At 73.1% G+C, this 57,230-nt stretch carries 52 protein-coding genes and 1 pseudogene (1 of these 53 running past the window's edge); 11 read left to right on the top strand and 42 right to left on the bottom strand.

The genetic code is table 11. The features are described from left to right. From KUM39_RS16035 to infC, 5 genes are all read right to left on the bottom strand, one after another. Positions 1-369, bottom strand: partial view of a sensor histidine kinase gene (locus KUM39_RS16035; RefSeq protein ID WP_246620217.1) — the 5' end (the start) only. The gene continues 786 nt to the left of window position 1, outside the view; only the first 369 of its 1,155 coding nucleotides appear in the window; the start codon lies at positions 367-369; its stop codon lies beyond the left edge, outside the window. 78 nt (positions 370-447) lie between these two features. Further along, the gene (locus KUM39_RS16030) at positions 448-1,314 is read right to left on the bottom strand and encodes a TrmH family RNA methyltransferase (protein ID WP_217786319.1); all 867 of its coding nucleotides are present in this window, start codon (positions 1,312-1,314) and stop codon (positions 448-450) included. Between the two features lie 172 nt (positions 1,315-1,486). Beyond that, positions 1,487-1,870, bottom strand: coding sequence for a 50S ribosomal protein L20 (rplT, locus tag KUM39_RS16025; protein ID WP_217786318.1), 384 nt, complete (start codon positions 1,868-1,870; stop codon positions 1,487-1,489). 98 nt (positions 1,871-1,968) lie between these two features. Beyond that, positions 1,969-2,163: a 50S ribosomal protein L35 gene (gene rpmI, locus KUM39_RS16020; protein WP_003977225.1), complete on the bottom strand. Its 195-nt coding sequence runs from the start codon at positions 2,161-2,163 to the stop codon at positions 1,969-1,971. 112 nt (positions 2,164-2,275) lie between these two features. Then, a complete protein-coding gene (gene infC / locus KUM39_RS16015; RefSeq protein WP_217786362.1) occupies positions 2,276-2,962 on the bottom strand; it encodes a translation initiation factor IF-3 in 687 nt (228 codons plus the stop codon). Between the two features lie 387 nt (positions 2,963-3,349). Between infC and KUM39_RS16010 the strand changes: the two genes are divergently transcribed. Further along, positions 3,350-3,709: a DUF1844 domain-containing protein gene (locus KUM39_RS16010; protein ID WP_217786317.1), complete on the top strand. Its 360-nt coding sequence runs from the start codon at positions 3,350-3,352 to the stop codon at positions 3,707-3,709. Positions 3,710-3,752: 43 nt separating this feature from the next. Here KUM39_RS16010 and KUM39_RS16005 read toward each other — a convergent pair whose 3' ends face one another. Beyond that, positions 3,753-4,484 carry an SseB family protein gene (locus KUM39_RS16005; protein ID WP_217786316.1) on the bottom strand — a complete coding sequence of 244 codons (732 nt, stop codon included), beginning with the start codon at positions 4,482-4,484 and terminating at the stop codon, positions 3,753-3,755. A gap of 314 nt (positions 4,485-4,798) precedes the next feature. Here KUM39_RS16005 and KUM39_RS28695 point away from each other — a divergent pair. Then, a pseudogene (locus KUM39_RS28695) lies at positions 4,799-5,143 on the top strand (serine hydrolase); the annotation flags it as partial. 157 nt (positions 5,144-5,300) lie between these two features. Here KUM39_RS28695 and mycP read toward each other — a convergent pair. Both mycP and KUM39_RS15990 read right to left on the bottom strand, forming a co-directional pair. Then, entirely contained in the window at positions 5,301-6,506 is a 1,206-nt protein-coding gene (mycP, locus tag KUM39_RS15995) for a type VII secretion-associated serine protease mycosin (protein WP_217786315.1), read from the bottom strand. Beyond that, entirely contained in the window at positions 6,503-8,005 is a 1,503-nt protein-coding gene (locus KUM39_RS15990; RefSeq protein ID WP_246620216.1) for a hypothetical protein, read from the bottom strand. Before KUM39_RS15990 ends, mycP begins: the two co-directional genes overlap by 4 nt. A gap of 271 nt (positions 8,006-8,276) precedes the next feature. On the opposite strand from KUM39_RS15990, the gene KUM39_RS15985 reads away from it, so the two are divergent. Then, positions 8,277-9,479 carry an amino acid deaminase/aldolase gene (locus KUM39_RS15985; RefSeq protein WP_217786314.1) on the top strand — a complete coding sequence of 401 codons (1,203 nt, stop codon included), beginning with the start codon at positions 8,277-8,279 and terminating at the stop codon, positions 9,477-9,479. A 36-nt stretch (positions 9,480-9,515) separates the two neighbouring features. Here KUM39_RS15985 and KUM39_RS15980 read toward each other — a convergent pair whose 3' ends face one another. The 4 genes from KUM39_RS15980 to KUM39_RS15965 all read right to left on the bottom strand — a co-directional run bounded on the left by KUM39_RS15980 (position 9,516) and on the right by KUM39_RS15965 (position 14,428). Further along, positions 9,516-10,766, bottom strand: coding sequence for an HAD family hydrolase (locus KUM39_RS15980; RefSeq protein WP_217786313.1), 1,251 nt, complete (start codon positions 10,764-10,766; stop codon positions 9,516-9,518). Positions 10,767-10,790: 24 nt separating this feature from the next. Next, positions 10,791-11,573 carry a 3-oxoacyl-ACP reductase gene (locus tag KUM39_RS15975; protein ID WP_217786312.1) on the bottom strand — a complete coding sequence of 261 codons (783 nt, stop codon included), beginning with the start codon at positions 11,571-11,573 and terminating at the stop codon, positions 10,791-10,793. Then, positions 11,570-12,943 (bottom strand): aldehyde dehydrogenase family protein, encoded by a 1,374-nt coding sequence (locus tag KUM39_RS15970; RefSeq protein WP_217786311.1) that lies wholly within the window; start codon positions 12,941-12,943, stop codon positions 11,570-11,572. The genes KUM39_RS15975 and KUM39_RS15970 overlap by 4 nt, the downstream gene beginning before the upstream one ends. 126 nt (positions 12,944-13,069) lie before the next feature. Further along, the gene (locus KUM39_RS15965; RefSeq protein ID WP_217786310.1) at positions 13,070-14,428 is read right to left on the bottom strand and encodes a glutamine synthetase family protein; all 1,359 of its coding nucleotides are present in this window, start codon (positions 14,426-14,428) and stop codon (positions 13,070-13,072) included. Positions 14,429-14,525: 97 nt separating this feature from the next. On the opposite strand from KUM39_RS15965, the gene KUM39_RS15960 reads away from it, so the two are divergent. Continuing rightward, complete coding sequence (locus KUM39_RS15960) at positions 14,526-15,305, top strand: FadR/GntR family transcriptional regulator (protein WP_246620215.1); 780 nt, start codon at positions 14,526-14,528, stop codon at positions 15,303-15,305. A gap of 34 nt (positions 15,306-15,339) precedes the next feature. Then, positions 15,340-16,047 carry a gamma-glutamyl-gamma-aminobutyrate hydrolase family protein gene (locus KUM39_RS15955; protein WP_217786308.1) on the top strand — a complete coding sequence of 236 codons (708 nt, stop codon included), beginning with the start codon at positions 15,340-15,342 and terminating at the stop codon, positions 16,045-16,047. 122 nt (positions 16,048-16,169) lie between these two features. Here the strand turns inward: KUM39_RS15955 and KUM39_RS15950 are convergent, their stop codons facing one another. Continuing rightward, positions 16,170-17,171 (bottom strand): LysR family transcriptional regulator, encoded by a 1,002-nt coding sequence (locus KUM39_RS15950; protein ID WP_246620214.1) that lies wholly within the window; start codon positions 17,169-17,171, stop codon positions 16,170-16,172. A 70-nt stretch (positions 17,172-17,241) separates the two neighbouring features. Here KUM39_RS15950 and KUM39_RS15945 point away from each other — a divergent pair, with 70 nt between their 5' ends. Beyond that, entirely contained in the window at positions 17,242-18,399 is a 1,158-nt protein-coding gene (locus tag KUM39_RS15945; protein WP_217786307.1) for a TDT family transporter, read from the top strand. On the opposite strand, the gene KUM39_RS15940 is transcribed toward KUM39_RS15945, so the two are convergent. The 4 genes from KUM39_RS15940 to KUM39_RS15925 form a co-directional block, all read right to left on the bottom strand. Next, positions 18,311-19,069 (bottom strand): helical backbone metal receptor, encoded by a 759-nt coding sequence (locus KUM39_RS15940; protein ID WP_217786306.1) that lies wholly within the window; start codon positions 19,067-19,069, stop codon positions 18,311-18,313. The two genes, KUM39_RS15945 and KUM39_RS15940, sit on opposite strands and share 89 nt — an antisense overlap. Positions 19,070-19,082: 13 nt before the next feature. Further along, positions 19,083-19,664, bottom strand: coding sequence for a helix-turn-helix domain-containing protein (locus tag KUM39_RS15935; RefSeq protein ID WP_217786305.1), 582 nt, complete (start codon positions 19,662-19,664; stop codon positions 19,083-19,085). 410 nt (positions 19,665-20,074) lie between these two features. Beyond that, on the bottom strand, positions 20,075-21,886 hold the full coding sequence (locus KUM39_RS15930; RefSeq protein WP_217786304.1) for an ABC transporter permease/substrate binding protein: 1,812 nt from the start codon (positions 21,884-21,886) through the stop codon (positions 20,075-20,077). Then, complete coding sequence (locus KUM39_RS15925) at positions 21,879-22,994, bottom strand: quaternary amine ABC transporter ATP-binding protein (protein ID WP_217786303.1); 1,116 nt, start codon at positions 22,992-22,994, stop codon at positions 21,879-21,881. Before KUM39_RS15925 ends, KUM39_RS15930 begins: the two co-directional genes overlap by 8 nt. Before the next feature lie 218 nt (positions 22,995-23,212). Here KUM39_RS15925 and KUM39_RS15920 point away from each other — a divergent pair, with 218 nt between their 5' ends. From KUM39_RS15920 to KUM39_RS15910, 3 genes are all read left to right on the top strand, one after another. After that, positions 23,213-24,118 (top strand): 5'-3' exonuclease, encoded by a 906-nt coding sequence (locus KUM39_RS15920; RefSeq protein ID WP_217786359.1) that lies wholly within the window; start codon positions 23,213-23,215, stop codon positions 24,116-24,118. Positions 24,119-24,231: 113 nt separating this feature from the next. Continuing rightward, positions 24,232-25,098, top strand: coding sequence for a siderophore-interacting protein (locus tag KUM39_RS15915; RefSeq protein WP_217786302.1), 867 nt, complete (start codon positions 24,232-24,234; stop codon positions 25,096-25,098). Between the two features lie 53 nt (positions 25,099-25,151). Further along, complete coding sequence (locus tag KUM39_RS15910) at positions 25,152-26,090, top strand: pseudouridine synthase (protein ID WP_217786301.1); 939 nt, start codon at positions 25,152-25,154, stop codon at positions 26,088-26,090. A gap of 42 nt (positions 26,091-26,132) precedes the next feature. Here the strand turns inward: KUM39_RS15910 and KUM39_RS15905 are convergent, their stop codons facing one another. The 16 genes from KUM39_RS15905 to KUM39_RS15830 form a co-directional block, all read right to left on the bottom strand. After that, entirely contained in the window at positions 26,133-27,692 is a 1,560-nt protein-coding gene (locus KUM39_RS15905) for a cytochrome P450 (protein ID WP_217786300.1), read from the bottom strand. Between the two features lie 52 nt (positions 27,693-27,744). Beyond that, on the bottom strand, positions 27,745-28,365 hold the full coding sequence (locus KUM39_RS15900) for a GTP-binding protein (RefSeq protein WP_217786299.1): 621 nt from the start codon (positions 28,363-28,365) through the stop codon (positions 27,745-27,747). After that, positions 28,346-28,837, bottom strand: a complete 492-nt coding sequence (locus tag KUM39_RS15895; protein WP_217786298.1) for a DUF742 domain-containing protein — start codon at positions 28,835-28,837, stop codon at positions 28,346-28,348. The genes KUM39_RS15900 and KUM39_RS15895 overlap by 20 nt, the downstream gene beginning before the upstream one ends. After that, positions 28,834-29,238: a roadblock/LC7 domain-containing protein gene (locus tag KUM39_RS15890; protein ID WP_217786297.1), complete on the bottom strand. Its 405-nt coding sequence runs from the start codon at positions 29,236-29,238 to the stop codon at positions 28,834-28,836. Before KUM39_RS15890 ends, KUM39_RS15895 begins: the two co-directional genes overlap by 4 nt. Then, complete coding sequence (locus KUM39_RS15885; protein WP_217786358.1) at positions 29,235-30,812, bottom strand: sensor histidine kinase; 1,578 nt, start codon at positions 30,810-30,812, stop codon at positions 29,235-29,237. Before KUM39_RS15885 ends, KUM39_RS15890 begins: the two co-directional genes overlap by 4 nt. Before the next feature lie 420 nt (positions 30,813-31,232). Next, positions 31,233-34,082, bottom strand: coding sequence for a DEAD/DEAH box helicase (locus tag KUM39_RS15880; protein ID WP_217786357.1), 2,850 nt, complete (start codon positions 34,080-34,082; stop codon positions 31,233-31,235). An 85-nt stretch (positions 34,083-34,167) separates the two neighbouring features. Continuing rightward, complete coding sequence (tatC, locus tag KUM39_RS15875) at positions 34,168-35,118, bottom strand: twin-arginine translocase subunit TatC (RefSeq protein WP_246620213.1); 951 nt, start codon at positions 35,116-35,118, stop codon at positions 34,168-34,170. A 55-nt stretch (positions 35,119-35,173) separates the two neighbouring features. Continuing rightward, on the bottom strand, positions 35,174-35,464 hold the full coding sequence (gene tatA / locus KUM39_RS15870) for a Sec-independent protein translocase subunit TatA (RefSeq protein WP_217786296.1): 291 nt from the start codon (positions 35,462-35,464) through the stop codon (positions 35,174-35,176). Between the two features lie 231 nt (positions 35,465-35,695). Beyond that, positions 35,696-35,890 (bottom strand): hypothetical protein, encoded by a 195-nt coding sequence (locus KUM39_RS15865; RefSeq protein ID WP_217786295.1) that lies wholly within the window; start codon positions 35,888-35,890, stop codon positions 35,696-35,698. A gap of 21 nt (positions 35,891-35,911) precedes the next feature. Next, positions 35,912-36,172, bottom strand: coding sequence for a CpXC domain-containing protein (locus KUM39_RS15860; protein WP_217786355.1), 261 nt, complete (start codon positions 36,170-36,172; stop codon positions 35,912-35,914). A 239-nt stretch (positions 36,173-36,411) separates the two neighbouring features. After that, a complete protein-coding gene (locus tag KUM39_RS15855; protein WP_217786294.1) occupies positions 36,412-37,410 on the bottom strand; it encodes a helix-turn-helix transcriptional regulator in 999 nt (332 codons plus the stop codon). Positions 37,411-37,429: 19 nt separating this feature from the next. After that, the gene (locus KUM39_RS15850; RefSeq protein WP_217786293.1) at positions 37,430-38,413 is read right to left on the bottom strand and encodes a helix-turn-helix transcriptional regulator; all 984 of its coding nucleotides are present in this window, start codon (positions 38,411-38,413) and stop codon (positions 37,430-37,432) included. A 209-nt stretch (positions 38,414-38,622) separates the two neighbouring features. Continuing rightward, entirely contained in the window at positions 38,623-39,003 is a 381-nt protein-coding gene (locus KUM39_RS15845; RefSeq protein WP_217786292.1) for an FKBP-type peptidyl-prolyl cis-trans isomerase, read from the bottom strand. A gap of 103 nt (positions 39,004-39,106) precedes the next feature. Continuing rightward, positions 39,107-40,117: an FKBP-type peptidyl-prolyl cis-trans isomerase gene (locus KUM39_RS15840; protein WP_217786291.1), complete on the bottom strand. Its 1,011-nt coding sequence runs from the start codon at positions 40,115-40,117 to the stop codon at positions 39,107-39,109. Between the two features lie 146 nt (positions 40,118-40,263). Next, positions 40,264-41,625, bottom strand: a complete 1,362-nt coding sequence (pafA, locus tag KUM39_RS15835) for a Pup--protein ligase (protein ID WP_217786290.1) — start codon at positions 41,623-41,625, stop codon at positions 40,264-40,266. Between the two features lie 9 nt (positions 41,626-41,634). After that, positions 41,635-42,894 (bottom strand): MFS transporter, encoded by a 1,260-nt coding sequence (locus KUM39_RS15830; RefSeq protein WP_217786289.1) that lies wholly within the window; start codon positions 42,892-42,894, stop codon positions 41,635-41,637. An 88-nt stretch (positions 42,895-42,982) separates the two neighbouring features. Here KUM39_RS15830 and KUM39_RS15825 point away from each other — a divergent pair, with 88 nt between their 5' ends. Continuing rightward, the gene (locus KUM39_RS15825; RefSeq protein ID WP_217786288.1) at positions 42,983-43,999 is read left to right on the top strand and encodes a LacI family DNA-binding transcriptional regulator; all 1,017 of its coding nucleotides are present in this window, start codon (positions 42,983-42,985) and stop codon (positions 43,997-43,999) included. A gap of 77 nt (positions 44,000-44,076) precedes the next feature. Here the strand turns inward: KUM39_RS15825 and KUM39_RS15820 are convergent, their stop codons facing one another. The 8 genes from KUM39_RS15820 to arc form a co-directional block, all read right to left on the bottom strand. Further along, the gene (locus KUM39_RS15820) at positions 44,077-48,492 is read right to left on the bottom strand and encodes a cation-translocating P-type ATPase (protein WP_217786286.1); all 4,416 of its coding nucleotides are present in this window, start codon (positions 48,490-48,492) and stop codon (positions 44,077-44,079) included. 15 nt (positions 48,493-48,507) lie between these two features. Continuing rightward, complete coding sequence (locus tag KUM39_RS28215) at positions 48,508-49,185, bottom strand: hypothetical protein (RefSeq protein ID WP_246620211.1); 678 nt, start codon at positions 49,183-49,185, stop codon at positions 48,508-48,510. A gap of 229 nt (positions 49,186-49,414) precedes the next feature. Beyond that, complete coding sequence (gene prcA, locus KUM39_RS15810) at positions 49,415-50,155, bottom strand: proteasome subunit alpha (protein WP_217786285.1); 741 nt, start codon at positions 50,153-50,155, stop codon at positions 49,415-49,417. A 60-nt stretch (positions 50,156-50,215) separates the two neighbouring features. Beyond that, positions 50,216-51,061 (bottom strand): proteasome subunit beta, encoded by an 846-nt coding sequence (prcB, locus tag KUM39_RS15805; protein ID WP_217786284.1) that lies wholly within the window; start codon positions 51,059-51,061, stop codon positions 50,216-50,218. Further along, on the bottom strand, positions 51,013-51,615 hold the full coding sequence (locus KUM39_RS15800; protein ID WP_217786282.1) for an endonuclease VII domain-containing protein: 603 nt from the start codon (positions 51,613-51,615) through the stop codon (positions 51,013-51,015). Before KUM39_RS15800 ends, prcB begins: the two co-directional genes overlap by 49 nt. A 52-nt stretch (positions 51,616-51,667) precedes the next feature. Beyond that, the gene (locus KUM39_RS15795; RefSeq protein WP_217786281.1) at positions 51,668-51,886 is read right to left on the bottom strand and encodes a ubiquitin-like protein Pup; all 219 of its coding nucleotides are present in this window, start codon (positions 51,884-51,886) and stop codon (positions 51,668-51,670) included. A gap of 198 nt (positions 51,887-52,084) precedes the next feature. After that, a complete protein-coding gene (gene dop, locus KUM39_RS15790; protein ID WP_372455764.1) occupies positions 52,085-53,596 on the bottom strand; it encodes a depupylase/deamidase Dop in 1,512 nt (503 codons plus the stop codon). A gap of 224 nt (positions 53,597-53,820) precedes the next feature. Continuing rightward, a complete protein-coding gene (gene arc, locus KUM39_RS15785) occupies positions 53,821-55,587 on the bottom strand; it encodes a proteasome ATPase (RefSeq protein WP_217786280.1) in 1,767 nt (588 codons plus the stop codon). Between the two features lie 491 nt (positions 55,588-56,078). Here arc and KUM39_RS15780 point away from each other — a divergent pair, with 491 nt between their 5' ends. Continuing rightward, complete coding sequence (locus KUM39_RS15780; protein ID WP_217786279.1) at positions 56,079-56,381, top strand: ferredoxin; 303 nt, start codon at positions 56,079-56,081, stop codon at positions 56,379-56,381. Positions 56,382-56,430: 49 nt separating this feature from the next. Here KUM39_RS15780 and KUM39_RS15775 read toward each other — a convergent pair whose 3' ends face one another. Further along, a complete protein-coding gene (locus KUM39_RS15775) occupies positions 56,431-57,009 on the bottom strand; it encodes a hypothetical protein (RefSeq protein ID WP_217786278.1) in 579 nt (192 codons plus the stop codon). Positions 57,010-57,230: the final 221 nt, after the last annotated feature.

Here is a 57,230-nt window from a genome sequence, read left to right as displayed (position 1 = left end):
GGAGACCAGCACCTCACGGCCGCCGGGCAGCAGCAGGTTGCGTTCCGGCTGGCGGACCCGGATGGCGAGGCCGCCGTACGGGTCGGTGAGCTGCCACCAGCGGCGCCCCTCCAGGTCCTCCAGCGGCAGCGCCTTCTCCAGCGGCTCCCCTAGGGCGTCGGCGGCGCGTACGGCCGTGATGCGTTCGGCGGCGGCGTTGAACCCGACGATCCGGCCGCGCTCGTCGGCGACGACCAGGCCGTCCGGCAGCAGATCGGCGTCGAGCCCGTCGGCGGCGGTCGCCGTGCCGTCGCCGGTTCCCGTACGGGACCCGCCGGTGCCGTCCGCGCGCCGCGCCTCCGGCTCCCCGCCGGTGCGGACCACCCTCATCCCCGCAACCCCACCTCTCGCCCGGCGCACACCCGGCCCGTCCGTCCCCGTCCGAAGACCCTAGCGCCGAACGGACCGTCAGATCCCGCCGGAGGCGGGCGGCGTCCGCCGCCCGGTGCGCTGGGCGCGGGCCGACGCGTACAGACATACGGCCGCGGCGGTGGCGAGGTTCAGGCTCTCGGCGCGGCCGTGGAGGGGGACGCGGACGACCTCGTCGGCGAGGGCGCGGGTCTCCTCGGGCAGTCCCCACGCCTCGTTGCCGAAGATCCAGGCCGTGGGACCGCCCATCGTGCCCAGGTCGAGTTCGTCGTCGAGGTCCCGGTCGCCCGCGCCGTCGGCGGCGAGCACCCGCACCCCGGTCCCGGCCAGCTCGCGCACCGCCCGCTCCACGGGCACGCCCACGGCGACGGGGAGATGGAACAGGGAGCCGACGGAGGCACGGACGGCCTTGGGGTTGTACAGGTCCACGGAGGCGTCGGTGAGGACGACCGCGTCGGCCCCGGCGGCGTCCGCGCAGCGCAGTACGGTCCCGGCGTTGCCGGGGTCGCGGACGTGGGCGAGGACGGCGACGAGCCGGGGCCGGGCGGCGACGATCTCCTCGAACGGGGTGTCCAGGAACCGGCAGATCCCGACCAGGCCCTGCGGGGTGACCGTGGTGGCGATGTCCGCGACGACCTCCTCGGAGGCCAGGTGGAGCCGGGCGCCCGCGTCACGGGCCGCGCCGACGATGTCGGCGTACCGCTCGGCGGCCTCCACGGTGGCGAACAGCTCGGTGAGGGTGGCCCCGCCGTCGGCGCCCCGGTGCCCGGCGGCCTCCCGTACGGCCTGCGGCCCCTCCGCGAGGAACAGCCGGTCCTTGCCGCGGAAGTTCCGCTTGGCCAGCCGCCGCGCGGCGACGACCCGCGCGGACCGCGGCGAGATCAACTCAGGGGAAACGGGGGCCATCTCACACTTTCGATCATCGGGGGAGGCGCCCCGTGAGGGGCGCGGGGAACTGCGCGACAAGCCACGACGGACCCGCGGCCGATCAAGCACCCGAGCCCACCCAAAGAGCAGGACCCGCAGGCCGTGGACGGCCTGCGGGTCCTGTGGGGCGCCGGCTAGAGCCAGCGCAGCGTCACGCGGCCTTCGGCGCGTTGACGTCGGAGGGCAGCGCCTTCTGCGCGACCTCGACGAGCGCCGCGAAGGCGTTCGCGTCGTTCACGGCCAGCTCGGCCAGGATCTTGCGGTCCACCTCGATGCTGGCGGCCTTCAGACCCTGGATGAAGCGGTTGTACGTGATGCCGTTGGCGCGGGCAGCGGCGTTGATCCGCTGGATCCAGAGCTGACGGAAGTCACCCTTGCGCTTCTTGCGGTCGTTGTAGTTGTAGACCAGCGAGTGGGTGACCTGCTCCTTGGCCTTGCGGTACAGGCGCGAACGCTGACCACGGTAGCCGGAGGCCTGCTCCAGGATCGCCCGGCGCTTCTTGTGGGCGTTGACTGCCCGCTTGACGCGTGCCACTTGTTAACTCCTTGTAGCGGGGCCGTGGGGGTGTGCACACGGCCCGGAAACGATTGGGTCCCGGTGAAGACGTACGGCGCTCAGGGGGCGCCGCGACGTCACTTGCCGAGAAGCTTCTTGATCTTCGCGGCGTCGCCCGGGGCCATCTCGGCGTTGCCGGTGAGGCGGCGCGTCACGCGGGACGACTTGTGCTCGAGCAGGTGGCGCTTGCCGGCGCGCTCGCGGAGCACCTTGCCGGAGCCGGTGATCTTGAAGCGCTTGCTGGCACCGCTGTGCGACTTGTTCTTCGGCATAGCGCCGTATCTCCTCGTCGGTGGCGCTCCGGTGCCCGGTCGTGAAACCGGGCACGGGTGGAGCGTCGTTCATGGGTCGGTTGTGCTCCCTGGGGACTCGCGCCCCTGGGGATCACGCCTCGGCAGATGCCTCTGCCGGGGCTTCTTCCGGAAATTCTTCCGGGGCTTCGTCGAGCTGGGCGTCGTCCAGCTGGGCCTCGGCGGCGTTCTGCGAGCGGCCGGGGTTGGCCTTCGCGTCGGCCTTGCGGGCCTCCTGCGCCTGACGGGCCTCGGCCATCGCCTCGGTCTTCTTCTTGTGCGGACCGAGAACCATGATCATGTTTCGGCCGTCCTGCTTCGGGTTCGACTCGATGAACCCGAGGTCCTGGACGTCCTCCGCGAGACGCTGGAGCAGTCGGTAGCCCAGCTCGGGGCGGGACTGCTCACGACCGCGGAACATGATCGTGATCTTGACCTTGTCGCCCTGCTTGAGGAACCGGACGACGTGACCCTTCTTGGTGTCATAGTCGTGCGGGTCGATCTTCGGCCGGAGCTTCATCTCCTTGATGACCGTGTGCGCCTGGTTCTTGCGCGCCTCACGGGCCTTCATGGCCGACTCGTACTTGAACTTTCCGTAGTCCATGAGCTTGCACACGGGCGGACGTGCGCTCGCCGCGACCTCTACGAGGTCGAGGTCGTACTCCTGTGCGAGTTCCAGGGCCTTGGCAAGCGGGACAATCCCGACCTGCTCGCCGCTGGGACCGACAAGTCGCACTTCGGGAACGCGAATCCGGTCGTTGATGCGGGGCTCGGCGCTGATGGGCCCTCCTCGGTAGCACCCACGCGACGGCCTGGCGGGCAGCCGCGTTACGTCTGATACGTACTGGACCTAACCGCACTGGGGCAGAAAAAATGCCCCGGACGGTCACAGACGGGGCTCCCATACAACCGGAGCACCGCCGCGAGGGACGCGGGGCGCAGACTCGGACAGCTCCATCGTCCGTACGGAACGATGGCTACCGTCTGACCGGTGACCCGCCGTCCCGGAGGACGGTCAGGTGGGAGATCGGAGCCTCCACTTGTGGGCCGGGCACAGAGGTGTCCGGCCGGTCGTTCACCAGATTACCAGCACCGCTTGACAACGGCCAATCGGGTGGGAACGGGGCTGGGTCGGGGGGCCGGGCGGGCTCGCCTTATCGTGTGGGGCATGAGTGAGACCCCTCCTGAGAACGCCGACTTCGACGCCATGACCCGCGACATCGCCGAGGTCCCCGCCGTCGAGGTGATCGTGACGGTCGCCGTCAACCTGATGAGCGCCGCCGCCGTGAAGCTCGGGCTGAGCGAGGAGGGCGAGTCGTACAAGGACCTGGACGAGGCCCGCAAGCTGATCAGCGGCCTGGCCGGACTGCTGGACGCCAGCGCCACCGAGATCAGCTCCTTCCACGCCGCCCCGCTGCGCGACGGTCTGAAGTCCCTCCAGCTCGCCTTCCGCGAGGCGTCCCTCGTCCCGGACGAGCCGGGCCAGGGCCCGGGCGAGAAGTACACGGGCCCGGTCTACGGCCGCTAGGTGCATTGACCCGCAGCGGGCGCCGTCTCGGGGCCCGCTGCCTTCAGCCCCGGAGGAACACGGGCTCGCCCGGTGGGACGGTTCCGGTGGGCAGGACGGCCAGGTCGAGGCCGTGGACCAGGCGGGCGCGGAGTGTCCCGTCGGCGGCGAGCCGTTCGGCGAGGGCGCGGGTGGCCTCGGCGGGGACGGCCGCGGGGTCGAGGACGACGGCCAGGGTGCCGTCGGCGCGGCCGGGACCGAGGTGGGCGCGGAGTACGGCGGGCTCGGCGGCCACGACGGCGCGTACCGCCTCGACCACGGCGGGGTCGGCCAGCGGGTCGGTGTCGGTGCGGCCCTCCGCGAGCGCGAGCAGCGCGGAGCCGGTCAGTTCGAAGGCGACCGGCCCGGCGAGGTCCAGGACAACGGTGTCGGCCTTCTCGTGCGCGGCGGCCTGGAGCGCCTGGTGCAGCGGTACGGCGACCGGGCGGGCGGCCGGGTCCCAGCGGGCGAGGGACTCGGTGGAGGTGAACGCGGGCAGCGCGGTGCGGGAACCGGCCTTCAGCGTGGGTACGGCCATGTCGCTGGTCTTCTCGCGGCGCAGCCCGTTCGCGTCCTCCTCGACCTCACCGAGCACGGCGACGACCGGCACCAGCAGCCGCGCCCCCTTCAGCGCCGCCAGCACGGGCCCCACGGCGGTGCGGTCGGCCGCCCAGGCGGCCAGCGCGGCGCTGAGCCGGGGGTCGGCGGAGCCGTCGTCGTCGGAGAAACCGGAGTCGGGAATGTTCTTGTTCGCCACGGTGGGCGAGCCTAGCGGGGCGGTACGGGCGGTGCGGACTCCGGGGACCGGGAGGCGGCGTGAGTGGCTTGAGCGGCTTGAGCGGCGTGAACAGCTTCGACGGCTCGGGCGGAGCACCCGGTGTGGTCGTGCCGGACGGGGTCGAGGTCGCGGCGGCCGTGCTGACACCGGGCACCGGTGCGCGGGCGGTGTTCGGCGGCGGGCTGTTCGAGACGGCCAGTGTCGTCAAGGTCGGCGTCCTGGCCGCGCTGCTGCTCCGGGCGCAGGACGCGGGGCGTGGTCCCACGGCGGAGGAACGGGCCCTCGCCGGGGCGATGATCCGCTCCAGTGACAACACCGCCACGACCGCGCTGTGGCGGACGCTCGGCGGCGCGGACGGCATGGACCTCGCGTTCTGGCGGCTCGGCCTGCGGGAGACGCGGGCGGGCCGGGACGGCTTCTGGGGGCTGACCCTGACCACGGCGGCCGATCAACTGACCCTGCTGGAGCGGGTGTTCACACCGGACTCGGCACTCACCGCCGGGTCACGGCACGGGATGCGCGAGCTGATGGAGGAGGTCGTGCCGTCCCAGCGCTGGGGCGTCACGGCCGCCGCCGACCCCGGCACCCGCCCGGCGCTGAAGAACGGCTGGCTCCCCCGCACGGCCACCGGACTCTGGGTGGTCAACAGCGTGGGCCGGGTACGGGCGGGCGGCACGGACCGGCTGGTGACGGTGGTGTCGCGGGCAGCACCGGGCTGGCCGAGGGGATCGCGCTGGTGGAGGGGGTGGCGCGGGCGGCGGTGGGGACGACCGGGTGGGGAGAACCTGGAAGGCCCTAGACCTGGGACCTCTTCGGCCTGCGGGTCAGCCACAGGGCCAGGCCCGTCAGGAGGAGGGCGCCGCCGAGGGCGCCTGCCAGGGGGGCCGCCCAGTCGGTGGGTGAGGAGGCGGCGGGCGGGGCGTCCGGGCCGGTGCCGAAGTACTTCCCGGCGGCGGAGGCCGCGCGGAGGGGGGCGGGACGGGTGCGGGCGGCTGCCGCGAGGGCGGCTGGGGGGTCGATCATGCCGAAGCCGCGTGAGTCGTCGCGTCCGCCGACGGGGGCGTCGCGCGCGGTGTCCTCCAGGATCTGCTTCACCTGGGCCGGGGTCAGGGCGGGGTGGGCCGCCTTGAGGAGCGCGGCGGCACCGGACACGAAGGCGGAGGCGGCGGAGGTGCCCCAGCCCTCGTAGTACTTGTGGTCGGGGTCCGCGATGACCACGTCCACACCGGGCGCGCTGACGGCGGAGTACCAGCGGCGCGTGGAGAAGGACGCGCGGGTGCCGTAGCGGTCCACGGCGGTGACCGCGATGACGCCCGGATAGGCGGCCGGGTAGGAGATGTGGTCGCCCTTGTCGCCGCCGTTCCCGGCGGAGGCGACCACCACGACGCCCTTCTTCAGCGCGTACTGCACCGCCTCGTCCTCCCCCGCCTCGGGGTGCGCGGAGGCGGAGTCGTCGCCGAGGGAGAGGTTGATGACCCCGGCGCCGTGGTCGGCGGCCCAGCGGATGCCGTCCGCGAGGGCGTTGCCCCTGGTGGTGCGGGCCTTGGCGCGGGCGGGGTCGCCGTCCTCCAGGATGACCCGGACGGGCAGGACACTCGCCTCGGGGGCGACGCCCCTGACCCCTTCGCCGTCCCCGGCGCCGTGGCCGTGCCCGGCGATGATCCCGGCCATCGCGGTGCCGTGCCGGGCCCAGGCGCGGTCTCCCTGGTGGGCGCCGAAGCCGATCATGTCCTTGCCGGGCAGGACGTTGCCCGCGAGGTCGGGGTGGTCGGCCTCGACGCCGGTGTCCAGCACGGCGACGGTGACGCCCTTGCCCTTGGTGGTCCGCCACGCCTGGTCGAGCCGCAGTGCGGTGAGGCCCCACTGCTGGGCGCGGATGCCGTCCGCGTACGCGGTGGTGGACGGCAGCAGGGCGAGGGACCCGGCCAGCAGCAGACTCGTCGCGCCACCGGCGAGGCGGGCGGCGGGGCGGGTTCGGGGTCGGGGGGCGGGTCTCCTCACGAGGGGCTCTCCGTGGCCGGGCTGACGGTCTGGCGCAGTCGCCGGGCGACCCGGTCCGCGAGGCCCCGCGCCTCGTCGCCGATCCCGGCCTGCGCGAGGGTGCCGGTGGCGCCGGAGCGTACGGCGTCCGCGACCGGCTCGGGGGCGTCCACGGCGCGGCCGTCGGCCCAGCCGGAGACGGCGAAGACGACGACGGGCGCGTCGGTGAGGACGGACACCGTCCAGACGGCCCGCTGCCGGTCGCCGAACCGGGCCGCCGCCGTGCCCTTGGCCGCGTACGGGCGGGGCATCAGGTCGGCGCGCCGGTCGAGGCGTTCGGTCCCGAAGCGCCGGGCCAGTGCGGTCATGGCGGCGGGATCGGCCCGCGTGAAGAGGAGGCCGACGGTGGTGACGTAGGTCTGGGTGGCGTCGGTGTAGGTGGCGCGCAGCAGCCGACGGCAGCCCACGGGGGTGAGCGTTCTGGCCAGCAGGGGGTCGAAGGCGCCGGTGCAGCCGCTGTCGGGGGCGACCGCGATCCGCGTCCAGGTGCGGTCGGCGCCGCCGGGTCCGGCGCCGTCGCCGTTGACGGTGGGCGGGAAGAGATGGTCCACGGGCACGCTGTGCCACAGGTCACCGGCGGCCCGGAACCCGGTCGTCGAGGCGGTGCCGTCGCCGTCGCCGCTCAGCCAACTCCCGGTCAGCGCACCGCCGATGAGCCCGACCCCGAGGACCAGGCAGGCGGCGGCGGTGACGGTGCGGGGTGCCGGACGCGGCAGGCGCGGCCGGGGGCGCGTGCCGTGGGCCCCGCCGTCGGCGGACGCGGGCGGGGTGGCGGGGGCGTCCCAGGCGTACGCGGGGTACGGGGAGTACGCGGTGCCGGGCGCGGAGTGCCGGGACGCGGCACCGGACGGCCCGGAAGGGGGCGCCGGGGGTGCCGTACGGGGTTCCGGGGCGGGGGCGGTGAGCGGGCGGAGCCGGGTCGTGGTCTCGGCCGGGTGCTCGGCGGGCGGCGCGGCGGGACGCGGCGGAGCGCCGGGCACCTCGGGAGCGGTGGCCGAAGTGCCGTACGGATCGGGCGGGTCGAGCGGCGCGGCGTACGGACGGGGCGTGTCGGACGCTCCGGGACGCCCGGCACCCGGGCCTGTCCCGGCACCCACCCGTGTCCCCGCGCCCGCTCCCGCACCGGCACCGGCACCCGACGGATCGCGGAACCCGCGCCGCAGGTCGCGCGCGGAGTCCCCGGCCGTGCGGCCGGTGTCCGGCAGGCCGCCGACGTCCGGGCGGGCGCCCGGGATGCCGGGCGACGTGGGCGGGGTGTCCGGGAAGCGGGCGGAGGCGGCGGGGGGCGGGGGGCTCGCGGGGGAACCGGGGGCGGACCGGGTGTCCGTACCGGCCGGGGTGCCGTGGTGCGGCGCGGGTCCGGTGCGCGGGGCGAACACGGAGGGCTCGTCCTCGTAGGTGTCCCCGCCGGTCGGCGGGGGCACCGGTGGTACGGGTGCGCGGCGCGCTTCCGTGCTCATGCACCCCCCGTTTCTCGTGCCCGGCCGCGTGCTGGTACGCGGGCGGGCCGCCTCGTCGGCCGTGTGCCCGGAGCTCGGTCCCGTCCGGGCACGCATACCCGTACGGCCCGCGGGGCATCCCGGTTCAGGTGCGGCGGCCGGTGATGTTCGCCGTGTACGCGCGTCACTCTACGGCGTGCCGGGCGGCGCGTGAGAACCGGTCGGCGGGGCCGTGGCATCTGCCCGGAACGTCCCCCTACCCAGCGGTAATCGTGTCTGGCAGGCTGCCGTCATGACTGCGCTCGCCGCCGACCGGGCCCGGTACGACCGGGCCACCGCCCAGTGGGACGCCCCCCTCGCCCTCGTGGATCTGGACGCCTTCGACGCCAACGCGGACGACCTCGTGCGCCGTGCGGGCGGGAAGCCGGTCCGGGTCGCCAGCAAGTCGGTGCGCTGCCGGGCGCTGCTGGAGCGGGTGGTGGCCAGGGACGGCTTCGCGGGGGTGATGTCGTACACGCTGGACGAGTCCCTGTGGCTGGCCCGCTCGGGGTTCCGGGACGTGCTGCTCGCCTATCCGTCGGCCGACCGCGCCGGGTACGCGGAGCTGGCCGCCGATCCCGAACTGGCCGCCGCCGTGACCGTGATGGTGGACGACGTGGCCCAGCTCGACCTGATCGACACGGCCCGCGACCGGGGGCGTGAGGTGGTGCGGGTCTGTCTGGAGCTGGACACCTCGCTGAAGCTGCTGGGCGGCCGGGTGCGGGTCGGCGCCCGGCGCTCTCCGCTGCACTCCCCCGCCCAACTGGCCGAGCTGGCACGGTCGGTGGTACGGCGGCCGGGGTTCCGGCTGGTCGGGATCATGGCGTACGAGGGGCACGTCGCCGGGGTCGGGGACAGCGTGGCGGGGCGTCCGCTGCGGTCGCGGGCGGTGCGGCTGATGCAGGCGGCGGCCCGGCGGGAGCTGGCCGAACGGCGCGGCGCGGCGGTCCGCGCGGTGCGGGCGGTGGCACCGGACCTGGAGTTCGTCAACGGCGGCGGAACGGGCAGTGTGCAGCACACGGCGGCCGAGGACGCGGTGACCGAGATCGCCGCCGGGTCGGGGCTGTACGTACCGCGTCTCTTCGACAACTACACGTCGTTCAGGGGCCGTCCGGCCGCGCTGTTCGCCATGCCGGTGGTGCGCAGGCCGGGGGTGGGGGTGGTGACCGTGCTCGGCGGCGGCTATCCGGCGTCCGGCGCGGCGGGCCCCGACCGGCTGCCGGTGCCCTACCTCCCCGAGGGGCTCTCCTACGACCCGCAGGAGGGGCCCGGCGAGGTGCAGACCCCGCTGCTCGGGTCGCCCGCCGACGATCTCCTCATCGGGGACAAGGTGTGGTTCCGGCACGCCAAGGCGGGTGAACTCTGCGAACGGTTCGACGAGTTGCACCTCGTACGGGGCGACCGGGTGACGGCGACCGTGCCCACGTACCGGGGCGAGGGCCGCACGTTCCTGTGACGCGGGCCCCCGCACCGGTGCGCGGGTGGGGCGGGGTCAGTACACGGTGTCCGTGCGGTCCGGCACGACCGAGCCGTCCGGGCGGCGGACCGGTCCGGGGGTGCCGTCGGGGGCGGTGTACGCGGTGCTCGCGCAGGGGTAGGGGTCCTTCCGGCGCGGCAGCGGGTCGATGAACATGGGGTTCACCACCCAGCGGCCGTCCGCGTCGTCGTAGGCCCGGCACATGATCTCCGGCTTGTTGCGGTTGAGGACGAGGTGGGCGCCGGTGGCGTCGCCGACGAAGGTGACGTCGGTGTCGGCGTCGCCGCCCGCGAGCGCGGGGCGCCGCTGCCACGGCTGCTTCTCCCACGCCTTCGCGCCGTGGACGCCGTAGATCTCCTGGTTGATCCAGCAGCGCTTGCCGTCGATGTACGGGATGGCCGCGCCGCGTGAGGCGGGGACGTCGCCGCAGCCCTCGTTGGCGGTGGTGATGCGGCCCCGGCGGTCCAGCACCGAGCGGATGGCGATCGTGTGGGCGGCGTCGATGCCGATGCCCGCCGACCAGACCTCGGTGACGGGCTCGGACCCGGCGGAGACGATGTACACCCGGAATCCGGCGCGTTGGAGGGTGCGGACGAGGTCGCGCTGCTGGTCGTAGTAGCGGATGTAGGCGGGGACGGTGTGGGTGCCGAGGGTGCGGGTGGCGCCGACGGGGGCGGCGAGCGCCTCGGTGCGGGCGGCGCGGGCGTAGGCGGTGAGCTGGGCGGGGGTGCGCCCGGCGAAGAGCTGGGGCACCCAGGCGTACTGCGGGACGGTGCGCCGGTGGTTCCAGGTCCCGGCGAAGGCGGCGGCGCCTCCGGACGTCTTCCCGTTCTCCCGGATGTCCACGATCTCGTCGGTGCAGCGGGCGTTGCCGGAGGTGCGCAGCGGCACTCCGGCGCCGGTGCCGCAGGCGGCGGTGAGGGCGCGGTCGGCGGCGGGGGTGAGCCAGGCGCTGGTGTCGGTCCAGCGGGCGGGGCGGAGCAGCCGGTCGTGGCGGAGCGCCCAGGACAGGGTCGCGTCGGTCACGTCGTTCTTGGTGATCGTGTTGTCCCAGTCGAACGCGGCGACCGCGCCCCGGTGTCCGGAGCAGGTGCCGCGGGTGTCGATGACGTGCTGGAGGTGGGCGCGGTTGTCGCCGTACCAACTGGTGCTCAGACGGGGGCAGTTGGCGGTGGGTGCGGCGGTGGCGGGGGCCGCCGGGGCCAGGGTGGGGGGAACGGCCGCCAGGACGGCGGCCGTTGCCAGGGTCCGGGTGAGTCGTCGCATGGTCCCGGACCGTACACCCGCTGTTCACTGAGGTGTTACGTACGCGCCGGAGATTCCGCCGTCCACCAGGAAGTCGGTGGCGTTGACGAACGAGGAGTCGTCGCTGGCCAGGAAGGCGACGGCGGCGGCGATCTCGTCGGCCTCCGCGAACCGGCCCACCGGGATGTGCACCAGACGGCGCGCGGCCCGCTCGGGGTCCTTGGCGAACAGCTCGCGCAGCAGAGGGGTGTTGACCGGTCCGGGGCACAGGGCGTTGACCCGGATGCCCTCGCGGGCGAACTGCACACCGAGTTCGCGGGACATGGCGAGGACGCCGCCCTTGGACGCGGTGTACGAGATCTGCGAAGTGGCCGCGCCCATCCGGGCCACGAAGGACGCGGTGTTGATGATGGACCCCCGGCCCTGGCGCCGCATGTAGGGGATCGCGGCCTTGCAGCACAGGAAGACCGAGGTCAGGTTGACCTCCTGGACGCGCTTCCACGCCTCCAGGCCGGTGTCGAGGATGGAGTCGTCGTCGGGCGGGGAGATGCCCGCGTTGTTGAAGGCGACATCGACGCTGCCGTAGGTGTCGTGGGCGGCCTTGAACAGCGCCTCGACCTGCTCGGGGTCGGTGACGTCGGTGCGGACGAAGAGCCCGCCGACCTCGTCGGCCGCGGCCCTGCCGCGCTCCTCGTCCACATCGGCGCAGACGACGTGCGCGCCCTCGGCGGCGAGCCGCCGGACGGTGGCGAGGCCGATGCCGCTGCCGGCTCCGGTGACGACGGCGGTACGGCCGACCAGGCGGCGGCAGACAGGGGTGTCGGTCACTGTGCGGGACCCTCCGTGCTGAGGAAGACGTTCTTGGTCTCGGTGAAGGCGGTGAGGGCTTCGGGGCCGAGTTCGCGGCCGAGGCCGGACTGTTTGAAGCCGCCGAAGGGTGTCCAGTAGCGGACGCTGGAGTGGGAGTTGACGGACAGGTTGCCCGCGCGCACCCCCCGGGCGACGCGCAGGGCGCGCCCGAGATCGCGGGTCCACACCGACCCGGACAGCCCGTAGGGGGTGTCGTTGGCGAGCCGGACCGCGTCGGCCTCGTCGGTGAACGGCAGGAGTACGGCGACGGGGCCGAAGATCTCCTCCCGCGCGGCGGGGCTGTCGGGCCGTTCGCCGGTGAGGACGGTCGGCGGGAACCAGAAGCCGGGCCCGTCGGGCACGCCGCCGCGCAGGGCGGGCGCGTCGTCGGGGACGTAGGAGCGGACGCGGTCGCGCTGGGCGGCGGAGATCAGCGGGCCCATCTGCGTACGCGCGTCGGCCGGGTCGCCCACGACGACGGCGGCCAGCGCGTCCGCGAGGAAGTCCCGCGCCTCCTCGAACACCGACTCCTGTACGAGGACGCGGGTGCGGGCGCAGCAGTCCTGGCCGGAGTTGTCCAGGAAGGAGAACGGGTCGAGGGCGCTCTTCAGGTCGGCGTCGGCGAAGACCACGTTGGGGCTCTTGCCGCCGAGTTCGAGGGTGACGGGCTTGACGAGGCGGGCGCAGCGTTCGGCGACCTCGCGGCCGGTGCGGGTGGAGCCGGTGAACACGATCTTGGCGACGCCGGGATGGTCCACCAGGGCGCGCCCGGCGGTGCCGCCGTGGCCGGGGACGACCTGGAACAGGTGCTCGGGCAGGCCGGATTCCAGGGCGAGTTCGGCGAGGCGGAGCGCGGTGAGCGGGGTGGTCTCGGCGGGTTTCAGGACGACCGCGTTGCCCGCCGCCAGCGCCGGGAAGGAGCCCCAGGCGGCGATCGGCATGGGAAAGTTCCAGGGCGCGACGACCCCGACCACGCCGAGCGGTTCGTGGAAGGTGACGTTCCAGCCGCCGGGGGCGGGGATCTGCGCGCCGAGCAGCCGTTCGGCGCCGCCCGCCGCGTAGTGCAGCAGGTCACGGGCGTTCCCGGCCTCCCAGCGTGCGTTGCCGAGGGTGTGGCCGGCCTCCCTGACCTCCAGCAGCGCCAGTTCCTCGACGTGCGCGTCCACGGTGTCGGCGAAGCGGCGCAGCAGCCGGGCCCGGTCGGCGGGCGCGAGCGCGGCCCAGGCCCGCTGCGCGCGCTCCGCCCGGCGGACGGCGGCGTCCACGTCGCCCGCGTCGGCGGCGGGGACGGTGGCGACGACCTCCTCGGTGGCGGGGTTGAGGACGATCAGCTCGTGCGGGTCGGACACGGGGGGCCTTTCGGGGCGTACGGGGGCGGGGAGCCGGGGCCGGGGGCGCGCCGGTCGCGGACTCGGGGGCGCGCGGCACGCGGCGTGGGGGGGCGCTCGGGGTGGTGGGTCGGGGGCGCCCGGCGCTCACAGGCGTTCGAAGGACCGCCGGAGTTCCCAGTCGGTGACGGCGGCGTCGTAGGCGTCCAGTTCGACGCGGGCCATGTTCCGGTAGTGGGCGACGGTGTCGGCACCGAACGCGGCCTCGGCGATGGGGCTGTTCTCCCAGAGCTCGGCGGCCTCGCGCAGGGTGGTGGGCACATGGGCGTAGTCGGCGGCGTAGGCGTTGCCGGGGCAGGGGTCGGGCAGCTCCAGCTTCTGTTCGACGCCGTGGAGCCCGGCCGCGACCAGTCCGGCGACCGCCAGGTAGGGGTTGACGTCGCCGCCGGGCAGCCGGTTCTCGAAGCGCAGCGAGCGCCCGTGGCCGACGACGCGCAGCGCGCACGTCCGGTTGTCGTGGCCCCAGGCGACGGCGGTCGGCGCGAACGAGCCGGGCTGGAAGCGCTTGTACGAGTTGATGTTCGGCGCGTACAGCAGCGCGAAGTCCCGCAGCGCGGCGAGCTGTCCGGCGAGGAAGTGCCGCATCAGCCCGGACATGCCGTCGGGTCCCGCCATCGCGTTGGCCCCGTCGGCGTCCGCGAGCGAGAGGTGCACATGGCAGGAGTTGCCCTCGCGCTCGTTGTACTTCGCCATGAAGGTCAGCGAGACGCCCTCCTGCGAGGCGATCTCCTTGGCGCCGGTCTTGTACAGGGCGTGCTGGTCACAGGTGCGCAGCGCCTCGTCGTAGCGGAAGGCGATCTCGTGCTGGCCGGGGTTGCACTCGCCCTTGGCGGACTCCACGGTCAGCCCGGCCGCCGCCATGTCATTGCGCAGGCGGCGCAGCAGGGGTTCGACGCGGCCGGTGCCGAGGATGGAGTAGTCGATGTTGTAGCGGTTGGCCGGGGTCAGGCCCCGGTAGTTCGCGTCCCACGCCTGCTCGTAGGTGTCGTTGAAGACGATGAACTCCAGCTCGGTGCCGACCTGGGCGGTGAGGCCGAGGGCGGCGAGCCGGTCGAGCTGGCGGCGCAGGATCTGGCGCGGGGCGGCGGCGACCGGGGTGCCGTCCTCCCAGGCGAGGTCGGCGAGGAGCAGCGCGGTGCCGGGGTGCCAGGGAACACGGCGCAGGGTGGCGGGGTCGGGACGCATGGCGAAGTCGCCGTAGCCCCGGTCCCAGGAGGACATGGCGTAGCCGTCCACGGTGTTCATCTCGGTGTCCACCGCGAGCAGGTAGTTGCAGCCCTCGGAGCCGTGCTGGAGGACCTCGTCGAGGAAGAACGGCGCGGCGAACCGCTTGCCCTGGAGGCGCCCCTGCATGTCGGGGAAGGCCAGGACCACCGTGTCGATCTCGCCCCGCGCGACGAGGTCCCGCAGTTCCTCGACGCTCAAGGGGGGTGTGCGGTCTGCCACGGGAGGGCCTCCTCAGGGCTGCTGCGCGGTACTGCGTCCGGACCAGGAGCCTTAAGGTATGACCCGAGACCATTGCTTGGGAAGGGGAAACGGCCGGATGTCGCGGGAACCGGACACGCGGGAGGCGCACGGGGAGCCCGGCGGCCCCGAGGCGTTCGCCGGTTCGCTGCTGCGGCCGGTGCGGGCGGGCAACGGTTTCGAGGAGGCGCTGGAGCAGATCCTCCGGCTGGTCCGGCTCGGCCTGGTCCCGGCCGGTGAACGGCTGCCCGCCGAACGGGAGCTGGCCGAGCGGCTGGGCATCAGCCGGGTCACGCTGCGCGAGGTGCTGCGGGTGCTGCACGACCAGGGGCTGGTGGAGTCGCGGCGCGGACGGTACGGCGGGACGTTCGTGCTCCCCCGGCCGGACGGGGCCGGTGGCGCGGAGCTGCTGCGCCGGATGGCCGGGGTGGACCTGGAGGACGTGCTGCGGTTCCGGGAGGTCCTGGAGGTGGGCGCGGCCGAGCAGTGCGCGCGCCACGGGCTGGGCGAAGGGGGCGCCGAGCGGCTCCGGGCGGCCCTGGAGCACACCCACGAGGCACCCCTGTCCGACTACCGGCGCCGGGACACCCTGCTGCACCTCACCCTGGCCGAGCTGTCCGGCTCGCCGTCGCTGGCCGAGCGGTACGCGGCGGTCCGCGCGGGCGTCAACGACCTGCTGGACTGCATCCCGCTGCTGGTGCGCAACCTGGAGCACTCCCAGCGCCAGCACACCGCGCTGGTGGAGGCGGTCCTCGCCGGGGACCCGGACGCGGCGCGCGAGGCGATGCGGGAGCACTGCGGCGGCACGGCGGCCCTGCTCCGCGGATTCCTCGCCGGATCTGCAAAGGTACGACCATGAACCTTTGCACGGGTACGACCTGAGGGAGTACGGCATGACGACGCACCGGCCGCCGCTGATCGGCGTGAGCAGCTATCTGGAGACCGGGGCGCGCTGGGGCGCCTGGGAGCTGGAGTCCGCGCTGGTGCCCGCCGCGTACCCGCGGATGGTGCAGCGGGCGGGCGGCCTGGCGTGTCTGCTGCCGCCGGACGCGCCCGACCGCGCCGCCGCCGCGGTCGCCCGCCTGGACGCCCTGATCATCGCGGGCGGCCCCGACGTGGACCCGGCCCGCTACGGCGCGGAACGCTCTCCGCGCACCGGCCCGCCCGCACCGGAGCGCGACGCCTGGGAACTCGCCCTGATCGAGGCCGCGCTGGCCGCCCGGCTCCCGCTGCTCGGCGTCTGCCGGGGCATGCAGCTCCTCAACGTCGCCCTCGGCGGCACCCTCGTCCAGCATCTCGACGGCCACGCGGAGAACGTCGGCGTCTTCGGCCGCCACCCGGTGATCCCGGTACCGGGCACCCTCTACGCGGGCATCGCCCCCGAGGAGACCACCGTCCCCACCTTCCACCACCAGGCCGTCGCCCGCCTCGGCACCTCCCTCCTCCCCTCCGCCCACGCCTCGGACGGCACCATCGAAGCGGTCGAACTCCCGGCGGAACGGGGGTGGGCACTGGGGGTGCAGTGGCACCCGGAGATGGGCGAGGACCTGCGGGTGATGGAGGCACTGATGTCGGCGACAGAGGCGATGACGGGGAGTTGAGGGGGCTGGTCCGCGAGGGCGACGGATCCGCCGGTGGGGCGGGGCGGGGCGACTCCCCCGTCCCCGGGCCCGCTCACGCGGTGACCGCCGACGCGCCGCCGTCCGTACCCGGAGCCCGCCGCCTATCCCCGTGTCAGCGACAGCAGGTCGCGCGCCGGGCCCGTGGGGCGGTGGCCGACCGGCCAGACCGCGCGGAGGTCGCGGCGGAGGGGGACGGCGTGGACCGGGATCTCGACCAGGCGCCGGGTGGCGAGTTCCTCGCGGACGGCGAGTTCGCTGAGGACGGAGGGGCCGGCGCCGCTGACCGCCGAGGCCTTCACGGCGGTGGTGGAGGAGAGTTCGATGAGAGGGCGGGCCAGACCGCCGAGGGCGGTGTCGAGGACCTGACGGGTGCCGGAGCCGCGTTCGCGGAGGATGAGCGGGGTGGCGGCCAACTCCTGCGCTGTGAGCGGGTGTTGACGGCGGGCCCAGGGATGGCCGGGAGCCGCGACGACGATCAGGCGGTCGCGGGCGATGACGGCGGAGTCCAGGCCGGTCGGCACGGTCAGGCCCTCCACGAAACCGAGGTCCGCCTCCCCGGCCAGCAGGAGTTCCGCGACCCTGGTGGAGTTCCCGGCGAGCAGCGAGACGGCCGTGTCGGGGTGTTCGGCGTGCAGGGTGAGCAGCCAGCCCGGCAGCAGGTACTCCGCGATGGTCATGCTGGCCGCGACCCGCAGCCGGGAGTCGCGCCGGTCGCGCAGCGCGCGGGCACCCGCGTCGAACGCGGCGGCGGCCTCCACCACGCGCCGCGCCCAGTCCGTGACCAGCGCACCCGCGTCGGTGAGCCGGGAGCCGCGCGGCGAGCGGTCCACCAGGGCGACGCCGAGCTGCCGTTCCATCGAGCGGACGCGGCTGCTCGCGGCGGGCTGGCTGACCCCGGTCTCCCGCGCCGCCGCCCCCAGCGAACCCAGCCGGGCCACCGCAAGCAGCAGTTCCAGCGCGCCGAGGTCCGGCACCCGGTGGGCCAGCGAACCCCCCTCCGGCGGACCCCCCGCGGCCCCGCCGGGCACGTCCGCACCCGGCACACCCGCCGCGCCCCCGCCGCCCGCGCCCCGCTCCTCCGCACCGCTCCCCTGTCCACCCATAACCCCAGCTTATGCCCTGATAGACACGAACCCCCTGGTCAGCGGCGACGCTCCGGCGGAATCTGGACGCATGGTCACCGCAGCCCAGCCGATACCCACCCGCACGGCACTCAGCGTCCGCGATCTCGGACCCAACTGGTACGCCGCCGTCATGGGCACCTCCGTGCTCGCCACGGCGGGCGCCGCGCTCCCCGCGCCGTACACCGCGCCCCGTCCCCTCCTCGCGGCCGTCTGGACGCTGGCCCTGCTCCTGCTGGCGGTGCTGCTGACCGCCCGCGCCCGGCACTGGGCGCACCACACCGACCGGGCCCGCGCCCACCTGCGGGACCCGGCGGTGCTGCCGTTCTACGGGTGCCTGTCGATGGCGCTGCTCGCGGTGGGCGGCGGCGCGGTGACCGTGGGGCGCGACTGGATCGGCACGCGGGCGGCGGTCGCCCTGGACACCGTGCTGTTCACGACGGGCACGGCGGTCGGACTGACGGCGGCGGTCGCGGTGCCGTACCTGATGGCCGTACGCCACCGGGTACCGGCGGCGGACGCCACGCCCGTGTGGCTGCTGCCGCTGGTCGCGCCGATGGTGTCGGCGGCCGTGGGCCCGCTGCTGGTGCCGTACCTGCCGCCGGGACAGCCGCGCGCGGCGCTGCTGCTGGGCTGCTTCGCGCTGTTCGGGCTCTCCCTGCTGGCGGTGGCCCTGACCCTGCCGCTGATCGTCGCCCGCCTGCTGACCGGCACCCCGCTCCCCCTCGCCCTCGCCCCGACCCTGTTCCTGGTCCTCGGACCGCTCGGGCAGTCCACCACCGCCGTCGCCCTGGTCGCGGACCGCGCCCCCGGCGTCGTGTCCGCGCCCGGCGCCCGGGGGCTCGCGGCGTTCTCGGTGCTGTACGGCGTGCCGGTGATGGGTCTGGCGCTGCTGTGGCTGGTGTTCTCCGCCGGGTACGTGGTCCGGGCGCGGCGGCGCGGGATGGGCTTCGCGCTCACGTGGTGGGCGTTCACCTTCCCGGTGGGCACCTGTGTGACCGGTGCCGCCGCGCTGGCCCGGCACACCCACCTCGGCGCCTACGGCGTACTGGCCGCCGCGCTGTACGCGCTGCTGCTCGCCGGGTGGGTGGCGGCGGCCTCGGGCACCGTGCGCGGGCTGCTCAGCGGCGGGCTGCTCGCAGCGCCCCGGCCAGCACGCCCGGCGCCTCGGCCAGTGACGGCCCGTACCAGGTCAGGTGCCGTCCGCTGACCAGGGCGCAGGGCAGGCCGGGGAACGCCTCGGGGCCGTCGTCGGCGGTGAACCGGTACGGCTCGTCGGGGAGGATCACCAGGTCGGGGCGGGCGTCCCGGAGTTCCGCCAGGGGCACGCGGGGATAGCGCTCGGGATGGTCCGCGTGGAGGTGGCGCACGCCGAGGCGGGCCAGCACGTCCCCGGCGAAGGTGTCCCGGCCGAGCACCATCCACGGGCGGCGCCAGATCGGCACGACGGCGGTCGGGGCGTCGGCGGTCGGGGCGTCGGCGGCGCACGCGGATCGCGGCCCGGCAGCGGACGGCGGCGCGGCCCACGCCGTCTCCGCGTCGTCCAGCCACCCCGGCCGCCCCTTCGCCCCGCACGCGGTCAGCACCCGCTCCAGTTCGCGGAACGCGTCGGGCACCGTCCGCACCTCGGTGACCAGCACCGGGACCCCGGCGGCGCGCAGGGCGGCCAGGTCGGGGGCGCGGTTCTCCTCCTCGTTGGCGATCACCAGGTCCGGGGCGAGCGCCGTGATCTCCGGGACGCGCGGGTTCTTGGTGCCGCCGATCCGGCGCACGTCCAGCCCGGCCGGGCGCTCGCACCAGTCGGTGGCGCCGACGAGGACTCCGGGCAGCGTGACGGCGACGGCCTCGGTCAGCGAGGGCACCAGCGAGACGATCCTCACGACCGCCCCACCGCTACCGCGCCCGGTCCTGCACGGCCTCGATGTGCTCCGCGACCGCGACCACGATCACCCGCGTGTCCGGGACGGTCGCCCGCCACCGGTGCCGTACGCCGCCGGTGAGGTACATGGTGTCGCCCCGGCCGAGCCGGTAGGCGCGCCCCTCGGCCTCCATCTCGACCGCGCCGTCCGCGACGTACATCAGTTCGTCGTTGCGGTGCTGGAACTCGCGGCCCGCGTCGTGGTCGCCGGTGAACTCGGAGGCGTGGAGCTGGTGGTGGCCCCGGACCAGGGAGCGGGTGCGCGGGTCGAAGGGCCCGGCGGTGCCGGACTCGCCGGAGTCGGCGCGTACGACGTCCACGCTGCACGCGGGGTCGGCGGCGGCGAGGAGTTCCACGGCGGTGGTGCGCAGGGCGTCGGCGAGCTTCTCCAGGGAGGTGGGGCTCGGGCGGGCCTTGTCGTTCTCGACCTGGCTGAGGAAGGGCACGGAGAGCCCGCTGCGCTCGGCCACGACGGCGAGGGTGAGTTCCAGGGCGCGGCGGCGCCTCCGGACGGCCGCACCCACCCGCACGGGCTGCTGTTCCTTGTGGTCGCCCATCGCTCCGGCTCCCTCCTTCACCCGTCGTGCCGTCCGCCCGGCCGCCACCGTCGGCCGGGTCCCTGATGAGTTGTCTGCACCCTACGCATGTTCGGCAAACCGTTTCACGCGCCTGGCACATCCCCGTCACCTCGGTGTACCGGGACCCCCTCGGTTCACGCCAGTGCGGCGGTGAACCGTACGGCACGGGTCCCACCTGCTTCAAGGCGCGAACCCGCCCGGGTGTTCCCGCCGGGCCGGGGGCGGCGGCGGTGCGTGGTTGGCCGAATCCTTGCCGTGACCGTGCCGGGCGGGTGACGGGCCGCCGCGCGGTGGACGGCACACGGCGGGGGCGGGTCCCGCCGGGCGGTCCGTATCGGACGCCCGCGGCGGGACCCGCCCCCGGGACGGGGTGGTCCGGGACGGTCAGGTCACCCGGCCGCCCCGCTCCGCGCGCCCTTGCCCGGGACCGGGGCCCACTTGTCCACCAGGCCGGGGTTCTTCTTCAGCCAGGCGCGGACGGCGTCCTGCTCCTTGCCCTTGCCCGCCTGCTGGATCCTCTGTTCCAGACCGGTGAGCTGCTTCTCGGTCATGGAGAAGTCCTTGAGCCACTTGGCGACCTCGGGATTGTCGGCGGCGAAGCCCTTGCGGGCCAGGGTGTGCACCCGGTCGCCCCTGCCCCAGGCGCCCATCGGGTCCTTGAGCTTCTTCAGGTCGTAGGCGGAGTACGCCCAGTGCGGCGACCAGAGGGTGACGATCACCGGCTGCTTCCTGGCGTAGTCGCGCTTCAGTTCGGCGAGCATCGCGGGGGTGGAGCCGTCCACCACCTGGAACTGGCCCTTGAGGCCGTACTCGTTCAGGACCTTGTCCTTGAGGAGGGCCATCTCACCGGCGCTGGGCTCGATGCCGATGATCTTCCCGCCGAACTCGGAGGCGTGGCCCTTCAGGTCGGCGAGGGAGTTCACGTCCTTCACGTAGGAGGGGACGGTCAGCTCCAGCGAGGTCGGGCCGTACCAGCTCCCGACGTCCTCCAGCCTGGAGCCGTACTTCTTCCAGTACTCGGCGTGCGTGGTGGGCAGCCAGGAGTCGGTCTCGAAGTCGAGCTGTCCGGCGGCGAGGCCGGTGTAGAGGGGGCCCGCGGCGTACTGGCTGGTGGTGACCTTGAAGCCGCGCTCCTCCAGCATCTCCTTCCAGAGGAAGGTGGAGGCGATGCCCTCGTCCCAGGGGATGTAGCCGAGCTTGAGCTCCTTGCCCCTGCCGATGTCGGTACCGGACGCCTCGGAGGTACCGGCGGAGCCGAACACGTTCATGCCGCCCGCGACCAGGGCGAGGACGACGACACCGACGACGGCGACGGCCGGGCGGGGCCGGTGGGACCAGGCGGCGGTACGGGCCCCGGCGGCGGCGCGGCGGCCCAGCGGGGAGAGCTGGGTGCCGAGGGCGCCGCTCATGCGGTCCAGGTAGATGGCGAGGACGACGATGCCGACGCCCGCCTCGAAGCCGTAGCCGATGTCGAGCTGGCCGATGGCCTCGTTGACGGCGCCGCCGAGGCCGCCGGTTCCGACCATGCCCGCGATGACGACCATCGACAGGCCCAGCATGATCACCTGGTTGACACCGGCCATGATGGTCGGCAGGGCCAGCGGGAGCTGGACGCGCCACAGGATGTCGCGCGGGGTGGTGCCGAACGCCTCGGCGGCCTCGACGAGTTCGGCGTCCACCTGGCGGATGCCCAGCTCGGTCATGCGGACGCCGGGGGCGAGCGCGAAGATCAGCGTGGCGATGACACCGGCGGCGGTGCCCAGGCCGAAGAAGAGGATGGCCGGGATCAGCAGCACCATCGACGGCATGGTCTGGAGCAGGTCCAGCACCGGGCGGAGGGCCGCGCCGACCGCCTTGGAACGGGCGGCCCAGATGCCCAGCGGCACGGAGATCACCAGCGCGATCACCGTGGCGACCAGGACCAGGGCGAGGGTGGACATCGCCTGGTCCCAGAGGTTCAGCGAGTCCACCAGGGCGAAGCCGGCGAAGGCCAGGACACCGGCGGTGAGACCGCGCAGCCACCAGGCGAGCACCGCGAGAATCCCGGCCAGCAGCAGTGGCTGGGGCGCGGCGAGCACCGCGTCCAGCCCGTCGTACATGCCCTCCACGACCACGCGGACGGCGTCGAAGAGCCAGGACAGGTGATCGACGAGCCAGTTCACTCCGGAATCGACCCAGTCGCCGAGCGGAAGCCTAGGCACGGGCGGTCACCTTCCCGCCGTTGTCGTGGTCGCAGACGGCCTCGCCGCCCGGTCCGGCGCTCGGGTCGCCGTTCTGGTCGGCGTTCTGGTCGGCGCCGAGGAATCCGACGAGCCGGGCGCGGGTGACGACTCCGGCGAGGGTGCCGTCGGCGTCGAGCACGGCGACCGGGTGGGGCAGCCGGGCGCTGAGCGCGCACAGCTCGGTGAAGGGGGTGTCCACGGTGGCCGCGGGGCAGCCGCAGTCGGCCTCGTCGCCGCGTACGGCGGTGTCCATGACGGCACCCGCGGTCAGCACGCGGGAGCGGTCCACGTCCTGGATGAAGGAGGCCACGTAGTCACCGGCCGGGCGCAGCAGGATGTCCTCGGCGGTGCCGGTCTGCACGATCCGGCCGTCGCGCATCACGGCGATGCGGTCGCCCAGGCGCATGGCCTCGTTGAGGTCGTGGGTGATGAAGACGATGGTCTTCTTCAGCGTCTTCTGGAGTTCGAGGAGCTGGTCCTGCATGTCCCGCCGGATCAGCGGGTCGAGCGCGCTGAACGACTCGTCCATGAGGAGCAGGTCGGCGTCGGTGGCGAGGGCGCGGGCGAGGCCCACGCGCTGCTGCATGCCGCCGGACAGCTCGTCGGGCCAGGAGTCCTCCCACCCGGCCAGACCGCACAGGGCGAGCGCCTCGTCGGCGCGGCGTTCGCGCTCGGCGCGGGGCACGCCCTGCACGGACAGGCCGTAGGCGGCGTTCTCGCGGACGCTGCGGTGCGGGAAGAGGGCGAAGTGCTGGAAGACCATGCTGATCTTCTTCGAGCGCAGCTCGCGCAGTTCGCGGTCGGTCATCGCGGTGAGGTCCTGCCCGTCGAAGCGGACGTGCCCCGCGGTGGGCTCCAGCAGTCCGTTCAGCATGCGCAGCAGGGTGGACTTGCCCGATCCGGACAGGCCCATGACGACGAAGATCTCACCGGCCCGGACGGCGAAGGAGGCGTCGATGACGGCGGCGGTGGTGCCGTCGGCGCGCAGTCCCTCCCGGTCGGCGCCCTCGCGCAGCCGCTCGACCGCCTCGTCGGGACGTCTTCCGAACACCTTGAACAGCTGCTCGGCCTCAAGCCTGGAGGTCACGCGCACCCCTTTTCTCGACAGTGGGAACCGGAGGCGAAGGGGCACAAATCGTTGAAAAGCGCAACTAACCTCGCTCCGACCCGGCGCCTGCCCGGATGCCCTCCCACCAAACGAACACGTGATCGGGCTCACATGAGCGTCCGCCCACAGAGGGCAACCGTCCGCGACAGGTGTCCGTCAGTGCCGTGCGGCATGATGCGAGCGTGACCGGACGACTCATGCTCCTCGACACCGCCTCGCTCTACTTCCGCGCCTACTTCGGCGTCCCGGACTCGGTCCGGGCACCGGACGGGACGCCGGTGAACGCGGTGCGCGGACTGCTCGACTTCATCGACCGCCTGGTGCGGGACCACCGGCCCGACCGCCTGGTGGCCTGCATGGACGCCGACTGGCGGCCCGCGTGGCGGGTGGAGCTGATCCCGACCTACAAGGCACACCGGGTGGCCGCGGAGCGCGCGGACGGGCCGGATACGGAGGAGGTGCCGGACACGCTGTCCCCGCAGGTCCCGGTGATCGAGGCGGTGCTGGACGCGATCGGCATCGCGCGCGCCGGGGTGGCGGACTACGAGGCGGACGACGTGATCGGCACCTTCACCGCCCGCGCGGACGGCCCGGTGGACATCGTCACCGGCGACCGGGATCTGTACCAGCTGGTGGACGACGCGCGCGGCGTCCGCGTGCTCTACCCGCTCAAGGGCGTCGGCACCCTCCAGCTCACCGACGAGGCCGTGCTCCGCGAGAAGTACGGCGTGGACGGGCGCGGGTACGCCGATCTGGCGCTGCTGCGCGGCGACCCGAGCGACGGCCTGCCCGGTGTGCCCGGCATCGGGGAGAAGACGGCCGCCCAGCTGCTCGCGGAGTTCGGGGACCTCGCCGGGATCATGGCGGCGGTGGACGACCCGAGGGCGAGGCTCACCCCCTCCCGGCGCAAGCGGCTGGACGAGGCCCGTCCCTACCTGGAGGTCGCTCCGACCGTGGTCCGGGTGGCCGGTGACGTGCCGCTGCCCGAGGTGGACACCGCCCTCCCCCGCGCCCCTAAGCACCCGGCCGAACTGGATTCCCTCGCCGCACGCTGGGGACTCGGCGGGTCCCTGCACCGCCTGCTGACTACGCTCGGCGAGTGACGCGATTCGCCGGATACCCGCACGAAACAGGCCAGGAGAGCGACGGGAGGGGTACGGCAAGCGACCGGGGATGCTAACTTAGGTATACCTAACCAATGCAGCAGGAGGCCGTGATGGCAGAGCGTCCGGGACGAAAGCCGCGCAAGCCCCACACCGCTCATGTGATCCGCACCGAGCGGCTCACCCCGCACGTGCAGCGCGTGGTGCTCGGCGGCGACGGCCTCGCGGAGTTCGCGGCCGACACCTGCACCGACCACTACGTGAAACTGCTGTTCGGGCCCGAGGGCGTCAGCTACCCGGAGCCCTTCGACATGGACCGCATCCGCGCCGAGTTCCCCCGTGAGCAGTGGCCGGTCACCCGGACCTACACCGTGCGCGCCTGGGACCCGGTGCACCGGGAGATGACCGTGGACTTCGTCCTCCACGGGGACCAGGGCCTGGCCGGACCGTGGGCGCTCAACGCGCGGCCCGGCGACACCCTGCGCTTCCTGGGCCCCGGCGGCGCCTACGCCCCCGACCCGGCCGCCGACTGGCATCTGCTCGCCGGGGACGAGAGCGCGCTGCCCGCCATCGCCCGCGCCCTGGAGACCCTGCCCGCCGGTGCCCGCGTGCACGCGTTCGTGGAGGTCGCGGGCCCCGAGGAGGAGCAGAAGATCGACTCCCGGGTGGACGTGGTCTGGCTGCACCGGGGCACGCGCCCGGTCGGTGAGGCGCTGCTCGACGCGGTGCACGCGCTGCGCTTCCCGGAGGGCCGGATGCACGCCTTCGTGCACGGCGAGGCGCACTTCGTGAAGCAGCTCCGACGGCTGCTCCGGGTGGACCTCGCGGTACCGCGCGAGGACCTGTCGATCTCCGGATACTGGCGGGTCGGCCACAACGAGGACGGCTGGCAGGCGTCCAAGCGGGAGTGGAACGCCCGGATCGAGGAGGAGCAGGAGCGACGCGAGGCCGAGCGTGCCGGGGGCGTGGCGGCGGCCTGACCGCCCGGCCGTACGGCACCCCGCGCGCCCGGCGGCTCGTAGGCTGGTCCGTGATGAGACGCAAGACGCCCGTTCCGCCCGCCCCGCTGCCGCAGCGCGCGGGGATCGACCCGGTACGGCTGAGGCTGCCGCAGGACGGCGCCTGGCCGACCGTGGGCGCGCATCTCGTGGAGCGCCTGACGGGGGCCGCTCCGGGGATGGTGGAGGCGATGTTCGACGCGGGCGGGATCGTCGGCGCCGACGGCCGCCCGGTGGCCGCCGACGCGCCCTACCTGCCGGGGATGTACGTCTGGTTCCACCGCGAGCCGCCCGCCGAGGTGCCGGTGCCTTTCCCGGTGGAGGTGGTGTACCGGGACGCGCACATCGTCGTCGCCGACAAACCGCACTTCCTCGCCACCACACCGCGCGGCGGCCACGTCACCCAGACCGCGCTGGCCCGGCTCCGCCACGAGCTGGGCGTCCCCGCGCTCGGCGCCGCCCACCGCCTGGACCGCCTGACCGCCGGGCTGGTGCTGTTCGTCGTACGGCCCGAGGAGCGCGGCGCCTACCAGACGCTGTTCCGCGACCGCCGGGTCCACAAGGAGTACGAGGCGATCGCGCCGTACGCCCCCTCGCTCACGCTGCCCCGGACCGTGCGCAGCCGCATCCTGAAGGAGCGGGGCGTGCTGGCGGCGCGGGAGACCGAGGGCGAGCCGAACGCGGTGACCGTCGTCGCCTCCGCCGAACGGCGCGGCCCGCTCGCCCGTTACCGGCTGCTCCCCGAGACCGGCCAGACCCACCAGCTGCGGGTCCACCTCAACTCCCTCGGCGTACCGATCCTGGGCGACCCCCTGTACCCGGACATCGCCCCTCCGGCCACCCCCGGCGACTTCCGGCACCCCCTCCAACTCCTCGCCCGCGGGCTGGAGTTCACCGACCCCCTGACCGGCACCCACCACAGCTTCGTCAGCGGCCGGACCCTGGAGGCGTGGCAGGCGCCGGACGGTCCCTGAGCGGGCGCCGGACGGTCCCGCGGGCCGGACGGAGGGAGGCCGCTACTCCCCCCGCCACCAGTGCAGCAGCCGCTGCCACAGGCTCATGGGCCGCTCGGGCCCGTACCCGGCCGCCGGGACCGGGGGCTCCGGTGCCGGGTACGACGGGACGGGCGCCGGTGCCGGGCGCGCGGCCGGGGGTGCCTCGGGCAACGGCGGCCGTACGGCGGCGCTCCCCACGTGCCCCGCGTGCTCCACCCGAACCGCGTGCGCCGCCCGGCCCGTGTCCTCCGCCGCCGTCCGCCGGGTCGGGAAGCGGGTGGGCCGGGACGGCAGGTCGGAGTCCTGCTGGGGCTTGGGGTCGAAGCGCACCGGCAGGGAGACGAGGTGCCGGGAGGCGATGGACTCCCGCCAGCGCAGTTCGTCCTCGGGGCAGTCGAGCCGGATGTCGGAGAGCCGCATCAGCAGCGCGTCCACGCCGACGTCCGCGATGGCACGCCCGATGTCCTGGCCGGGGCACTCGTGCGGTCCGCCGCCGAACGCCAGGTGCGACCGGTTGCCCTGCATGCTCGCGCCGAGGTCGGGGCGGACCGCCGGGTCGATGTTGCCCGGCGCCGGAGCGAACAGCAGCCCGTCGCCCTTGCGGATACGGCGCCCGCCCAGCTCGGTGTCCTGCTTGGCGAAGTAGGCGAACACCGTGCTGAACGGCGGCTCGTCCCACAGGGACTGCTCGATGGCCTCGGGCACGGTCATCTGGCCGCCGTTGAGCTTGGCGCGGAACCCCGGCTCGGTGAGCACCATGCGCAGCGCGTTGGCCAGCAGGTTCGCCGTCGCCTCGTAGGCCGCGAAGAGGACCAGCCGCAGGTGCTCGCGGACCTCGGCGTCGGTCAGCCCGGCGGGGTGGGCGATGAGCCGTCCGGCGAAGTCGTCGTCGGGGCGGGCGCGGCGCCGGGTGGTGAGCCTACTCAGCGCGTCCATGACGTGGGCGTGGCTCTCGATGGCGGTCTCGCTGCCCTTGAGGGCGTCGCGGGCGGCCTGCACCATGCGGTCGTCGTACTCCTCGGGCATGCCGAGGATCTCGCAGAGCACGGCCATCGGCAGATGCTCGGCGAACTGGGAGACGAGGTCGGCGCGGCCCGTCTCGCAGAAGCGGTTGACGAGTTCCTGGGTGTGGCGGCCGATGTGCCGCCGCACGCTGCGCTGGTCGATGCCGGACATGGCGCCGGTGACGGCGGCCCGCAGCCGCTGGTGCTCGTCGCCCTCGGCGTGCGAGCAGATCGGCTGCCAGGCGATGTGCGGCATCAGGGGGTGGTCGTCCTTGACCCGGCCCTCCAGCAGCGGGGTCCAGATCCGGCTGTCCCGCGCGAACTGCGAGGGGCTACGCACCACGTGGAGGTTCTCGGCGTGCCCGAGGACCACCCACATGGGCACGTCGTCGTGGAGCAGCGCGGGGGCGACCGCGCCGTGTTCGTCGCGCAGCCGCTCGTACAGCTCACCGAGGTCGGCGGCGTCGGGGCCGTAGAGCCGGTGCACCCCGCCGGGGCCGAGGGCGTGCGCGGGGCAGCCGGGCGGGGGGACGGCGGCGGAGGTGTGGGGGGTGCTCGAAGGGGATTCAGTCGTCACGGTGTCGCTCCGGAACGGGGTGGGTGAGGGGGCTGCGGTGCGGGTGGCGGCCTCAGGTGAGGGCGCCGGACACGGCGAGGGAGTGCAGGAAGCCCATGAGCGTCATCAGCACCTCCTTGCTGGAGGCCCGGCGGCGCACGTCGCACTCCACGATCGGGATGTCCGCGGTCAGGTCCAGCGCGGTACGCAGGTCGTCCAGCGGGTAACGGGGGCCGTCGGGGAAGGAGTTGACGGCGACGATGAACGGCACGCCGCGCTCCTCCAGCCGTCCCATCACGTCGAAGCTGACCTCCAGGCGGCGGGTGTCCACCAGGACGACCGCGCCGAGCGCGCCTTCGAACAGGCCGTTCCACAGGAACCAGAAGCGTTCCTGGCCGGGCGTGCCGAAGAGGTAGAGGACCAGTTGGTCGGTGATGCCGATACGGCCGAAGTCCATCGCCACCGTGGTGGCGGTCTTGGTCTCCGAGCCGTAGTCGTCGTCCACCCCGACCCCGGCCTGGGTCATGGTCTCCTCGGTGGTCAGCGGCCTGATCTCGCTGACCGAGCCGACCATCGTGGTCTTGCCGACGCCGAACCCGCCCACGATGACGATCTTCACCGCGGCCTGGGCGGTGTGCGGGAGGTGGTCCTCGGTCCGTGGGCCGGGGAGGGTGTCAGAGCCGTTGAAGTCCATGCATCACCGCTTCGAGGAGTGAACGGTCGGGCAGCGCGCGCCGCACGATCGGGGCGCGCGCCTGCACCAGTTCGGCCGTGATCAGCTCGGTGATCAGGACGGTCATCGCGCTGAACGGCAGGCTGAGGTAGGCCGACAGCTCGGCCACGGACAGGGGGGCGCCGCACAGCCGCAGTACGGCCGCCCCCTCGGGCGAGGCGGAGGGCGGGGCCGCCGAGCGCGCCACGATCAGGGTGACGAGGTCGAGTTCGGCCCGCGCGCCGTCGGCGGCGCCCGCGATGGTGTAGAGCCGCTCGGGGTTGCCGGGCCTGCCGTCGGCGGGCCCGCCCTCACCCGGCGTGCCGTCGCCGGACGCCAGCGCCCCGGCGGCGGGCGGTCCCTCGGTCGGCTCGGCCGGGGGCGGCGGGAACGGCGGTTCGGGCGGGGGCGGTTGGTGCTGCGGCTGCCGCCGCCTGCGGCGCGGACCGGTCATACGGGCTGCCCGTCGCGCCGGGGCGGGGTGGTGAGGTGGGCGCCGATCCGGACGACGAGGTCGCGCATCATGCCGCTCATCCGCCCGGGTTCGCAGGTGACGTCGGCCAGCACCGCGAGGTAGGCGTTGGCACCGGCGGACATCAGGTAGAAGTAGCCGCCGTCGATCTCGATGACGACGAGCTTCATCTCGCCGGTGCCGGGGATCTCCTGGGCGACCGCACCGGCCAGGCTCTGCACGCCCGCGCAGGCGGCGGCGACCCGGTCGGCGGCGTCGGGGTCGCCCCCGTAGCGGGCGATGCGCAGACCGTCGGCGGAGAGGACCACGATCATCTGGATGCCGGGCACGCCGTCGTTGAGCTGCTTGAGCATCCAGTCGAAGTTGGCGCGCTGCTGGATCACTTGGTGTCCCCTTCGTCGCCCCCGGCGGGGGCCTCGGTGCCGGTGTCCGGGTCGTCGATCAGATGCAGGTACTTGGTCGGGTTCCGGGTGAAGTCGGTGGGCGAGACGTCGTCGGGCATGCCCTTCTTCAGCCCCTCCCAGAAGGCGTCCACCCACAGGCCGGGCTCCCGGTCCATGAGCTTCCTGCGCTCGGGGTCGGTCTCCGGCTCGGGTTCGGACCGGGTCTGCGACCACACGGTGGGGCGGCCCTCGCGTTCGGCGCGCTCGACGGCGGCCTGCTCGGCGTACCGCTGGGCGAGCGGCACCTTCATCCGGCTGCGGCGCTGCGGGAGTCCGCCCGCCGTCCACTCGGTGACCTCGGGGACGTCGTCCTCCATCGAGATCCCGGCGGGGATGCGCGGCGAGGTCGGGCGGCGCTTCTTCGGCGGGCGCTTCGGGCCCTCCACGGCGCCGAGTTCGGGTTTCGGCACGGCGGTGGCGCCGATGCCGTGCGCGGCGCCGACACCGGGTTCGGTGGTGGTCATCACGCGCGGTACGACGAGGATGGCGCGCAGGCCGCCGTACGCGGAGGCGCGCAGCGAGACCTGCATGTCGAACGCCTTGCAGAGCCGTCCGACGACCGCGAGGCCGAGCCGCGGGGTGGAGCCGAGGTTCTCCGCGTCGTCGAGGTTCATGGCGTCGGCGATGGCCTTCTCGATCCGGGCCCGGCCCTCCTCACTGAGGCTGACACCGGCGTCCTCGATCTCGATGACGACACCGCTCTGCACCTCCACGGCGGTGACGTGCACCTTGGTGGTGGGCGGCGAGTAGCGGGTGGCGTTGTCGAGGAGTTCGGCCGCCGCGTGGATGATCGGCTCCACGGCGGTGCCCTTGATGTTGATGGTGCAGATGGAGCTCAGCTCGATACGGCGGTACTCCAGGATGCGCGACATGGCGCCGCGCAGCACGCTGTACAGCGACACCGGAAGCGGCCACTGGCGGCCGGGGCGTCCGCCGCCGAGCACCGAGATGGAGTCGGCGAGGCGGCCGATCAGCGCGGTGCCGTGGTCGATGCGCAGCAGGTCGTCGAAGACCTCGGGGTTGCGCCCGTGGTCCTCCTCCATCTCCCTCAGCTCACCGGCCTGTTGGTGCACGATGGCCTGGACGCGCCGGGCGATGGCGACGTACGACCGCTCGGTGGAGTCGCGCATCGAGATCTCGTGGTCGGCGCCGCGCAGCGCGGTGTGCAGCAACGTGCGCTGGGCGTCGGGCAGATGACGCAGTTCGGGGTCTTCGTCCACGACGTTGCGCATCACCTCCCGGAGTGGTTCTCCGGCGCGCAGGCGGCGCAGCGCGTAGGGCAGGATCTCGCTGCCGAGACGGACGATGTCGGCGTCGTGGGCGGCGATCCGGCGCTCCATGTGGGCGCCGTACCGGGCGTGTTCGGCGCGCGCCTCGCGCAGCCGCCGGCCCCGGCGGGCGGCCTCGGCCGCCGTGGCGAGGACCAGGACGAGGGCGACCGTGCCGCAGGCGCCGACGGCGAGGCGGGCCTCCTCGGGGACGAGCGCGACCGCTGCCAGGGCCGCGGCGGCCATCGCCAGGCCCGGCGGCAACAGCACGCGGGCATACGGACGTTCAGGGCCGCCCGTGGGCGTGTGAACACTCACCATCAATGCCTTCTGGGACGAAACGGCTGGGTGTCAGGGGTGCTGACGGGGAAGATTCCCGGAACCGAACATGACACAAGGGAATAAGGGAACAAGCGCGCGAATCCATCTCAACTCGGTGCGCCGCGGGCGAGCTTAGTCCGAGCGGATCATCGCCGTGTCACATTCGGCAACCCTCTGCGACCCCCCTCGCAACAGGAGTACGCTCGGCTCCATTTGCACCCTGGGCCATCATTCGAACACGTGACGTGACGGCGTTCGGGTACACGAAAACGCCCCGGCCGGGAGCGGCGTTCGCCACTCGCCCGGCCGGGGCGCCGTATCAACTCCTGGGCAGGAGCGGCGGGTTCAGCCCACCGAGGAGTACGCCACGACCCCGCGCAGCAGCCCCTCCACCGCCTTGCGGGCGTTCTTGGCGACCGTGGACCCCTCGGTGGGCGCGGCGGCGGAGATCTGCCCGAGCACGTCGATGACCTGCTTGCACCAGCGCACGAAGTCACCGGCCGGCATCTCCGCCTCGCGGAGCACCTCGTCCAGCCCCTTGCCCGAGGCCCACATGTACGCGGCCCAGGCGAAGCCGAGATCGGGCTCGCGCTGCCCGACCCCCTCGGTCTGGTTGATCCGAAAGTCCTCCTCCAGCGCGTCGAGACGGCCCCAGATGCGGACCATCTCGGCCAGCGAGGCCTTCGCCTTCCCCGAGGGCACCTTGGGCGTCGCCGCGTCGTCGCTGATCCGCGCCTCGAACACCAACGCCGAGGCACACGCGGCGAGTTCGGCAGGGCCGAGCCCCTCCCAGACGCCCTCGCGCAGGCACTCGCTGGCCAGCAGGTCGAGCTCGCCGTACAGCCGGGCCAGTCGGCGCCCGTTGTCGGTGACCTCGTCGCCGCGCAGATAGTCCAGCTCGGTCAGCAGCGCCACGATCCGGTCGAAGGTCCGCGCGATGGTGTTCGTACGGCCCTCGATACGGCGCTCCAGCTGCGAGGTGTCGCGCAGCAGCCGGTGGTAGCGCTCGGCCCAGCGGGCGTGGTCCTCCCGGTCGTCGCAGCCGTGGCAGGGGTGGGCGCGGATCGCGGTGCGCAGCCGGGCGATCTCCCGGTCGTCTGCGGCCTGCGCCCGCTTCTTGCGGGCCCGCTCCGGCGGGATGTGCCCGGCCTTGGTGCGCAGCGCCGAGGCGAGGTCCCGGCGGGACTGCGGGGAGCGCGGGTTGAACGACTTGGGGATGCGCATCCGCTCCAGCGCCTCCACCGGCACCGGGAAGTCCATCGACGCCAGCCGCTTGACCTGCCGTTCGGCGGTGAGGACCAGCGGGCGCGGCCCGTCGTGCTGGTCGAAGCGGTGCCCGTCGGACCGCCCGGCGGGCAGACCGGGGTCGAGGACCAGGGCGAGGCCCGCGTACTTGCCGGTGGGCACGTGGATGACATCGCCCGGCTTCAGCTTCTCCAGGGCGACCGCGGCCTCGGCACGGCGCTCGTGCGCGCCCTGCCGGGCGAGTTCCGTCTCACGGTCCTTCAGGTCCCGGCGCAGCCGCGCGTACTCCTCGAAGTCACCGAGGTGGCAGGTCATGGAGGCCTTGTAGCCGTCCAGTCCCTCCTCGTTGCGCTGCACCTGCCGGGAGATGCCGACCACCGACCGGTCGGCCTGGAACTGCGCGAACGACGTCTCCAGCAGCTCCCGCGAGCGGTGCCGCCCGAACTGCTCGACCAGGTTGACCGCCATGTTGTACGACGGCCGGAAGCTGGAGCGCAGCGGGTACGTACGGGTACCGGCGAGCCCCGCCAGGTGCTCGGGGCTCATCCCCCGCTGCCACAGCACCACCGCGTGGCCCTCGACGTCGATGCCGCGCCGCCCGGCCCGGCCGGTGAGCTGGGTGTACTCACCGGGGGTGATGTCGGCGTGCTGCTCGCCGTTCCACTTGACCAGCTTCTCCAGCACCACCGAGCGCGCGGGCATGTTGATGCCGAGCGCGAGCGTCTCGGTGGCGAACACCGCCTTGACCAGGCCGCGTACGAACAACTCCTCCACGACCTCCTTGAAGGTCGGCAGCATGCCCGCGTGGTGGGCGGCGATGCCCCGCTCCAGCCCCTCCAGCCACTCGTAGTAGCCGAGGACGTGCAGGTCCTCGGTGGGGATCGCGGCGGTGCGCTCCTCGACGAGCGCGCGGACCCGCTCGCGGGCCGCGTCGTCGTTGAGCCGCAGTCCGGCGTGCAGGCACTGCTGGACGGCGGACTCGCAGCCGGCGCGGCTGAAGATGAAGGTGATCGCGGGCAGCAGGCCCTCGGCGTCCAGCCGTTCGATGACCTCGGGGCGGCCGGGTGTCCACACCCGTGAGCGCTGCCTGCGCTCCCGCTCCCGGTCCGCCTCCCGCATGGCCCGGCCGCGCCTGCGGTCCTGGTAGGACGGTCGGGTCGCCTCGTTGCGGGCGAGCCGGACGAGGTCGGGATTGACGGCCTTCTTGCTGCCCTCGCCCTCCTCGAACAGGTCGTAGGTACGGCGTCCGGCCAGGACGTGCTGGAACAGCGGGACCGGCCGGTGCTCGGAGACGATCACCTCGGTGTCGCCGCGCACGGTGTCCAGCCAGTCCCCGAACTCCTCGGCGTTGGACACTGTCGCGGACAACGACACCAGGGTCACCGACTCGGGCAGGTGGATGATCACCTCCTCCCAGACGGCGCCCCGGAAGCGGTCGGAGAGGTAGTGCACCTCGTCCATCACCACGTAGCCGAGGCCGAGCAGCGTCTGCGAGCCCGCGTACAGCATGTTCCGCAAAACCTCGGTGGTCATCACGACCACCGGGGCGTCGGAGTTGACGCTGTTGTCGCCGGTGAGCAGACCGACCTTGTCGGAGCCGTAGCGGCGGCACAGGTCGGCGTACTTCTGGTTCGACAGCGCCTTGATGGGTGTCGTGTAGAAGCACTTCTTGCCCTGGCCCAGCGCGAGGTGGACGGCGAACTCGCCCACGATCGTCTTGCCCGAGCCGGTGGGGGCGGCCACCAGCACGCCCTTGCCCGCTTCGAGCGCCCGGCAGGCCTCGATCTGGAAGGGGTCGAGGCCGAAGTCGTACATCTCGCGGAAGTCCGCGAGCGCGGTGGCCTGCTCGGCTGCCCGCTTACGGGCTGCCGCGTACCGCTCGGCCGGTGAGAGATCCTCTGTCATCGTGCTTTCGAGCGTACCGGCCCGCACCGACAACGGGACGATCAATATGCGGATCACCCGGAGCGGGGAACGCGCCGAGGCGGCACCCGGTGTGGGGTGCCGCCTCGGCGGTGACGACGTGCGCGGTCGGCTACGTGAAGTCGTCGTAGTCCCGTGGCCGGGAGCGCTCCGCGCTCGCCTGCTCGGGCAGTGCGGGGACCGCGCCGACCGGTTCGATGGCGCCGATCGCCTCGGGGGTGAGGTCGAGTTCGGACGCCTCGTCGTCACCGGGGCCCTCGGACGCCCGGCGGGCCCGGCGGCGGTCGTTGATCAGCGAGACGGCGACGGCGATGAAGAACAGCGCCCAGATCGGCGCGGCGAGCGCCAGCATCGTCATCGGGTCGGGACTCGGCGTGGCCACGGCCGCGAAGGCGGTGATGCCGACGACCATGCCCCGCCACCAGCCGAGCATGCGGCGCCCGGACAGGATGCCGGTCAGGTTGAGCATGACCAGCAGCAACGGCATCTCGAAGGCGAGGCCGAAGACGACGACCATGCGGGTGACGAGGTCCAGCAGCTCGTCCAGCGGCTGCAGGTTCTCCACCCCGGCCGGGGTGAGCCCTATCATCACCTTCGCCGTGGTGGGCAGGATGCGGTACGCGAGGTAGCCGCCGCCGAGGAACAGCGGGAAGCCGAACCCGACGAACGCGTAGGCGTACCGCTTCTCGCCGCGGTGCAGACCCGGTGCGACGAACGCCCACAGCTGGTAGAGCCACACCGGTGACGCGAGCACGACACCGGTCATCAGGGAGACCTTCAGGGCCAGGGTGAACGGTGCGAGCAGACCGCTGACGGTGAGGTGCGCGCAGTGGACGTTCTTGGCCTGGGCCAGTTCACCGAATGTCTGGCGACAGCCGATCTGGTCGAGGACCGGCTCGGTGATGAAGTTGATGATCTCCCGGTAGAAGAACGCCGCGGCGATCGTGACGACCAGGATGGCCAGAACACCCTTCGCGAGCCTGTTGCGCAGCTCACGCAAGTGATCCACGAGCGGCATCCGCCCCTCGGGATCCCTCTCCTTCTTCAGGGCAGACTTGGGCAACCCACATCCTCATCTCGTGCGGCGGATCCGATCGGCTCCGGCCTGGTGGCGAACGTCAGCGCTGGCTGGTGCTGTCCGTCGGCTCGGTGACCGGACGGGCGCTGGTCACGTCGCCGGGGGCGGCGTGGATGGTGCGCTGCGCCGGGGCGGGGTCCTGGGTGGACTGGGCGGTGCCGGCGTCGGGCTTGTTGGCCTCGTCCTTCATCGCCTTGGCCTCGCTCTTGAGGATGCGCGCGGACTTGCCGAGCGAACGCGCCATGTCCGGGAGCTTCTTGGAACCGAAGACGAGGATGATCACCAGTGCGAACACCAGGAGGTGCCACGGCTCAAGTCCGCTGCGGAACATAGTTCTTCACCTTCTCACCGAGGCGGGTGGGTGTCCGACCGTTCGGACACGATTCCTGACCGTCCTGCTGGCAGCGATCGTAACGCCCGGGAGTGAACGTGGAGCAATCCCCTTGCGCATTTCTCCGCCTGCGGACCCGTGCCTCGCTCACCGGGCCGCGACCAGCAGCGTACCTGGCGGGACCCGGACCATGACAGGGCGAAGTGACCCAGATCGTATGAGGCGTGGAACTCACATCGTCCCGGCCGCCCGTGACACCGAGCCCGCCGCGCGCTCCAGGTCCTCGGCCGCGCGGCCGATGCGCAGCGCGGATTCGGACACCTGGCGGCCCAGCCGCTCGGCCTCCAGGAAGACCCGCACGGCGAACACCCCCAGGACGAGGAGACCCAGGAAACCCACGGCTACGGCGAACATCGGCCAGAACATGCCATCGAGCCTAGACGGTCGCTACACGGTGGGGTGCAGCCGCAGGGTGCGCACCCCGCCGCCGGTGAGGAGTTCCACGACGCGCTCGCCCGCCGGTTTGCGGACGGCGGCGCCGCACTCGGGGCAGGTGAAGGAGTAGAAGGTGGTGCGGCGGCTGGCGCCTATGGCCAGGCGCAGCGCGCTCGCGGCGAGTTCGAACCGGCCCCGGCAGTCGGGGCACCCGGCCCGGAACACCACCGGGACCGCCCGCCGCATCCCGGAGAACGCGGAGGCCACCGACATCTCACCGGAAGCGGAACCCGCGGTGGTACGAGCCCCGGCACCAGTACCAGTACCGGCACCGTTACCGGCACCGGGCGGCACGGACTCGGTCACCGCGTGGGCTCCGTCGCCCCGGGCGTCTCGGGCGTCCCACCCGTCTCTGGCGTCCCATCCGTCTCGGGCGTCTCCGGCACCCGGCGCGCTCCGGGTCCCCGGCGGCTCCTGCCGGGGGCCGTCCCCGCCGTCCCGGCCGTCCGGGGTCACCGGGACGGCTCCGCGGGCGTGTCGTACGCGGCCAGTGCCCCGGCCGCCGCGCTGCGGGCGCTGTCGGCGAGGTCGGGCGGGGAGACGATCCGGCCGTCGCCGCCGAGCCGCAGCGCGAGGCGGCGCAGGGAGGCCGGGTCGGGGGTGCGCAGGGTGATGCGCAGCCCGCCGCCGGGCAGTTCCTCGGCGCTGTCGTGCGGGTAGTACTCCGCGACCCAGCGCCCGCCCGGTCCGACCTCGATGACCACCTCGGGGTCCTCGGCGGCGGGCTGCACCAGGGCCTCGGACAGGTCCCGCAGCTCGATCTCGGGCGGGGTGGACGGGTCGTCCAGGATCTTGATCTCCGCGACCCGGTCGAGCCGGAAGGTGCGGCGCGCCTCGGAGCGGCGGCACCACGCCTCGACGTAGGTGTGGCCGACGCTGACCAGGCGGATGGGGTCGATCTCCCGCTCGGTGATCTCGTCGCGGGCGGGCGAGTAATAACGGATCCAGAGGCGGCGGCGCTCGGAGATCGCCCGGTCCACGTCCGCGAAGACCCCGCCCTCGGACTCGAAGGTGACGGACAGCCGGGCGCTGGCACCGGCGGCCTCCCCCGCGGCGGTCTCGACCTTGGCGGTGGCGCGCAGCAGGGCCTGCCGGTCGGACTCGCGCAGACCGGGCAGGGTGGTGACGGCGCGCGCGGCGACCAGCAGCGCGGTCGCCTCGTCGGCGGCGAGCCGCAGCGGTTCGGCGGCCTCCTCGCCGAGCGCGGCCGGGTTGTGCCACCAGATGCGTTCGCCGTCGGTGTCGATGTCGAGGAGGTCGCCGCCCCGGAAGCTGGTGCCGCACATGGGCAGCACGTCGAGGTCGGAGACGAGTTCGTCCTCGGTGATGCCGAACGCGCGGGCCACGTCCGCGATCCGGGCGCCGGGGCGCTCGCGCAGATAGGTGACCAGGGAGAGCATCCGCCGGGTCTGGTCGATGGCGTTGACGGGCCTGACCGGTTTGCCTGCCATGATCGTGTTCCGCTCCCCCTCAGCCCCTGGCCACGGCACGCAGCCGGTCCACCACGTCGGCCCGCAGCTCGGCGGGCTCCACGACGACCACGTCCGGCCCGAACTCCACCAGCCAGGCGTCCAGTCCGTGCCCGTACGGGATCTCCAACTCGTCCCAGCCGCCGTCGAGTTCCCGTACCGCCGTGGCGCGGGCGCGCAGCGGGTAACCGGCGCCGGAGCGGAGCCGGATACGGGCCGAACGGTCGGCGGTCTCACCGGCCCACCCGGCGACGGTCTCGCGCACGGTGACCACGTCGGGCACGGGCGCGGTGAAGCCGGTGCCGCGCACGCGGACCCGGCCGGTGATGCGGGAGAGCCGGAAGACGCGTTCGGCGCCCCGGTCGCGGTCGTACCCGGCGAGGTACCAGTGGCCGCGCCAGCACTCCAGCGCCCAGGGTTCGACGTTGCGGGGTTCGGGGCGGGCGGCGGTGGCCTTGCGGTAGTCGAAGAGGACCGGGCGGCGGTCGCGGCAGGCCAGCATGAGCGGTTCGAACGCGGCCTCGTGCACCGGGATGCGGGGTTCGAGGGCGCTGTGCGCCTCGTAGGGGTCCACGTCCTCGGGGAGTCCGGCGGCGCGGAGCTTCTGCAGGGCGCCGCTGGCGGCACCGGCGAGCCGGGCCTGCTGCCAGACCTTGGCGGCCAGCCCGAGCGCGGCGGCCTCCTCGGCGTCCAGGGTGATGGGCGGCAGCCGGTTGCTGTCCCGGCGGGCGAGGTAGCCGACCTCGCCGTCGATGTTCTCCACGGTCTCGATGACGAGCCCGAGTTCGCGCAGGTCGTCCTTGTCGCGCTCGAACATGCGGTTGAACGCCTCGTCGGCGGCGGTGTCCAGCCGGGACCCGGTGACGCGGCCCGCCTCGACGTACGCCTCGATGGAGTCCCGCAGTTCGCGCTTGCTCAGCGGGCGCCGGGTGCCGAGCAGGCACAGCGCAAGATTCATCAGCCGCTCGGCCTTGGCAATCGCCATCGGCGCCCTTCGTCTTTCCTGTGGTGCTTCCGACCGATGACCGTACCGCCAGCGGGTGGCGCGGCAAAAGCGGGATCGGGCAACTCCACCCCGGCCGGGCGGCGACAGCCACGGAAGAGGGGCCCGTGCGGTCGGCACGGGCCCCTCTTCGGTCACTACCGGTCACGACCGGTCGTGCCGCGTCACCCGCGTCGCGGGCGGGACGCGGGTCAGCGCTTGGCGACGCCCACGAGGTCGCAGACGAAGATCAGCGTCTCGCCGGGGGCGATCCGGCCACCGGCGCCGCGGTCGCCGTAGGCGAGGTGCGCGGGGATGGTGAGGTGGCGGCGACCGCCGACCTTCATGCCCTGCACGCCCTTGTCCCAGCCCTGGATGACCTGGCCGACGCCGAGCTGGAAGTCCAGCGGGCTGTTGCGGTTCCAGGAGGCGTCGAACTCCTCGCCGGTGGAGAAGGCGACACCCACGTAGTGGACCTTGACGAAGTCGCCCGCCTCGGCGACCTCGCCGTCGCCCTCCCAGATGTCCTTGATCTCCAGGTCCGCCGGGGCCTCGCCGCCGGGGAAGTCGATCTCGGGCTTCTCGATGCTCACGTCAAAAGCTCCTGCTTGTGTACGACACGAAACACGGACAGTCTGTCATCCCCGCTGGTCTGCCGCCCGCACGGTACCGCGGGCGGCACGGGGCGGGGGCCCGCTACATCGCGGCGAGGATGTCCACCGAGAACACCAGCGTGGAGTCCTTCTTGATCATGCCGTCGCTCGGCGGGTTGTCGCCGTAGCCGAGGTCCGCGGGGACGACGACCAGGACCCTGCTGCCCACCTTCTTGCCGGTCAGTCCCTGGGCGAGCCCCTTGACGGTCTGCTCCATCTGCTGGAGCGCGAACTGCGCGAGGCGCCCGCTGCCGTAGGTCTCCTGGAAGGTCTTGCCGCTGTCCCAGACCTTGCCCTCGAACTGGCACAGCACGGACTGCTCGGCCTTCAGTTCGGGGCCGTCGCCCTCCAGCACGTACTCCGAGACGAGCTTCTTGGGCGGGTCGGCCTTGGGGATCGTGATGCTCGGCGCCTTGCCGTCGGTGTTGGTGCCGACCTTGGGCAGCGCCGCGTCGTCCTGCGGGACGGGCTTGCCCTGGGCGCTGCTCCTGGAGTTGAAGGAGTCCACGACGTCGATGACGAAGACCAGGGTGTCGGTGCCCTTGATCCCGGCCTGCGGGTTGCCCTCCTTGCCGTACCCCCAGGTCGGCGGGATGGCCATCTCGACGCGGCTGCCGACCTTCCTGCCCGCGAGGGCGTACCGCCAGCCGTCGATGATGGTGCCCTGGGCGAGCTGGATGAGCAGCGGGGTGTGCCGGTCGTAGGAGTTGTCGAAGACCTTCGCGGTGCTCCAGATCTGGCCCAGGTAGTTGGCCTGGACGAAGTCGTTCTCCGCGATCGTGCGGCCGTTTCCGGCGATGACGGTCTTCACCGCGACGTCCTTGGACGGCTCGCCCGGCCCCTTGGCGACGGTCGGCTTCTCCCCGAACTTCGTCCCGGCCGTGATCGCCGGGAGCGGCCCGTCCACCAGCTTGGGCGGCGGCACGGCGGAGGCCGAGGGCGACGGCGAGGCGGGGGCGGTGGTCTTGCCGGAGCCGGACGTGCCGTCGCCGCAGGCGGCGAGCGTGACCAGTCCGGCGGGTACGGCGGCGATGAGGAGCGAGCGACGGCGCACGGGAAGAGCCTCGTAATCGGTCGATCTTGCGGATTGGCGTGCCCGCGCAACTCTACGGCGTGACAAGGGCGCCGTACGGAAAACGTACGGCGCCCGTGTGGCGTGGGGGACCCCGCGCACCCGCGGCGCGCGAGGCCCGCGGCCGGTCACATTCCGGCGATCAGCTTCTCCACCCGGTCGTCCACGGAGCGGAACGGGTCCTTGCACAACACGGTGCGCTGCGCCTGGTCGTTGAGCTTGAGGTGCACCCAGTCCACGGTGAAGTCCCGGCGCTGCTCCTGCGCGCGGCGGATGAAGTCGCCGCGCAGCCGGGCCCGAGTGGTCTGCGGGGGAACGGACTTGCCCTGGAAGATCTTCAGGTCCTCGCAGATCCGCGCGGCCTGCCCCTTGCGCTCCAGGAGGTAGTAGAGCCCACGACGGCGGTGGATGTCGTGGTAGGCGAGGTCTATCTGCGCGACCCTCGGGTGCGACATCGTCATGTTGTGCTTGGCGCGGTACCGCTCGATGAGCTTGTACTTCATGACCCAGTCGATCTCGGTGCCGATGCGGTCGAGTTCCTCGGTCTCGATCGCGTCCAGGGTGCGGCCCCACAGCTCCAGCACCTGGGCGACGGTGCCGGTGCGGATGCCGCGCCGGTCGCAGAAGTCCACGGCCTTGTCGAAGTACTCGCGCTGCACCTCCAGCGCGGACGCCTCCCGGCCGCTGGCGAGGCGGACCTTGCGGCGGCCGGTGATGTCGTGGCTGACCTCGCGGATCGCCCGGATCGGGTTCTCCAGCGTCAGATCGCGCATCACGGTGCCCGCCTCGATCATGCGCAGCACCAGGTCGGTGGCGCCGACCTTGAGCAGCATGGTCGTCTCGGACATGTTGGAGTCGCCGACGATGACGTGCAGGCGGCGGTACCGCTCGGCGTCGGCGTGCGGTTCGTCGCGGGTGTTGATGATGGGCCGGGAGCGGGTCGTCGCCGAGGAGACGCCCTCCCAGATGTGCTCCGCGCGCTGGCTGACGCAGTAGACGGCGCCGCGCGGCGTCTGCAGCACCTTGCCGGCGCCGCACAGGAGCTGGCGGGTCACCAGGAACGGGATGAGGATGTCCGCGAGGCGGGAGAACTCCCCGTGCCGGGCCACCAGGTAGTTCTCGTGGCAGCCGTAGGAGTTGCCCGCCGAGTCGGTGTTGTTCTTGAAGAGGTAGACGTCGCCCGCGATTCCTTCCTCGTGCAGGCGTCGTTCCGCGTCCACCAGGAGTCCTTCGAGAATGCGTTCCCCGGCTTTGTCGTGGGTGACCAGTTCGGTCACGTTGTCACATTCGGGTGTCGCGTATTCCGGATGTGAGCCCACGTCGAGATAAAGCCGGGCGCCGTTCCGCAGAAAGACATTGCTGCTGCGGCCCCATGACACGACACGGCGGAAGAGGTACCGCGCCACCTCGTCAGGGGACAGCCGTCGCTGTCCCCTGAACGTGCATGTGACGCCGTACTCGTTCTCCAGCCCGAAAATGCGGCGGTCCATGACTGAACATTACGCCCGATCACCCGAGCTGAAACGGGGTTGGGCAGCACGATTCGGATCATTTTCCGAAGTGGCCGCCGGAATGGCCCGAGCGCCGGGCGCCGCGAGGGCCCTGCCGGTGGCCAGCAGCACCAGCAGGGACAGGGCCCCGGCGGCCCCCGGCAGCACGAAACCCCAGAGCGTGCCGCCCGCCTGCACGACGGGTCCCGCGATGCCGGTGCCCACCGAGGCGCCGACGGTGAACGTGGTCACCAGCCAGGAGAACGCCTCGGTGACGGTGCCGCGCGGCGCGTACCGGTCCACCAGGACGAACACGCAGGCCAGACAGGGGGCGAGGAACACCCCGGAGAGCACCGACAGCAGCACCATCGCCACCGGGCCCGGCATCAGCGCCGGCGGCAGGTAACACACCGCCAGCAGGGCCACCAGGACCCGCAGTCGCCGCTCGGGGGCGCCCGCCCACGGCCGCGCGCCGTACACGGTGCCACCGACCAGCGCGCCGAGGCCGAGCCCGGCCATCATCCAGCCGTACACGGCGTCCCCGCCGTGCCCGTCGGCGTACGAGAGGGAGGCGACGGTGATGGAGCCCATCGCCATGCCGACGCACAGGAACGCGGCGAGCAGCGCCAGCAGACCGGGCGAGCGCAGCGCGCCCAGCCAGTGCGCCTCGCGCGGCGCGGACCGCCAGGCCCGCGAGGGCGGCGACAGGGCCACCGAGAGCGCGCCGAGCACCCCGATCGCGTTCAGCACCAGCAGGGCGGCCCGTGCCGACCACAGCGTCACGCACAGGGTCACCAGCAGCGGGCCGACCGTGAACATGACCTCCTGGGCGACCGCGTCCATCGCGTACGCCGTGTGCAGCTGGTCCGCGCGGCGCAGCACCCCCGGCCACAGCGCGCGCAGTCCGCCCTCCAGCGGCGGGGTGAAGAGACCGGCGGCGGCCACCGTCCCGTACGCCAGGAGGAGCGAACCGGTGCCCAGCAGCGCGAACGCCGTCATCGCCAGCGCGGAGAGCATGGCGGCGGACAGCTGGACGCGCGGCTGCCCGTACAGGTCCACGAGCCGCCCCAGCACCGGCTGGCCGACCGCGTTGGCGACGCCGTAGACGGCCGCCAGCCCGCCCGCCAGGGTGTAGGTGCCACCCCCGGACCGGACGAAGACCACCAGCGCGATCACGGCGGTCGCGTTGGGCAGCCGGCCCACCAGGGTGCCGGTGAGCAGTCGGGCCGCGTGCCGCGTCCGGAGGATCTCCGCGTATCCCGCGGCCATGCCCTGCCTCCAAGTGTTACGTATAACGTGCGGATTCATACGTACCATGTGCGCTGTTCGCACGTCCACACGAAGGAGCGCTCCGGCCGTGGTTCGCAGCAGTACGCGCCCGACCAGCCGTGACGTGGCGCGCGCGGCCGGGGTGTCCCAGGCCGCCGTCTCCCTCGTCCTCGGCGACAAATGGCGCGGCCGGGTCTCCGAGGCCACCGCCGAACGGGTCCGCGAGGCCGCCCGCGAACTCGGCTACCGGCCCAACCTCGCCGCCCGCAACCTCCGCCTGGGCCGCACCCGTACCGTCCTGCTGGTGGTGCCCGCGCTCACCACCGAGTTCTTCGGCGGCGTCTACACCGGCGCCGCCCGCGTCGCCGCCCGCAACGGCTTCGGACTCGTCCTCTACCCCTCGCCCGAGGGCATCGGCCCCGCCCCCGACCCATTCGCCTCCGCCGAGTCCGCCCTCGACGGGGTCCTCGCCTCCTCGATGGCCGCCGACGCGCTCACCGCCATCCGCGGCGAACAGCTCCCGCTCGTCATGCTCGACAGCGACCCGGCGGGCAGCCTCGGCGCCGCCACCGTCAACCTCGACATCGCCGACGGCGCCCGCCAGGTCGCCGCCCACCTCCTCGCCCTCGGCCACCGCCGCGTCCTGCACCTCGCGGCCGACGTGCCCTCCTGGACCTTCGAGGTACGCGCCGAGGCCCTCGCCACCGCGCTGGCCGCCGAACCCGGCACCACCCTGCGGACCGTGTCCGCGCCCATCGTCATCGAGGACGCCCTGGACGCCGTCGAGACCGCCCTCGGCGCCCCCGGCCCCCGCCCCACCGCCGTCGTCTGCGACGACGACAAACTCGCCGCCGGTGCCTACAAGGCCCTGCGCCGCCTCGGCCTCCGCGTCCCCGACGACATCTCCGTCACCGGCATGGACGACCTCGGCCTCGCCACCGCGCTCGACCCCGAACTCACCACCGTCCGCCTCGACGCCGACCTCTTCGGCGAACGCGGCATGGAGACCCTCCTCGCCGTCCTGGACGGCCGCCGCCCCGAGACCGGAGACATCGGGGTCGAGCTGATGGTGCGGGGGTCCACGGGACCGGCCAGGGAGGACTGAGGGGGCGGCCGGGGCGGGCTGCCGGGGCACCGGGGGATGGCGGGCCCAAGGCGGCCCCGGGCGCTGGACAGCGGCCCTCAGGCCGCCGCCGTGCTCCCGGCCAGCCCCCGCACCAGCGCCTCCAGACGGGGCAGCGCCCGCTGGCCCGCCAGCGCCACCGTGATGCCCGCGGCCACGCCCGCCCAGGCCACCGGGCCCAGCGGGGTGCAGCCGACCAGGCGGCTGACGCCGGGGAACTGGACCAGGACGACCAGGGCGGCGGCCGAGCCGAGGGACGTGAAGCGGACCAGGGGGCTGTCCCGGCGGTCCAGGAGGGTCTGGGCCAGCTGGGTGCCGACCACCGCGCACAGGGCCATCGTGCTGGACCGGCGGACCGTGCCCGGAGTGAACCGGCCGAACAGCCACGCCGTGCACGCGCCCAGACAGGTCGTCAGCGCCCGGTGCCGGATCTGCCGCATCAGCGGCTCCCCCAGCACCCCGCCCGCCGCGTCCTCGGGGCCGTCCGGCAGGGTCCGCATCGCCGCCGCGACAGCACCGGAAGCCGGGCCGCCGCCGGTGTCGTCGCCTCGGTCAGCCGTACCGTCAGTACCCTCCGTGCCGCCTGTGCCGTCCGTGCCGCGTGTGCCGCCCGTGCCGTCGTCCGTGCTCGGCGTCACCGCCACCGCCATCGCCGGGAACAGGTCCGTGAACAGGTTCACCAGCAGCATCTGGCGCGTGGACAGCGGCGCCCGCCCGGACAGCAGCGTGCCCAGCAGCCCGAACCCGACCTCGCCCGCGTTCCCCCCGATGAGAATGGCGATGGCGTCCGCCACGCTGTGCCACAGCGCGCGCCCCTCCCCCACCGCGTCCACCAGCACCGTCAGATCGTCGTCCGTCAGCACGATGTCCGCCGCGTTCCGGGCCGCCGCCGAACCCCGCGCGTTGATCCCCACCCCGATGTCCGCCGCCCGGATCGCGGCGGCGTCGTTCGCCCCGTCCCCGACCATCCCCACCACCCGGCCCGCGTCCCGCAACGCCTCCACCACCTGGAGCTTCTGCTCCGGCGCCACCCGCGCCACCACCCCCGCCTCCCGCAGCATCCGCGCCCGCGAAGAACGGTCCGCCGCCGTCAGCTCCTCCCCCGTCACCACCACCGGATCCACCGGCCACCCCAGATCCCGCGCGATCGCCCGCGCCGTACGCGGATGATCACCGGTCAGCATCACCGGCCGCACCCCCGCCCGGTACAACCCGTTCACCAGCGCCTCCGACGTGGCGCGCGGCACGTCCGACAGCGCCAGCAGCCCCGTACAGCCCAACCCGCCCAACGGCCCGGCCAGCACCGCCGCCGCGTCCTCCGACCCGTCCAGCACCCGCTCCGCCACCGCCAGCACCCGCAGCCCGTCCCCGGCCAGCTCGTGCGCGGCCCCGGCGGCATGCCCGGCGAGCTCCGGACACGCGGGCAGCACCGTCTCCGGGGCACCCTTCACCACCAGCAGCCGCACCCCGTCCCCGGTCCGGCCCACCGCCGCCGCGTACCCCCGCCCCGCCTCGAACGGCAGCCCCTCCAACTGCGTCCACCCCGAATCCTCGCCCGCCGCGTCCAGCACCGCCTCGTCCGTGGCGTGCACCGGCCGCCGCACGTCCCCGTTCCCCCGCGGACACGCCCGCGCCGCCGACCGCACCGTCCCCGCCGCACCCGGATCGTCCACCGCGTACACCGTGCCGCCCGCGTCGCACACCCGCACCAGCCGCAACCGGTTCTCCGTCAGCGTGCCCGTCTTGTCGAAGCACACCGTGTCCATCCGCCCCAACGCCTCCAGCGTGCGCGGCGTCCGCACCAGCACACCCCGCCGCCCAAGACGCCGCGCCGCCGCCAACTGCGCCACCGTCGCCACCAGCGGCAACCCCTCCGGCACCGCCGCCACCGCCACCGCCACACCCCCGCTGACCGCCTCCCGCACCGGCGTCCCCCGCAGCAACGACAACGCCGTCACCCCCGCACCACCCGCCAGCGTCCACGGCAACGCCCGCGCCGTGATCTCCTGCAACCGCGCCTGCACCCCGCCCGCGGCGGGCGTCCGCGCCGCCAGATGCACCGCCCGCGCCGCCTCCGTACGCTCCCCCGTGTCCACCACCAGCGCCCGCGCCCGCCCCGCCACCACCGTCGTCCCCTCGAACACCATGCAGTGCCGGTCCGCCACCGCCGCGTGCGGCGCCGCGTCCGTCCGCTTCCGCACCGGCAACGACTCACCCGTCAACGCCGACTCATCGACCTCCAGACCCTCCTCCCACAACAACCGCCCGTCCGCCGGCACCACATCGTCACCGGCCAGCTCGATCACATCGCCCGGCCGCAACCGCCCCGCCTCCACCGTCCGCGTCCCGCCCGCGGGCGCCTCCTCCGGCGGCGGCGCCACCCGCGCCTTCCGCTTCTGCTCCGCCAGCAGCCCCGACACCGCACGCTCCGCCCGCAACCGCTGCACCCCGCCCACCAGCGCGTTCAGATCCAACGCCCCCACCACCAGCAACGCGTCCACCGCCGACCCCAGCAACGCCGACGCCGCCGACCCCACCGCCAGCACCGGCGTCAACGGATCGTCCAGCTCACCCCGCACCGCCTGCCCCAACCGCACCGACCACCGCACCGGCCCCAGCACCGGATGCCCCACCACCACCCGCGCCCCCGCCGACACCCGCGCCCCGAACCCCGCCTCCGGATCCGGCTCCCGCACCACCCGCTCCCGCGCCTCCTCCGCCCCCAGCGCATGCCAGTGCACCCGCGCCCGCGGACGCGGCGCCCGCGCCACCGCCACCCCCACCGCGGCCCGCACCCCCGACACCAACGCCGCAGCGGCCGCCACATCCACCGGAGCGTGCCGCAACCCCGGCACCAGCAACCGGCGCCGCCTCCGCCCACGCGGCGACTCACCCACCGCCACCAGCAACCCCGACAACGCCGCACCCGACCGCGCCAGCACCTGCGCCCGCCGACCCACCCCCCGCGCCGCCGGCACCGCCACCAGCAACCGCCACACATCAGCGAGCCCGTGCCGCGCCAGCACGTCCACCGACCACACCGCCGCCCCGCCCCGGTCGGTCAGCGCCACCGCCAGATCACTCCCACGCAGCCCCGCCAGCACCTCCGGCGCGTCCCCCGCACCCATCCGGGCCACCGCCACGACAGCGCCCCCGCCCTCCCGCGCCTCCCGCACCACCTCGTCCAGCGGAAGCCCCGCGTCCACCACCTGATCCGCCAGCCCCGCGAAATCCTCCAGCACCGGATCGTCCACCAGCACGATCCGCAACCGCGCCCGCCGAGCCGCCTCCAGCACCGGCTCCGTCCACGCGTCCGCCGCACCGTCCGCACCCCGCACCGCACTCGGATGCAGCACCAGCGTCCGCGCCAGCTCCAACTGACGCAGCCGCTCCGGATCCCGCACCAGCACCCCCACCCGCGCCAACGCACCCGCCAGCACCGAATGGAACGCCGCGGGCCCGTACCGCGCCGCCTTCGGCGACCCCGCCAGCACCGCCTCCGCCGCCTCCCCCACATCGTGCTTCACCAGCAGCGCCGCCACCGCGCCCAGCACACTCCCGGTCGCCGCGTGCGCCGCGTACTCCTCCGCGGGCGTCGCCCGCAACGGCGGCCGGGGCGTCCCGTCCACCCCCACACTCGTCCGCTCCGGCACACACAACTCGTCATGCACCGCCTCGAACGCCGCCGCCCCCGCCACCGCCTCCACCAACCGGCACACCTGCAACGAACCGTCCAGCAACAACGCCGCCGGAGACTGCCCAGCACCGTGCGCGGCCGCGTTCACACACGTCAACGCCAACTCCCGCCCCGGACCCCCCAACCGCCGCCGCAACGCCGCCCGCACCCGCGGGTTCTCCCGCAGGAACGTCACCAACGCCGTCACCACCCGCGGCGACGCCGGCAACCGCAGCCGATGCGCCGTCAACGCCACCCCCACCCCCACCGCGTCGGCCGCCACCGCGGCCGCCGCCAGCCGCACCGCCGACGGATCAGCCGGATGCGGCAACTCCTCCTCCGGCGCCCCGTCCGCCAGCACCAGACCGTGCCGGTCCGCCAGCACCCCCACCCGCTCCAGCACCCCACCCTCGGCGGCGGCCTCCGCCATCCGCACCACCAGCCGCGCCAACCCCTCGTCCCAGTAGGCCGCCAGCACATCCGGATGCTCCGCCAACGCCGCCGCCACCCGCCGCGCCAGCCCGGCCGTCCCCCGCGCCGCCGCCTCCGGCCCCACCGCCTCCGGCCCCGCGGGCCGCAGCACCAGATGCCGCACACCACCCGCCCGGCCACCCGGCACCGCGTTCCCCGCCACCCGCGCCACCCGCCCCGCCGACTCCACACCCCGCGCCCCCGCCCGCGCGGACCCCGCCAACGCCCCGGCCGCCAACCCCACAGCGGCGGGCCCGGCATCCGCCAGCAACCGGGGCACCACCGGCCAGAACCGACCCGCGACACCCGGCACCGTCAACACGCTCATCACCACGCCCCCGCCTCAGCGAGCCGTACGACCGGGCCGCGCGGTCGGCCCCAGCCCACCGCCACCACGCACCCCCGGCTCGGCACCCTCCCCACCGGACCCGGCCACCTCACCGGAACCGGCGGAACCGGAACCGTGCGACCGCACCCCCGACGCACCCTTCTTCGCCCGCCCGGCCGTCCCCCTCCCCCGCCCACCGACCGCACCCTCACGGGACCCCGACCGCGCCCCACCACTCCCCGCCGTACGCCCCGCGGCACGCCCGCCCGCGTGCGTGGCGGCCTCCACCAACGCCTCGTCGTCCGGCCCGGCCCCACCCCGCCCGGCCCCACCCCCGGCCGTACCCACCGCCACCGGCCCCGGCGCGTCCCCGGCTCCACCGGCACCCGCACCGCCGTCCACTCCCGCCTCCGCCCACACCCCGGTACGCGACACACCGGGACGCGGCTGCGTCAGCCACGCCACCGCCGCACCCGTCAGCGCCACCGGCCACTCCACCACCCCGGCGACCCCCAACACCCCCGCACCCGCGTACACCGCCAGCCGCCGCCCACGCGGCGACACCACCCCCACCGCGTCCAACGCCCCCCGAGCCACCCTGTCCACCGCCCCCGAACCCGGCAGCCGCCCCCACACCGACGCCACAGCCCGCACCGGAACCCCGAGAACCGAGGACGACCCCTGCTCAGCCATGACACGACCCCTTCGGAAGCAGTCCCGAGAAACCCTCCGAGTACCCCACCGAACCGGCTCATCCGCAGCTCAAAGGGGCACAGCGGCACCCACCGGGGCATTCCGCCTCCCCCAGTCCACCACGAACCGCCCACCCCGGCCCGACGCGTTGCGCCGCCCGCGCACAACACAGCGCGCCCCGGCCGAAGAACGGCCGGGGCGCGCAGTGGAACAACGTCGCTCTGACGGACTACTCCTCCTCGTCGGAGCTCTCCGCCTCCGTCGCCGCACCGTCCGCCTCCAGCAGACGCCCGAGCTGACGCCCGACGATCCGCTTGAACTTCCGCTTCTGCGGACGCGTACGGTCCAGCACCGCCACCTCAAGACGCTCGGCGGGAATCTCCCGCTCCGTGCCGTTGGTGTCCCGCGACAACGCCTGCACCGCCAGCTTCAGCGCCTCCGCCAGCGACATGCCGTCCCGGTGCCGCTGGTCCAGGAACCCGCTGATCTGCTCCGCGTTGCCACCCACCGCCACCGAGCCGTGCTCGTCCACGATGGAACCGTCGTGCGGCAACCGGTAGATCTGGTCGCCCTCCGGCGTGTCACCGACCTCCGCGACCACCAGCTCCACCTCGTACGGCTTCTCCGCCGCCGACGAGAAGATCGTGCCCAGCGTCTGCGCGTACACGTTCGCCAGACCGCGCGCCGTCACGTCGTCCCGGTCGTAGGTGTAGCCCCGCAGATCGGCGTACCGGACACCACCGATCCGCAGATTCTCGTACTCGTTGTACTTACCGGCCGCGGCGAACCCGATCCGGTCGTAGATCTCACTGAACTTGTGCAGCGCACGGGACGGGTTCTCACCGACGAACACAATGCCGTCGGCATACTGCAGCACCACCAGGCTGCGACCGCGCGCGATGCCCTTCCGGGCGTACTCCGCCCGGTCGGCCATCGCCTGCTGGGGGGAGACATAGAACGGCGTTGACACCGGTTATCCGTCCCTTTCTGTCATGGTCACTGGATCACCTAGCCAAGAACGGGCGCACGCTCAGAGCAGCGCGGCCCGGGGACCGTCCGGCTGCTCCAGACGCGCCTGGAGCACCGAACGGGACAGCACCGACGCCTCCTCCTCGGTCAGCCTGCGGAAGCCGTCCTCGGTGATCACGGTGATGATCGGGTAGATCCGGCGCGCGACATCGGGACCACCGGTCGCCGAGTCGTCGTCGGCCGCGTCGTACAGCGCCTGCACCACCAGCGTGGTGGCCTGCTCCTCGCTCAGATCGTCACGGAACAGCTTCTTCATCGCCCCGCGCGCGAAGATCGAACCCGAGCCCGTCGCCGCGTAGTTCTGCTCCTCGGAACGCCCACCGGTGACGTCGTACGAGAAGATCCGGCCACGCTCCCGGTCCAGGTCGTACCCCGCGAACAGCGGGACCACCGCCAGACCCTGCATCGCCATGCCGAGGTTGGAACGGATCATCGTGGAGAGCCGGTTCGCCTTGCCCTCCAGAGAGAGCTGGGCCCCCTCCACCTTCTCGAAGTGCTCCAGCTCTAGCTGGAACAGCTTCACCATCTCCACCGCGAGACCGGCCGTCCCGGCGATGCCGACCGCCGAGTACTCGTCCGCCGGGAACACCTTCTCGATGTCCCGCTGCGCGATGACGTTCCCCATCGTGGCCCGCCGGTCACCGGCCAGGACCACACCGCCGGGGAAGGTCACGGCCACGATCGTCGTGCCGTGCGGGGCCTCCAGCACACCCTGCACCGCCGGGAGCTGACGCTTGCCGGGAAGCAGCTCGGGCTGGTGCTCGGAGAGGAAGTCCATGAAGGAGGAGGACCCCGGCGTCAGGAAGGCAGCCGGTAGACGCCCGGTGCTACGAGTGTTGGCTTCCACGCGATTCCCTCCACGTAAGCGGCAGCCCGCCTGATGACCTCGGGCTGGTCCTTGAACTGCCCCAGCGCAGCGTTGCAGCTGAAGCACAGTACGCCACGGACCCTACCCGTCTCATGGCAGTGATCCACCTGCGCGGCGGGAGCGGCAAGACATATGCAACAGAGCCCCATTTGAGAAGCGACCAGATCATTCCGCTCGGCCTCGGTGAGCCCGTACTTCCGCTGGAGATGCCCTTGCCTCCCCTGCACGGCCTTGCAGGCTTTGCAGCGGGTGGCCAGACCGTCGGAGGCGGTCGCGTTGCGGTGCCAATCGCCGTGCGGCTTGATCTCGCCACAGGTGCGGCACCACTTGTGTCCGACGGGCACATCCGGCTTGTCCCGAACGGGCTTTCCCATCGCCTCACGGCGGCGCCGGTAGTGCGCGGCGCCGTATCGCGCCACGCACCCCCGACAGTACGGCTGGAGGCCGTCGAGGCGATTCCGGTCCCGCGCGAAAGCCTGCGGGGGCAGTTCCCGCCCGCATTTCCCGCATTCCTTCGCCGCCGGCTCACTCACCCCTCAAGCCCCCACCATTCTTCGATTCAAAGGCCGCAAGGCCGCAAGGCCTTTACTCTCCGCCCTTTTGCACGAAGCTGCGCACGAAATCCTCTGCGTTCTCCTCAAGCACGTCGTCGATCTCGTCCAGGACGGAGTCCACGTCGTCGCTCAGCTTCTCCTGCCGCTCCTTGAGGTCGTCCTGGGCCTGCGCGTCCTGCGCCTGCTCCTCGACCTCCTCGGTGGAGCGTGTGGCCTTCTGCTGGCCGCCACCGGTGTCCTTGGTCGCCATAACCCTCACCCCGCTCAGTTCGCCCGACATGGTCAACGGGTCGGCATTCCTGCCGATCGGTGATGATCAGACCCTACAAGCCAGGTCCGACATCGGCCCCGCGGTTGCGACAACGTGCGGGAGCCATCTCGATGATTCCCGGACGGCGGGATTTCCACCCCGCCGGGCCCGGCCGGTCCGTGTGCGAACGGCCCGCCGTCAGTTGCCGGACAGCACTCTGACCAGCTCTTCCGCGCTGCGACAGCGGTCCAGCAGCTCCTTGACGTGATTACGCGTTCCGCGAAGCGGTTCGAGGGTTGGGACCCGCTGGAGGGAGTCCCGGCCCGGCAGGTCGAAGATGACCGAGTCCCAGGAAGCCGCCGCCACGTCGTCCGCGTACTGCTCCAGACACCGCCCCCGGAAGTAGGCGCGGGTGTCCTCGGGCGGCTTTGTACGGGCCCGCTCGACCTCCGACTCGTCCAGCAGCCGCTTCATCCGCCCACGGGCCACCAGCCGGTTGTAGAGCCCCTTGTCGGCCCGGACGTCCGCGTACTGCAGATCGACAAGATGCAGCCGCGCCGCGTCCCAGTCCACGCCGTCCCGGCGCCGGTAGCCCTCCATGACCTCGCGCTTGGCGACCCAGTCCAGCTCTCCGGCGAGGCTCATCGGGTCGTTCTCCAGCCGGGTGAGGGTGTCCTCCCAGCGGGTCAGCACGTCCCTGGTCTGGTCGTCCGCGTCCGCGCCGTACCGCTCCTCCACGTACTTCCGCGCCAGCTCGTAGTACTCCATCTGGAGCTGTACGGCGGTCAGCGTGCGTCCGCTGCGCAGCGTGACGAGGTGCTGGAGCGAGGGGTCGTGGGAGACCTGGTGCAGGGTGCGCACGGGCTGGTCCACGGCGAGGTCCACCGCGATGAAACCGTCCTCGATCATGGAGAGCACGAGGGCGGTGGTGCCGAGCTTGAGGTAGGTCGAGATCTCGGAGAGGTTGGCGTCGCCGATGATGACGTGCAGCCGCCGGTACTTCTCGGCGTCGGCGTGCGGTTCGTCGCGGGTGTTGATGATGGGCCGCTTGAGCGTGGTCTCCAGGCCGACCTCGACCTCGAAGTAGTCGGCGCGCTGGCTGAGCTGGAAGCCGTGTTCGTGGCCGTCCTGGCCGATGCCGACGCGTCCGGCACCGGCGAACACCTGGCGGGAGACGAAGAAGGGCGTCAGATGGCGCACGATGTCGGAGAAGGCGGTCTCCCGCTTCATCAGGTAGTTCTCGTGCGTGCCGTAGGAGGCACCCTTGTTGTCGGTGTTGTTCTTGTAGAGGTGGATGGGCTGGGCGCCGGGGAGCTGCGCGGCCCGTTCGGCGGCCTCGGCCATGATGCGTTCACCGGCCTTGTCCCAGAGGACGGCGTCGCGGGGGTTGGTGACCTCGGGGGCGCTGTACTCGGGGTGGGCGTGGTCCACGTAGAGCCGGGCGCCGTTGGTGAGGATGACGTTGGCGAGGCCGATGTCCTCGTCGGTGAGCTGGCTGGAGTCGGCGGTCTCGCGGGCGAGGTCGAAGCCTCGCGCGTCGCGCAGCGGGTTCTCCTCCTCGAAGTCCCAGCGGGCCCGGCGGGCCCGGTGCATCGCCGCGGCGTAGGCGTTGACGATCTGGGACGAGGTGAGCATGGCATTGGCATTGGGGTGGCCGGGGACGGAGATGCCGTACTCCGTCTCGATGCCCATTACTCGCCGTACGGTCATGCGGCCCTCCTTGCCCGGCGGCTCCCTCGGTCGTGGGGGCCGCTCGCGTACCGCTGGCACTCCGGTGCGTGTGCGGTGCCCGTCCCCGCACTGCGCGACTCGGCGGTAGAAGAGAGCCTAGAACGCCTTTGCGCTGGTGGGGAGATCATTTGCGTCAATTGCCTGCCCGGAAAGCAGTCGGCTGCGGGTGCCCGGTGTGGGCACCCGCAGCCGCCCCGCTTTTCCTACAGGTACTGACCGGTGTTGGCCACCGTGTCGATGGAGCGTCCGGTGTCGGCGCCCTGCTTGCCGGTGATGAGGGTGCGGATGTAGACGATCCGCTCGCCCTTCTTTCCGGAGATGCGGGCCCAGTCGTCCGGGTTGGTGGTGTTGGGCAGGTCCTCGTTCTCCTTGAACTCGTCCACGCACGCCTGGAGGAGGTGGGAGACGCGGAGGCCCTTCTGGCTCTTGTCGAGGAAGTCCTTGATGGCCATCTTCTTGGCGCGGCCCACGATGTTCTCGATCATGGCGCCGGAATTGAAGTCCTTGAAGTAGAGGACTTCCTTGTCGCCGTTGGCGTAGGTGACTTCCAGGAAGCGGTTCTCCTCGGATTCGGCGTACATGTGCTCGACGGCCGTCTGGATCATGCTCTGGACGGTGGTCGTGCGGTCGCCGGAGTGTTCGCCGAGGTCGTCGGAGTGGAGCGGGAGGCGTTCGGTGAGGTACTTGCCGAAGATGTCCTTGGCCGCTTCGGCGTCCGGGCGCTCGATCTTGATCTTCACGTCGAGTCGGCCGGGGCGCAGGATGGCGGGGTCGATCATGTCCTCGCGGTTGGAGGCGCCGATGACGACCACGTTCTGCAGGCCTTCGACGCCGTCGATCTCGGCGAGGAGCTGGGGGACGATGGTGTTCTCGACGTCGGAGCTGACGCCGGAGCCGCGGGTGCGGAAGAGGGATTCCATCTCGTCGAAGAAGACGATGACGGGGGTGCCCTCGCTGGCCTTCTCGCGGGCGCGCTGGAAGACGAGGCGGATCTGCCGTTCGGTCTCGCCGACGTACTTGTTGAGGAGTTCGGGGCCCTTGATGTTGAGGAAGAAGCTCTTGCCGGCGGCCTGGCCGGTGACCTCGGCGACCTTTTTGGCCAGCGAGTTGGCGACGGCCTTGGCGATGAGCGTCTTTCCGCATCCGGGGGGGCCGTAGAGCAGGACGCCCTTGGGGGGGCGCAGCTCGTGCTCCTTGAAGAGGTCGGGGTGGAGGTAGGGCAGTTCGACCGCGTCGCGGATGGCTTCGATCTGGCCGCCGAGGCCGCCGATCTGTTCGTAGCCGATGTCGGGGACTTCTTCGAGGACGAGTTCCTCGACCTCGCTCTTGGGCACGACTTCGTAGACGTAGCCGGAGCGGGGTTCGAGGAGGAGGGCGTCTCCGGCGCGGATGGTGACGTCGAGGAGTGGTTCGGCGAGCCGGACCACGCGTTCTTCGTCGGTGTGGCCGATGACCAGGGCGCGTTCGCCGTCCTCGAGGATCTCCTTGAGGGTGACGATGTCGCCGACGCTCTCGTAGGTCATGGCTTCAACGACGTTGAGCGCTTCGTTGAGCATGACCTCCTGGCCGCGCCGGAGGTCTTCGGTCTCGACGCCGGGGCTGACGTTCACGCGGAGTTTGCGGCCTCCGGTGAAGATGTCGGCGGTGCCGTCCTCGTTGGCCTGGAGGAAGACTCCGAAGCCGGCGGGCGGCTGGGCGAGTCTGTCCACTTCCTCCTTGAGGGCCACGATCTGGTCGCGGGCCTCACGGAGTGTGCCGGCCAGGCGTTCGTTCTGGGCGGACACGCCGGCCAGGTTGGTCTGCAGCTCGACGATCCGCTCTTCGAGAATTCTCGTGTGTCGCGGAGAGTCGGCGAGCTTGCGCCGCAGGACGGCGATTTCCTGCTCAAGATAGGCGATCTGCCCGGCGGGGTCGTCGGACCCTCGTCCCGGGCGGATGCCGCGGTTCGTGTCGTCGTCGTGGGCTGCCACGGTCCTCACCTCCTCCAAGGGGAGCTGGACGCTTCCAGACCCTACCTGGGTGGGTGTCGATTGAAACCCCTAGATCACAAAGACTGTCAAGGTGTGTCGTCGGTCACCCGGTGCGCTCCCTCTCCCACGGAGGGAATACCCACTCAACGTGATGCGGAAGCGACGTGTTCCTCGGCGGGGTCGGTCGAAACCGCTCAGGACTGGCCGGAGTTGTCCGTTCCGGGCCGGTCGCCCGGTGTGCGGGCGGCCTGGAACTCGCTCGTACGATCATCACGCAGAGCGACGGCCGGGCGTGGCGGGGTCTCCGCCGGGGCGGTTCGGTCCGGTGCTCCGCGTGCCGGGGGTTCGTTCCCCGGCCGGGCGCTCGTACCCGGCGTGCGCGGGGCGGAAACCCGGTGCGGAGGTAGGGTCGGGGGTGTTCCACAGCGGTCGGTGGGGCCCGGCGCCGGAGGGTGTGCCGGGGTGTCGGCCGTGTATTCGACGGCGGAGGGATGACCGTGCAGCAGGAGGCCCCGGAGGGTGCGGCGCTGGAGGTCTGGATCGATCAGGATCTGTGCACCGGTGACGGGATCTGTGCCCAGTACGCGCCGGAGGTGTTCGAACTGGACATCGACGGGCTGGCGTATGTGAAGGGTGCCGGGGACGAGCTGCTGACGGAGGCGGGTGCCACGACGCGGGTTCCGTTGCCGTTGCTGACGGACGTGGTGGACTCGGTGAAGGAGTGTCCGGGCGAGTGCATCCATGTGCGCCGGGTCGCGGACGGCGTCGAGGTGTACGGGCCCGGCGCGGACTGAGATCCCACCCCGCGCCGTCCCGGCCGGTCCGGCCGTCGGGGCGGGGTGGTCAGACGGTGTGGACCCCGGCCCCGGTGGTGCGCCGGAACGCGGTGCCGTTCCAGCGCCAGGTGGTCGGGGTCTTCGTGTCGGGGCAGCAGCGGGGTACGTCGGTGGAGGAGTACCCGAGGAGGGTGGCGCCGACGGCGCGGTCGTGGACGGTGAGCCGGGTGACGGTGATGCGGTCCTCGGGGTCCACGAGGGTGGCGACGACGCGCGGGGTGGTGGCGCGGGTGCCTCGGGTGAGGACGTAGAGAGCGTCGGGCGGGGTGCCCATCGGGGCGTCGCAGTGGACGACGGCGACGGTCTCGGGGTTGCCGTCGCCGTCGAGGTCGCCGGAGGCGGTGCTGACGACGACGGCTTTGACGGGTCCGCATGGGAGGGGGAAGTGGACGCCGTCGGTGCCGGGGGCCGGGCGGTGCGCGGGGGCGGTGGGTGCCTTGGCGTCGGGTGCGGGTTCGGCGGCGGCGGGCCCGGGGTGGACGAGGGAGGAGAGGGCGATCACGCCGGCGACGGCGGTGGCCGTGGCGACCCAGTGGATGGGCCGGGTGTGCGTGTGGGCCAGTTCCGGGACGGCGGGGTGCTGCACGAGGAGTGTCTCCTGTGTGGGCGGTGCCGGTGGGCGGGGGTGGCCAGCATGGTGCCACACGTCACAGCGTGGGGGAACGGCGGGGGGGGACGGGGTTTCGGCGGGCGCGGGGCGGGGGGGCGGGGCGGGGGGCCGGGGGGGGGGGGGGGCGGCGTGCTCCGGGGGTCCGGCGGGGGCGGGGGGCCGGGGGGGGGGGGCCCCGGGGGGGTCGGGGGGGGGGG

Origin of the sequence: Streptomyces corallincola, from assembly GCF_019104725.1 — a bacterium.
GTDB classification, from domain to species: domain Bacteria; phylum Actinomycetota; class Actinomycetes; order Streptomycetales; family Streptomycetaceae; genus Streptomyces; species Streptomyces corallincola.
This window is presented reverse-complemented; position numbering and strand designations above follow the sequence as displayed.

Excerpts from the sequence above, each read along its gene's own strand:
- KUM39_RS16030 (WP_217786319.1), bottom strand. The coding sequence starts at position 1,314 with ATGGCCCCCGTTTCCCCTGAGTTGATCTCGCCGCGGTCCGCGCGGGTC.
- rpmI (WP_003977225.1), bottom strand. The coding sequence starts at position 2,163 with ATGCCGAAGAACAAGTCGCACAGCGGTGCCAGCAAGCGCTTCAAGATC.
- KUM39_RS16010 (WP_217786317.1), top strand. The coding sequence starts at position 3,350 with ATGAGTGAGACCCCTCCTGAGAACGCCGACTTCGACGCCATGACCCGC.
- KUM39_RS15990 (WP_246620216.1), bottom strand. The coding sequence starts at position 8,005 with ATGAGCACGGAAGCGCGCCGCGCACCCGTACCACCGGTGCCCCCGCCG.
- KUM39_RS15985 (WP_217786314.1), top strand. The coding sequence starts at position 8,277 with ATGACTGCGCTCGCCGCCGACCGGGCCCGGTACGACCGGGCCACCGCC.
- KUM39_RS15980 (WP_217786313.1), bottom strand. The coding sequence starts at position 10,766 with ATGCGACGACTCACCCGGACCCTGGCAACGGCCGCCGTCCTGGCGGCC.
- KUM39_RS15960 (WP_246620215.1), top strand. The coding sequence starts at position 14,526 with ATGTCGCGGGAACCGGACACGCGGGAGGCGCACGGGGAGCCCGGCGGC.
- KUM39_RS15955 (WP_217786308.1), top strand. The coding sequence starts at position 15,340 with ATGACGACGCACCGGCCGCCGCTGATCGGCGTGAGCAGCTATCTGGAG.
- KUM39_RS15950 (WP_246620214.1), bottom strand. The coding sequence starts at position 17,171 with ATGGGTGGACAGGGGAGCGGTGCGGAGGAGCGGGGCGCGGGCGGCGGG.
- KUM39_RS15945 (WP_217786307.1), top strand. The coding sequence starts at position 17,242 with ATGGTCACCGCAGCCCAGCCGATACCCACCCGCACGGCACTCAGCGTC.
- KUM39_RS15935 (WP_217786305.1), bottom strand. The coding sequence starts at position 19,664 with ATGGGCGACCACAAGGAACAGCAGCCCGTGCGGGTGGGTGCGGCCGTC.
- KUM39_RS15920 (WP_217786359.1), top strand. The coding sequence starts at position 23,213 with ATGCTCCTCGACACCGCCTCGCTCTACTTCCGCGCCTACTTCGGCGTC.
- KUM39_RS15915 (WP_217786302.1), top strand. The coding sequence starts at position 24,232 with ATGGCAGAGCGTCCGGGACGAAAGCCGCGCAAGCCCCACACCGCTCAT.
- KUM39_RS15910 (WP_217786301.1), top strand. The coding sequence starts at position 25,152 with ATGAGACGCAAGACGCCCGTTCCGCCCGCCCCGCTGCCGCAGCGCGCG.
- KUM39_RS15900 (WP_217786299.1), bottom strand. The coding sequence starts at position 28,365 with ATGGACTTCAACGGCTCTGACACCCTCCCCGGCCCACGGACCGAGGAC.
- KUM39_RS15895 (WP_217786298.1), bottom strand. The coding sequence starts at position 28,837 with ATGACCGGTCCGCGCCGCAGGCGGCGGCAGCCGCAGCACCAACCGCCC.
- KUM39_RS15885 (WP_217786358.1), bottom strand. The coding sequence starts at position 30,812 with ATGGCCGCCGCGGCCCTGGCAGCGGTCGCGCTCGTCCCCGAGGAGGCC.
- tatA (WP_217786296.1), bottom strand. The coding sequence starts at position 35,464 with ATGTTCCGCAGCGGACTTGAGCCGTGGCACCTCCTGGTGTTCGCACTG.
- KUM39_RS15865 (WP_217786295.1), bottom strand. The coding sequence starts at position 35,890 with ATGTTCTGGCCGATGTTCGCCGTAGCCGTGGGTTTCCTGGGTCTCCTC.
- KUM39_RS15860 (WP_217786355.1), bottom strand. The coding sequence starts at position 36,172 with ATGTCGGTGGCCTCCGCGTTCTCCGGGATGCGGCGGGCGGTCCCGGTG.
- KUM39_RS15855 (WP_217786294.1), bottom strand. The coding sequence starts at position 37,410 with ATGGCAGGCAAACCGGTCAGGCCCGTCAACGCCATCGACCAGACCCGG.
- KUM39_RS15850 (WP_217786293.1), bottom strand. The coding sequence starts at position 38,413 with ATGGCGATTGCCAAGGCCGAGCGGCTGATGAATCTTGCGCTGTGCCTG.
- pafA (WP_217786290.1), bottom strand. The coding sequence starts at position 41,625 with ATGGACCGCCGCATTTTCGGGCTGGAGAACGAGTACGGCGTCACATGC.
- KUM39_RS15830 (WP_217786289.1), bottom strand. The coding sequence starts at position 42,894 with ATGGCCGCGGGATACGCGGAGATCCTCCGGACGCGGCACGCGGCCCGA.
- KUM39_RS15820 (WP_217786286.1), bottom strand. The coding sequence starts at position 48,492 with ATGAGCGTGTTGACGGTGCCGGGTGTCGCGGGTCGGTTCTGGCCGGTG.
- KUM39_RS28215 (WP_246620211.1), bottom strand. The coding sequence starts at position 49,185 with ATGGCTGAGCAGGGGTCGTCCTCGGTTCTCGGGGTTCCGGTGCGGGCT.
- KUM39_RS15795 (WP_217786281.1), bottom strand. The coding sequence starts at position 51,886 with ATGGCGACCAAGGACACCGGTGGCGGCCAGCAGAAGGCCACACGCTCC.
- dop (WP_372455764.1), bottom strand. The coding sequence starts at position 53,596 with ATGACCGTACGGCGAGTAATGGGCATCGAGACGGAGTACGGCATCTCC.
- KUM39_RS15780 (WP_217786279.1), top strand. The coding sequence starts at position 56,079 with ATGACCGTGCAGCAGGAGGCCCCGGAGGGTGCGGCGCTGGAGGTCTGG.